This is a genomic window from Cellulomonas sp. P1_G12_2, assembly GCF_056405535.1.
In genome coordinates, this window is the sequence record NZ_JBFUBX010000002.1 from 511,002 (window position 1) to 566,428 (window position 55,427).

The 55,427-nt window shown below is 72.7% G+C and carries 58 protein-coding genes (2 of these 58 cut by a window edge); 43 read left to right on the top strand and 15 right to left on the bottom strand.

The window, feature by feature from the left end:
* Positions 1-559 carry the 3' portion of a galactofuranose ABC transporter, permease protein YjfF gene (gene yjfF / locus AC1DXT_RS10360; protein ID WP_477061273.1) on the top strand. The gene continues 461 nt to the left of window position 1, outside the view, so the window shows 559 of its 1,020 coding nt (coding positions 462-1,020); its start codon lies off the left edge, out of view; its stop codon occupies positions 557-559.
* Positions 560-712: 153 nt separating this feature from the next.
* Here the strand turns inward: yjfF and AC1DXT_RS10365 are convergent, their stop codons facing one another.
* Positions 713-1,420: a potassium channel family protein gene (locus AC1DXT_RS10365; RefSeq protein ID WP_056088635.1), complete on the bottom strand. Its 708-nt coding sequence runs from the start codon at positions 1,418-1,420 to the stop codon at positions 713-715.
* Complete coding sequence (locus tag AC1DXT_RS10370; protein ID WP_477061274.1) at positions 1,413-2,789, bottom strand: TrkH family potassium uptake protein; 1,377 nt, start codon at positions 2,787-2,789, stop codon at positions 1,413-1,415. The genes AC1DXT_RS10365 and AC1DXT_RS10370 overlap by 8 nt, the downstream gene beginning before the upstream one ends.
* A gap of 141 nt (positions 2,790-2,930) precedes the next feature.
* Between AC1DXT_RS10370 and AC1DXT_RS10375 the strand changes: the two genes are divergently transcribed.
* The 5 genes from AC1DXT_RS10375 (at position 2,931) to AC1DXT_RS10395 (ending at position 7,933) form a co-directional block, all read left to right on the top strand.
* On the top strand, positions 2,931-4,118 hold the full coding sequence (locus AC1DXT_RS10375) for an acetoin utilization protein AcuC (RefSeq protein WP_477061275.1): 1,188 nt from the start codon (positions 2,931-2,933) through the stop codon (positions 4,116-4,118).
* Between the two features lie 131 nt (positions 4,119-4,249).
* Complete coding sequence (locus tag AC1DXT_RS10380) at positions 4,250-4,477, top strand: helix-turn-helix domain-containing protein (RefSeq protein ID WP_477061276.1); 228 nt, start codon at positions 4,250-4,252, stop codon at positions 4,475-4,477.
* Between the two features lie 159 nt (positions 4,478-4,636).
* Positions 4,637-4,735 (top strand): 30S ribosomal protein bS22, encoded by a 99-nt coding sequence (locus AC1DXT_RS10385; RefSeq protein WP_003792170.1) that lies wholly within the window; start codon positions 4,637-4,639, stop codon positions 4,733-4,735.
* 140 nt (positions 4,736-4,875) lie between these two features.
* Positions 4,876-6,798, top strand: a complete 1,923-nt coding sequence (locus tag AC1DXT_RS10390; protein WP_477061277.1) for a glycoside hydrolase family 127 protein — start codon at positions 4,876-4,878, stop codon at positions 6,796-6,798.
* 58 nt (positions 6,799-6,856) lie between these two features.
* Positions 6,857-7,933 (top strand): LacI family DNA-binding transcriptional regulator, encoded by a 1,077-nt coding sequence (locus AC1DXT_RS10395; RefSeq protein WP_477061278.1) that lies wholly within the window; start codon positions 6,857-6,859, stop codon positions 7,931-7,933.
* Between the two features lie 6 nt (positions 7,934-7,939).
* Here the strand turns inward: AC1DXT_RS10395 and AC1DXT_RS10400 are convergent, their stop codons facing one another.
* From AC1DXT_RS10400 to AC1DXT_RS10420, 5 genes are all read right to left on the bottom strand, one after another.
* Positions 7,940-8,596, bottom strand: coding sequence for a DUF624 domain-containing protein (locus AC1DXT_RS10400; RefSeq protein ID WP_477061279.1), 657 nt, complete (start codon positions 8,594-8,596; stop codon positions 7,940-7,942).
* Positions 8,593-9,846 carry an arabinan endo-1,5-alpha-L-arabinosidase gene (locus AC1DXT_RS10405; protein WP_477061280.1) on the bottom strand — a complete coding sequence of 418 codons (1,254 nt, stop codon included), beginning with the start codon at positions 9,844-9,846 and terminating at the stop codon, positions 8,593-8,595. Before AC1DXT_RS10405 ends, AC1DXT_RS10400 begins: the two co-directional genes overlap by 4 nt.
* A 3-nt stretch (positions 9,847-9,849) precedes the next feature.
* Entirely contained in the window at positions 9,850-10,761 is a 912-nt protein-coding gene (locus tag AC1DXT_RS10410) for a carbohydrate ABC transporter permease (RefSeq protein ID WP_477061281.1), read from the bottom strand.
* A 30-nt stretch (positions 10,762-10,791) separates the two neighbouring features.
* Positions 10,792-11,736 carry a carbohydrate ABC transporter permease gene (locus AC1DXT_RS10415; protein WP_477061282.1) on the bottom strand — a complete coding sequence of 315 codons (945 nt, stop codon included), beginning with the start codon at positions 11,734-11,736 and terminating at the stop codon, positions 10,792-10,794.
* 74 nt (positions 11,737-11,810) lie between these two features.
* Positions 11,811-13,181 (bottom strand): ABC transporter substrate-binding protein, encoded by a 1,371-nt coding sequence (locus tag AC1DXT_RS10420; protein WP_477061283.1) that lies wholly within the window; start codon positions 13,179-13,181, stop codon positions 11,811-11,813.
* Between the two features lie 250 nt (positions 13,182-13,431).
* Between AC1DXT_RS10420 and AC1DXT_RS10425 the strand changes: the two genes are divergently transcribed.
* The 3 genes from AC1DXT_RS10425 to AC1DXT_RS10435 are packed head-to-tail and all read left to right on the top strand — an operon-like array spanning position 13,432 to position 17,292.
* The gene (locus tag AC1DXT_RS10425) at positions 13,432-14,757 is read left to right on the top strand and encodes an alpha-galactosidase (RefSeq protein ID WP_477061284.1); all 1,326 of its coding nucleotides are present in this window, start codon (positions 13,432-13,434) and stop codon (positions 14,755-14,757) included.
* Positions 14,754-16,262 (top strand): arabinosylfuranosidase ArfA, encoded by a 1,509-nt coding sequence (arfA, locus tag AC1DXT_RS10430; RefSeq protein ID WP_477061285.1) that lies wholly within the window; start codon positions 14,754-14,756, stop codon positions 16,260-16,262. The genes AC1DXT_RS10425 and arfA overlap by 4 nt, the downstream gene beginning before the upstream one ends.
* A 4-nt stretch (positions 16,263-16,266) precedes the next feature.
* Positions 16,267-17,292 carry an arabinan endo-1,5-alpha-L-arabinosidase gene (locus tag AC1DXT_RS10435; protein WP_477061286.1) on the top strand — a complete coding sequence of 342 codons (1,026 nt, stop codon included), beginning with the start codon at positions 16,267-16,269 and terminating at the stop codon, positions 17,290-17,292.
* On the opposite strand, the gene AC1DXT_RS10440 is transcribed toward AC1DXT_RS10435, so the two are convergent.
* On the bottom strand, positions 17,289-17,825 hold the full coding sequence (locus AC1DXT_RS10440; RefSeq protein WP_477061287.1) for a GNAT family N-acetyltransferase: 537 nt from the start codon (positions 17,823-17,825) through the stop codon (positions 17,289-17,291). The two genes, AC1DXT_RS10435 and AC1DXT_RS10440, sit on opposite strands and share 4 nt — an antisense overlap.
* Positions 17,822-18,685 (bottom strand): HAD family hydrolase, encoded by an 864-nt coding sequence (locus AC1DXT_RS10445; protein WP_477061288.1) that lies wholly within the window; start codon positions 18,683-18,685, stop codon positions 17,822-17,824. The genes AC1DXT_RS10440 and AC1DXT_RS10445 overlap by 4 nt, the downstream gene beginning before the upstream one ends.
* Before the next feature lie 72 nt (positions 18,686-18,757).
* Here AC1DXT_RS10445 and AC1DXT_RS10450 point away from each other — a divergent pair, with 72 nt between their 5' ends.
* Positions 18,758-19,027 carry a glutaredoxin family protein gene (locus AC1DXT_RS10450; RefSeq protein ID WP_477061289.1) on the top strand — a complete coding sequence of 90 codons (270 nt, stop codon included), beginning with the start codon at positions 18,758-18,760 and terminating at the stop codon, positions 19,025-19,027.
* Between the two features lie 48 nt (positions 19,028-19,075).
* A complete protein-coding gene (locus tag AC1DXT_RS10455) occupies positions 19,076-19,762 on the top strand; it encodes a redox-sensing transcriptional repressor Rex (RefSeq protein WP_477061290.1) in 687 nt (228 codons plus the stop codon).
* A gap of 56 nt (positions 19,763-19,818) precedes the next feature.
* Here AC1DXT_RS10455 and AC1DXT_RS10460 read toward each other — a convergent pair whose 3' ends face one another.
* Positions 19,819-20,376 (bottom strand): YceI family protein, encoded by a 558-nt coding sequence (locus AC1DXT_RS10460; RefSeq protein WP_477061291.1) that lies wholly within the window; start codon positions 20,374-20,376, stop codon positions 19,819-19,821.
* 106 nt (positions 20,377-20,482) lie between these two features.
* On the opposite strand from AC1DXT_RS10460, the gene AC1DXT_RS10465 reads away from it, so the two are divergent.
* From AC1DXT_RS10465 to ccsB, 6 genes are read left to right on the top strand one after another with little or no spacing between them, the layout of a single operon-like run.
* Positions 20,483-20,980 (top strand): MarR family winged helix-turn-helix transcriptional regulator, encoded by a 498-nt coding sequence (locus tag AC1DXT_RS10465; RefSeq protein ID WP_477061292.1) that lies wholly within the window; start codon positions 20,483-20,485, stop codon positions 20,978-20,980.
* A 48-nt stretch (positions 20,981-21,028) separates the two neighbouring features.
* Complete coding sequence (locus AC1DXT_RS10470; protein WP_477061293.1) at positions 21,029-21,676, top strand: histidine phosphatase family protein; 648 nt, start codon at positions 21,029-21,031, stop codon at positions 21,674-21,676.
* Between the two features lies 1 nt (position 21,677).
* Positions 21,678-22,265: a TlpA family protein disulfide reductase gene (locus AC1DXT_RS10475; protein WP_421743474.1), complete on the top strand. Its 588-nt coding sequence runs from the start codon at positions 21,678-21,680 to the stop codon at positions 22,263-22,265.
* Positions 22,265-23,068 (top strand): cytochrome c biogenesis CcdA family protein, encoded by an 804-nt coding sequence (locus AC1DXT_RS10480; RefSeq protein WP_477061294.1) that lies wholly within the window; start codon positions 22,265-22,267, stop codon positions 23,066-23,068. Before AC1DXT_RS10475 ends, AC1DXT_RS10480 begins: the two co-directional genes overlap by 1 nt.
* Before the next feature lie 40 nt (positions 23,069-23,108).
* A complete protein-coding gene (gene resB / locus AC1DXT_RS10485; protein ID WP_477061631.1) occupies positions 23,109-24,761 on the top strand; it encodes a cytochrome c biogenesis protein ResB in 1,653 nt (550 codons plus the stop codon).
* Entirely contained in the window at positions 24,758-25,807 is a 1,050-nt protein-coding gene (ccsB, locus tag AC1DXT_RS10490) for a c-type cytochrome biogenesis protein CcsB (RefSeq protein WP_477061295.1), read from the top strand. The genes resB and ccsB overlap by 4 nt, the downstream gene beginning before the upstream one ends.
* Positions 25,808-25,825: 18 nt before the next feature.
* Here the strand turns inward: ccsB and AC1DXT_RS10495 are convergent, their stop codons facing one another.
* The gene (locus AC1DXT_RS10495; RefSeq protein WP_477061296.1) at positions 25,826-26,158 is read right to left on the bottom strand and encodes a PLDc N-terminal domain-containing protein; all 333 of its coding nucleotides are present in this window, start codon (positions 26,156-26,158) and stop codon (positions 25,826-25,828) included.
* Between the two features lie 62 nt (positions 26,159-26,220).
* Between AC1DXT_RS10495 and AC1DXT_RS10500 the strand changes: the two genes are divergently transcribed.
* Complete coding sequence (locus tag AC1DXT_RS10500) at positions 26,221-26,514, top strand: DUF4229 domain-containing protein (RefSeq protein WP_477061297.1); 294 nt, start codon at positions 26,221-26,223, stop codon at positions 26,512-26,514.
* Here the strand turns inward: AC1DXT_RS10500 and AC1DXT_RS10505 are convergent.
* Both AC1DXT_RS10505 and menE read right to left on the bottom strand, forming a co-directional pair.
* The gene (locus AC1DXT_RS10505) at positions 26,511-27,383 is read right to left on the bottom strand and encodes a 1,4-dihydroxy-2-naphthoate polyprenyltransferase (RefSeq protein WP_477061298.1); all 873 of its coding nucleotides are present in this window, start codon (positions 27,381-27,383) and stop codon (positions 26,511-26,513) included. The two genes, AC1DXT_RS10500 and AC1DXT_RS10505, sit on opposite strands and share 4 nt — an antisense overlap.
* Positions 27,380-28,516 carry an o-succinylbenzoate--CoA ligase gene (gene menE, locus AC1DXT_RS10510; protein ID WP_477061299.1) on the bottom strand — a complete coding sequence of 379 codons (1,137 nt, stop codon included), beginning with the start codon at positions 28,514-28,516 and terminating at the stop codon, positions 27,380-27,382. The genes AC1DXT_RS10505 and menE overlap by 4 nt, the downstream gene beginning before the upstream one ends.
* Positions 28,517-28,609: 93 nt before the next feature.
* On the opposite strand from menE, the gene AC1DXT_RS10515 reads away from it, so the two are divergent.
* The 3 genes from AC1DXT_RS10515 to AC1DXT_RS10525 all read left to right on the top strand — a co-directional run bounded on the left by AC1DXT_RS10515 (position 28,610) and on the right by AC1DXT_RS10525 (position 31,128).
* Complete coding sequence (locus AC1DXT_RS10515; RefSeq protein ID WP_477061300.1) at positions 28,610-29,704, top strand: DUF3048 domain-containing protein; 1,095 nt, start codon at positions 28,610-28,612, stop codon at positions 29,702-29,704.
* A 62-nt stretch (positions 29,705-29,766) separates the two neighbouring features.
* Positions 29,767-30,843 carry a DUF3048 domain-containing protein gene (locus AC1DXT_RS10520; RefSeq protein WP_477061301.1) on the top strand — a complete coding sequence of 359 codons (1,077 nt, stop codon included), beginning with the start codon at positions 29,767-29,769 and terminating at the stop codon, positions 30,841-30,843.
* Positions 30,844-30,963: 120 nt separating this feature from the next.
* Positions 30,964-31,128: a hypothetical protein gene (locus AC1DXT_RS10525; RefSeq protein WP_477061302.1), complete on the top strand. Its 165-nt coding sequence runs from the start codon at positions 30,964-30,966 to the stop codon at positions 31,126-31,128.
* On the opposite strand, the gene AC1DXT_RS10530 is transcribed toward AC1DXT_RS10525, so the two are convergent.
* Complete coding sequence (locus tag AC1DXT_RS10530; RefSeq protein ID WP_477061632.1) at positions 31,125-32,090, bottom strand: 1,4-dihydroxy-2-naphthoyl-CoA synthase; 966 nt, start codon at positions 32,088-32,090, stop codon at positions 31,125-31,127. The two genes, AC1DXT_RS10525 and AC1DXT_RS10530, sit on opposite strands and share 4 nt — an antisense overlap.
* A 107-nt stretch (positions 32,091-32,197) precedes the next feature.
* On the opposite strand from AC1DXT_RS10530, the gene AC1DXT_RS10535 reads away from it, so the two are divergent.
* The 5 genes from AC1DXT_RS10535 (at position 32,198) to AC1DXT_RS10555 (ending at position 37,698) form a co-directional block, all read left to right on the top strand.
* Positions 32,198-32,527, top strand: a complete 330-nt coding sequence (locus AC1DXT_RS10535; protein WP_477061303.1) for a DMT family transporter — start codon at positions 32,198-32,200, stop codon at positions 32,525-32,527.
* Positions 32,524-33,096, top strand: coding sequence for a TetR/AcrR family transcriptional regulator (locus AC1DXT_RS10540; RefSeq protein WP_477061304.1), 573 nt, complete (start codon positions 32,524-32,526; stop codon positions 33,094-33,096). Before AC1DXT_RS10535 ends, AC1DXT_RS10540 begins: the two co-directional genes overlap by 4 nt.
* A gap of 21 nt (positions 33,097-33,117) precedes the next feature.
* Entirely contained in the window at positions 33,118-34,077 is a 960-nt protein-coding gene (locus tag AC1DXT_RS10545; protein WP_477061305.1) for an o-succinylbenzoate synthase, read from the top strand.
* Positions 34,074-35,915 (top strand): 2-succinyl-5-enolpyruvyl-6-hydroxy-3-cyclohexene-1-carboxylic-acid synthase, encoded by a 1,842-nt coding sequence (menD, locus tag AC1DXT_RS10550; RefSeq protein ID WP_477061306.1) that lies wholly within the window; start codon positions 34,074-34,076, stop codon positions 35,913-35,915. The genes AC1DXT_RS10545 and menD overlap by 4 nt, the downstream gene beginning before the upstream one ends.
* Positions 35,916-36,012: 97 nt before the next feature.
* Positions 36,013-37,698 carry a trypsin-like peptidase domain-containing protein gene (locus AC1DXT_RS10555; RefSeq protein ID WP_477061307.1) on the top strand — a complete coding sequence of 562 codons (1,686 nt, stop codon included), beginning with the start codon at positions 36,013-36,015 and terminating at the stop codon, positions 37,696-37,698.
* 80 nt (positions 37,699-37,778) lie between these two features.
* Here AC1DXT_RS10555 and AC1DXT_RS10560 read toward each other — a convergent pair whose 3' ends face one another.
* Entirely contained in the window at positions 37,779-39,131 is a 1,353-nt protein-coding gene (locus AC1DXT_RS10560; protein WP_477061308.1) for an isochorismate synthase, read from the bottom strand.
* A 72-nt stretch (positions 39,132-39,203) separates the two neighbouring features.
* Between AC1DXT_RS10560 and AC1DXT_RS10565 the strand changes: the two genes are divergently transcribed.
* From AC1DXT_RS10565 to AC1DXT_RS10645, 17 genes are all read left to right on the top strand, one after another.
* Complete coding sequence (locus AC1DXT_RS10565; protein ID WP_477061309.1) at positions 39,204-39,923, top strand: demethylmenaquinone methyltransferase; 720 nt, start codon at positions 39,204-39,206, stop codon at positions 39,921-39,923.
* Positions 39,924-40,104: 181 nt separating this feature from the next.
* The gene (locus tag AC1DXT_RS10570) at positions 40,105-40,695 is read left to right on the top strand and encodes an alternate-type signal peptide domain-containing protein (RefSeq protein WP_477061310.1); all 591 of its coding nucleotides are present in this window, start codon (positions 40,105-40,107) and stop codon (positions 40,693-40,695) included.
* A gap of 36 nt (positions 40,696-40,731) precedes the next feature.
* Positions 40,732-41,232: a hypothetical protein gene (locus AC1DXT_RS10575; RefSeq protein WP_477061311.1), complete on the top strand. Its 501-nt coding sequence runs from the start codon at positions 40,732-40,734 to the stop codon at positions 41,230-41,232.
* A gap of 59 nt (positions 41,233-41,291) precedes the next feature.
* Positions 41,292-41,792 (top strand): hypothetical protein, encoded by a 501-nt coding sequence (locus AC1DXT_RS10580; protein WP_477061312.1) that lies wholly within the window; start codon positions 41,292-41,294, stop codon positions 41,790-41,792.
* Positions 41,789-42,430, top strand: a complete 642-nt coding sequence (locus AC1DXT_RS10585) for a signal peptidase I (protein WP_477061313.1) — start codon at positions 41,789-41,791, stop codon at positions 42,428-42,430. Before AC1DXT_RS10580 ends, AC1DXT_RS10585 begins: the two co-directional genes overlap by 4 nt.
* Positions 42,427-43,056, top strand: coding sequence for a hypothetical protein (locus AC1DXT_RS10590; protein ID WP_477061314.1), 630 nt, complete (start codon positions 42,427-42,429; stop codon positions 43,054-43,056). The genes AC1DXT_RS10585 and AC1DXT_RS10590 overlap by 4 nt, the downstream gene beginning before the upstream one ends.
* Positions 43,057-43,296: 240 nt before the next feature.
* A complete protein-coding gene (locus tag AC1DXT_RS10595) occupies positions 43,297-44,547 on the top strand; it encodes a geranylgeranyl reductase family protein (protein ID WP_477061315.1) in 1,251 nt (416 codons plus the stop codon).
* A gap of 34 nt (positions 44,548-44,581) precedes the next feature.
* Entirely contained in the window at positions 44,582-44,944 is a 363-nt protein-coding gene (locus tag AC1DXT_RS10600; RefSeq protein WP_477061316.1) for an NADH-quinone oxidoreductase subunit A, read from the top strand.
* Positions 44,945-44,971: 27 nt separating this feature from the next.
* A complete protein-coding gene (locus AC1DXT_RS10605; protein WP_421743496.1) occupies positions 44,972-45,523 on the top strand; it encodes a NuoB/complex I 20 kDa subunit family protein in 552 nt (183 codons plus the stop codon).
* Entirely contained in the window at positions 45,520-46,314 is a 795-nt protein-coding gene (locus AC1DXT_RS10610; RefSeq protein WP_477061317.1) for an NADH-quinone oxidoreductase subunit C, read from the top strand. Before AC1DXT_RS10605 ends, AC1DXT_RS10610 begins: the two co-directional genes overlap by 4 nt.
* The gene (locus AC1DXT_RS10615; RefSeq protein WP_477061318.1) at positions 46,311-47,660 is read left to right on the top strand and encodes an NADH-quinone oxidoreductase subunit D; all 1,350 of its coding nucleotides are present in this window, start codon (positions 46,311-46,313) and stop codon (positions 47,658-47,660) included. The genes AC1DXT_RS10610 and AC1DXT_RS10615 overlap by 4 nt, the downstream gene beginning before the upstream one ends.
* Positions 47,660-48,496: an NADH-quinone oxidoreductase subunit NuoE gene (gene nuoE, locus AC1DXT_RS10620; protein WP_477061319.1), complete on the top strand. Its 837-nt coding sequence runs from the start codon at positions 47,660-47,662 to the stop codon at positions 48,494-48,496. Before AC1DXT_RS10615 ends, nuoE begins: the two co-directional genes overlap by 1 nt.
* Complete coding sequence (gene nuoF, locus AC1DXT_RS10625; RefSeq protein WP_477061320.1) at positions 48,496-49,827, top strand: NADH-quinone oxidoreductase subunit NuoF; 1,332 nt, start codon at positions 48,496-48,498, stop codon at positions 49,825-49,827. The genes nuoE and nuoF overlap by 1 nt, the downstream gene beginning before the upstream one ends.
* Positions 49,824-52,403, top strand: a complete 2,580-nt coding sequence (locus AC1DXT_RS10630; protein ID WP_477061321.1) for an NADH-quinone oxidoreductase subunit G — start codon at positions 49,824-49,826, stop codon at positions 52,401-52,403. Before nuoF ends, AC1DXT_RS10630 begins: the two co-directional genes overlap by 4 nt.
* Entirely contained in the window at positions 52,400-53,749 is a 1,350-nt protein-coding gene (nuoH, locus tag AC1DXT_RS10635; protein ID WP_477061322.1) for an NADH-quinone oxidoreductase subunit NuoH, read from the top strand. The genes AC1DXT_RS10630 and nuoH overlap by 4 nt, the downstream gene beginning before the upstream one ends.
* Positions 53,742-54,542, top strand: coding sequence for an NADH-quinone oxidoreductase subunit NuoI (gene nuoI / locus AC1DXT_RS10640; RefSeq protein WP_477061323.1), 801 nt, complete (start codon positions 53,742-53,744; stop codon positions 54,540-54,542). Before nuoH ends, nuoI begins: the two co-directional genes overlap by 8 nt.
* Positions 54,539-55,427, top strand: partial view of an NADH-quinone oxidoreductase subunit J gene (locus tag AC1DXT_RS10645; protein WP_477061324.1) — the 5' portion only. 44 nt of this gene lie beyond the right edge of the window; only the first 889 of its 933 coding nucleotides appear in the window; its start codon is at positions 54,539-54,541; the stop codon falls past the right edge of the window. Before nuoI ends, AC1DXT_RS10645 begins: the two co-directional genes overlap by 4 nt.

The window sequence follows — 55,427 nt, forward strand, 5'->3', positions numbered from 1 at the left end:
CTACATCGTGGCGCCCGAGTCGATCCCGATCACCGACCCGACCATCGTCGCCCTGGCCCGCACCCGCTGGGGGACCGAGGACGGCCTGGTGATCACCCCGAGCGGCGTCATCGCGCTGGCGGTCGTGGCGATCGCCTTCGTGACGCTGCACTACACCCGGTTCGGCCGCACCGTGTACGCGATCGGGGGCAGCGAGCAGTCCGCGAAGCTCATGGGCCTGCCGGTCGCGCGCACCAAGGTGCTGGTCTACGTCATCAGCGGGACCTGCGCGGGGCTCGGCGGCCTGCTGTTCGCGATCTTCTCGCGCTCGGGGTACGCCCTGACCGGCGTCGGCATGGAGCTCGACGCCATCGCCGCGGTGGTCATCGGCGGGACGCTGCTCACGGGCGGCAGCGGCTTCGTGCTCGGGTCGGTGCTCGGCGTGCTGGTGCTGGGTCTGATCCAGACGATCATCACGTTCCAGGGCACGCTCAGCTCGTGGTGGACCAAGATCTTCATCGGCGCGCTGCTGCTGATCTTCGTGGTCCTGCAGCGCCTCCTGGTGATCCGCCGCCGCTGAGCGCACCGCCGCCCACCCCGCGCACCTCTGTCCCCGCCCGCGCGCGAGATCGGTGATCCGCGCCGAGCTCGGTAGCTCTAGCCACCGAGCTCGGCGCGAACCACCGAGTTCGCCGTCCTGCGAGCGCGTGCGGGAGTGAGGGCCTTGTGTGGGTCACGGCCGTGCCGCGAAGCGCTCCAGCAGGTCGGCGTGGCCCGAGACGATGATCAGGTCGTTCTGCGACAGGCGGGTCTCCGGAGTCGCGTACACGAAGTCGATGCCGGGGCTCTTCACCCCGATCACGGTCACGCCGTAGCGCTCGCGCACCTTCGACTGCGCGAGCGTGAACCCCTGCGTCTCCTTCGGCGGGCGCATCTTCACGATGGTGAACCCGTCCTCGACCTCGATGTAGTCGAGCAGCTTGCCGGACACCAGGTGGGCCACGCGCGCGCCGGCGTCGGCCTCGGGGAGCACCACGTGGTGCGCGCCGATGCGCTGCAGGATGCGCGCGTGCTCGTTGCTGACGGCCTTGGCCCAGATCTGCGGCACGCCGATGTCGACCAGGTTGCCGGTGATCAGGACGGACGCCTCGAGGTAGGACCCGACGCCGACGACGGCCACGGGGAACTCGCGCGCCCCGAGCTGCTCGAGGGCCTCGGGGTTGGCGGCGTCGGCCTCGACGAGCGCGACCCGGCCGGCCCACTGGGCCACCAGCTCCGGGTTGCGCTCGACGGCGAGCACGTCCTGGCCGAGCCGGTCCAGGGTCGCCGCGATGGCGGACCCGAACCGGCCGAGCCCGATGACGAGCACGCCCGAGTCCTTCTTGGGTGTGCGCGGTGCGTTCTGCGGCCCCTTGAGCGAGTCGCCGAATCTGTCAGCCAATGATCGGCCTCTCTTCTGGTAGCCGGATCACCCGACGACGGTTGCGCAGCGCGAGCGCGGCCGCAAGCGTCATCGTGCCGGTCCGGCCGATGAACATGAGCACGGTGAGCACGTACTTCGCCGGGGTCGGCAGGGTCGGCGTGATGCCGGTGGACAGGCCGCACGTGGCGAACGCGGAGATGACCTCGAAGAGCACCTTGTCCAGGGTGAGGTTGGTGATGGCCAGGAGAAGCAGCGACGAGACCAGCACCAGTGTGGCCGAGACCAGCGAGACGGCGATCGCGACCTGCAGGGCCTCGCGCGGGATCCGCCGCCCGTAGGCCTCGACGTCCTTGTCGCCGCGCCCCTCGGCCAGGATCGCGAGCAGCATCACGGCGAGCGTCGTGACCTTGATGCCGCCCGCGGTGGAGGCCGAGCCGCCACCGACGAACATCAGGGCGTCCATGAGCAGCCACGTGCTCTCGTGCATCTCCCCGACGTTCACTGTCGAGAACCCGCCCGACCGCGGCATGACGCCGGCGAACAGCGAGGCGAGCGCGGTGGCGCTGGGGCCCAGCGGCTTGAACGTGCCCGGGTTGGTCCACTCGAACGCGGCGACGAGGATCGACCCCGCGACCACGAGGCCGAGGCTGGTGGTCACGGTCAGCTTGGAGTGCAGGCTCCAGCGGCGCGGCTCGCGCAGGTTGCGGGCCACGTTGAGGATGACGGGGAACCCGAGCGAGCCGATGAAGACGCCGACGATGATCGGCATCAGCACCCACCAGTCCGACACGAAGGGCTCGAGCCCGTACGGGGTGGGCACGAAGCCGGCGTTGTTGAACGACGAGACCGCGTAGAAGATCGAGTGCCACGCCGCCTCACCCAGGTCCTCGTCGAACATGAGGAACCGCGGGAAGAGCACGATCGCGATGATCAGCTCGAGGGAGACGGACGTGATGATGACGGTCCTGACCAGCGAGCCGACCTCGCCGAGCCGCGTCTCCTTGGTCTCCGACGAGACGAGCAGGCGCTGCGTGAGGCCGATCCGCCGGGACACCGCCATGCCGAGCAGCGACGCGAGCGTCATGACGCCGAGGCCGCCGATCTGGATGGCGATCAGGATGACGACCAGGCCCCAGGTCGACCAGTACTCGCCGGTGGGGACCACGACCAGGCCGGTGACGGTGCTGGCGGACGCCGCGGTGAACAGCGCGTCGACGAACGGCGCCTGACGGCCGCTCGCGGTCGCCCACGGTGCGTAGAGGCCGGCGGTGACCCCCGCGATCACGAGGGCGAACACGCCGAGGGCGAGGCGGGCGGGGGACTGCCGTGCGGAGCGGTCGACGTACTCACGCCACCGCCACGCCACGCCCGGGCCACCCCGCGCCATCACACCTCCCGCAACCGGCCCGGCGCTCGCCGGTCGGGGCAACTCTGGCACGCCCCGGGCGTGTGGTTCGACCCGACAGGCGCGCGACGGGCACGGCCGCGTCGGATCGACAGCGGGAGCGTCGGGTGCGACGGTGAGCCCATGACGTCGTCGGCACCCGTGCGCGTGGTCTGGTCGCGCGAGATGCTCGCGTACGACTTCGGCCACGGGCACCCCATGACGTCGGAGCGGCTGGACCTCACCATCCGGCTGGCCGAGTCCCTCGGCCTGCTCACCGGGCCCGACGTGGAGCTGGTGGGCGCGAAGGAGGCCTCGGACGAGCTCCTGCAGACCGTGCACGACCCCGCCTACGTCGCCGCGGTGCACCGGGCGTCCGACGACGGCACCCCCGACCTCTCGTTCGGCCTGGGCTCCAGCGACGACCCCGTCTTCCCGCACATGCACGAGGCCTCCGCCATGGTGGTCCAGGGGTCGGTCGACTCGGCGCTCGCCGTCTGGGAGGGACGGGCGGAGCACGCCGTCAACGTCACCGGTGGCCTGCACCACGCGATGCCGTCGGCGGCGTCGGGGTTCTGCGTCTACAACGACGCGGCGGTGGCCATCGTGGCGCTGCTGGACGCCGGGGCGGAGCGCGTGGCCTACGTCGACATCGACGCGCACCACGGGGACGGCGTCCAGTCGGTGTTCTGGGACGACCCCCGCGTGCTCACCGTCTCGCTGCACGAGACCGGTCACGCCCTGTTCCCGGGCACGGGACACGCGCGCGAGACCGGCGGGCTCGGCGCCGAGGGCACGTCCGTCAACGTCGCGCTGCCGTCCGGCACGGGCGACGCCGGCTGGCTCCGGGCCATCGACGCCGTGGTCCCCGCCGTGGTGCGCGAGTTCGCCCCGGACGTGCTGGTCACCCAGCACGGCTGCGACACGCACACCCTCGACCCCCTCACGCATCTGCGGGTGAGCCTGGACGGCCAGCGGCGGGCCGCGGAGCTGTTGCACGAGCTCGCGCACGAGGTGGCGGGCGGTCGCTGGCTGGCGCTCGGCGGTGGCGGCTACGCGGTGGTCGACGTGGTGCCGCGGTCGTGGACGCACCTGCTCGCCATCGCGACGCACCACCCCGTCGACCCCGCCACCGAGATCCCGGAGGAGTGGCGCTCGCTGGTGCGGGAGAGGTACGGGCGGCTGGGTCCGGACCGGATGACCGACGACCGCGACGCGACGTTCAGCCCGTGGGCGAGCGGGTACGACCCCGCGGACGACGTCGACCGCACCATCCGGGCGACCCGCGCGGCCGTCTTCCCGTCGCTGGGGCTGGACCCCGAGCACGACTGAGCCGCTGGGCCACACGGGCGAAGTCCCAGGCGTCCCCTCTTTCCCGTGCGTCCCAGGGGCCACTAGGCTGAGCCGGCACCCGCAGGGTGGGTGCGCGGGCCCGCCGCGCGCCGGGCGGAACGGGTGACGACATGAGCGACCAGCGCGACCAGCCCGGCCGCACGCGATTCCTCACCGTGCTCGAGGTCGCGGACGTCATGCGCGTCTCGAAGATGACGGTCTACCGTCTGCTGCACTCCGGCGAGCTCCCCGGCGTCCGCGTCGGCCGCTCGTTCCGCGTCCCGCAGGACGCGCTGGACCACTATCTCGCCACGTCGCCGGCCGTCGAGGTGCGCGACGAGGACCGACGGAGCTCGTAAGAGCCCGCGCGTCGTCCGGCACCCTCCGGATCGCGTAAGGTAGAGCCTCGGACTTTGTTCGTGCGTGGGCGACTCGATTGCACTCGATCTCTTCTACGCGTCGATCGACCACCAGAACGGCCCGTCGCCGGGCCTCCATCGGAAGCGAAGTGAGGACCCATGGGCTCCGTCATCAAGAAGCGCCGCAAGCGGATGGCCAAGAAGAAGCACCGCAAGCTGCTGCGCAAGACGCGCCACCAGCGTCGTAACAAGAAGTGAGCCCGGGCGGCCGCGAGGTCGCCTGCTCCGACGTACGGGCCCGGCATCTGCCGGGCCCGTCGTGTTTGTCGCCCGGACTGAGGTCCGACGCTTCTACAACGATGTAGAGTTCGAGTGTGCCCCACGCCACCAGGAGCCCGATGTCGACGCCGACCGCGGTCGTGGACGGCCCGACGGTGCCGCGAGCCGGTGTCGTCCGCCGGGCGCCCCTCCCGTTCGACGCCGTCGCGCTCGACCCGGGCTCGTTCCTGGGCCGCTGGCAGTCGGTGAACCGGGACGCCACGATCCCGCACGTGCTCGCGCAGCTCGAGTCGGCCGGCACGGTCGACAACTTCCGTCGCCTGGTCGGGCGCTCCGAGGCCGCCCACCGGGGATTCAACTTCGTCGACTCGGACGTCTACAAGGCGCTCGAGGCGCTGGCGTGGGAGGCCGGCCGGCTGCCCGACGACCAGCCGTGGGAGGACCGCGCGCGCGAGCTGGTGGACCTGCTGGCCGCGGCGCAGCGCGAGGACGGCTACCTGCACACCCTCTACAGCGGCGACGAGGTGTTCGCCGACCTGCGCTGGGGGCACGAGCTGTACGTGCTCGGTCACCTGGTGCAGGCGGCGGTGGCACGCGTGCGGACCACGGGCCGCACCGACCTGCTCGACGTCGCCCGGCGGTTCGCGGACCTGGCCGTCGCGCGGTTCGGGGAGGGCGGCGAGGACGGTTACTGCGGACACCCCGAGGTCGAGACCGCGCTGGTCGAGCTGTACCGGCTCACGGGCGAGCGGTCGTACCTGGACCTGGCCCGGCGGCAGGTGGACCTGCGCGGCTCCGGCCTGCTCGGGTCCGGACCGTTCGCTCCCGCGTACCACCAGGACCACCTGCCGGTGCGCGAGGTCACCGAGGTGACCGGGCACGCGGTCCGGCAGGCGTACCTGGCGGCGGGTGTCGCGGACGTCGTCGCCGAGACCGGTGACCCCGAGCTGCGCGCGTACCTCCTGCGGCTGTGGGACTCGGCGCCGGGCACCAGCACGTACGTGACGGGCGGGACCGGGTCGCGGCACAAGGACGAGGCGTTCGGCGACCCCTACGAGCTGCCGCCGGACCGTGCCTACGCCGAGACGTGCGCCGCGATCGCGACGTTCCAGTGGGCGTGGCGGATGCTCCTGCTCACGGGCGAGGGCCGGTTCGCCGACGAGATGGAGCGGACGCTCTACAACGCGATCCCCGCATCGACCTCGGTGGACGGGACGGGGTTCCTGTACGCCAACCCGCTGCAGGTGCGGACCGGGCACGACGGCTCGAGCGAGTTCGCGCCCGCCGAGCGGCTGCCGTGGTTCGCGTGCGCGTGCTGCCCCCCGAACCTCGCGCGGCTGGTCGCCTCGCTGCAGGGCTACGTGGCGACGCGCGACGCCGACGGGGTGCAGCTGCACCTGTACGCGGACGCCGACGTGACCGTGGGCTCCACCCTGCTGCGGGTCCGCACCGAGTACCCGTGGGACGGGCGGGTGGTCGTCGACGCCGGTCCCGACGGGCTGGCGCAGGACCTGGCACTGCGGATCCCTGCCTGGGCCGACGTACCGGCGGTGCGGCTCGTCGTCGACGGAGCGGTCACCGACGTCGTCGTCGAGCAGGGCTACGTCCGCGTGGCCGGTCCTGTGCGGCGCGTCGAGCTCGAGCTCCCCATGCCCGTGGTCGCCGTGGCGGCTCACCCGCGCGTCGACGCGGCGCGCGGCTGCGTGGCGCTGCGCCGGGGGCCGGTCGTCTACTGCGTCGAGCAGGCCGGGCTGCCGTCCGGGGTCGTGCTCGAGGACCTCGCCCTGCTGCCCGGCAGCCCGCTGTCCGCGGCGCCCCCGGTGGCGGGCGTCGACGCGCTGGTCACCGTCGAGGCCGTCGCGGTCCACCGACCGGCGACCGGCGGGCCGCTCTATCGCGCCGCGTCCGCCGGAGTCGTCGGCACCCCCAGACCGGGCACATCGGCCGGGAGGATCACGTTGCGGGCCGTGCCCTACCACCGCTGGGGGAGCCGCGGACCTGGAGCGATGCGCGTGTGGCTGCCCGTGGCGGAGCGACCGTGACGGGGCTGGGTCTGCCACGCTGGCCTTCGACACTGCACGGACGGATCGGGAGAGCGCGATGAGCACGGCGAGGCGCGGTACCGCAGTGACGATGCACGAGGTCGCCGCGCGGGCGGGGGTGTCCATCAAGACCGTCTCCAACGTGGTCAACGGCTACCAGTACATCCGGCCGGCCACCAAGGAGCGCGTCGAGAAGGCCATCGCCGACCTCGGGTACCAGGTGAACATCTCGGCGCGGAACCTGCGTCGCGGCAAGACCGGCATCATCGGCCTCGCGGTGCCGGAGCTGTCGCTCCCGTACTTCGCCGAGCTCGCGGACTCGGTGATCCGCGCCGCCGAGGCCCGGGGGCTCACCGTCCTCATCGAGCAGACCGGGTCGGTGCGCGAGCGCGAGCTCGAGGTGCTCTCCGGGCAGCGTCGCCACTTCACGGACGGGCTGATCTTCTCGCCGCTGGAGCTCGGCCCGCAGGACGCCGAGGCGCTCCGGGTCGACTACCCGATGGTCCTGCTGGGCGAGCGCATCTTCGGCGGGCCTGCGGACCACGTGACCATGAACAACATCGAGGCCGCGCGGGCCGCCACCCAGCACCTGCTGGACCTGGGGCGCCGCCGCATCGCCGTGATCGGCGCGCACGAGGGGGAGACCGTCGGCTCGGCCGCGCTCCGTGTGCAGGGCTACCGGCAGGCGCTCGAGGAGGCCGGCCTGGAGGTGGACCCCGCGCTCGTCGGCGAGGCAGGCCTGTGGCACCGGGCGACCGGCGCGGAGACGATGAACCGGCTGCTGGACTCGGGCGTCGAGATCGATGCCGTGTTCGGCCTCAACGACGCCCTCGCGCTCGGCGCCCTGCACGCGCTCCACGCGCGTCGCATCGACGTCCCGGGGCAGATCGCGGTGATCGGCTTCGACGACATCGAGGAGACCGCCTACTCCTCGCCGACCCTGACCACCGTGGCCCCCGGTCGCGAGCAGATTGCGACGACGGCGGTGGACCTGCTGCTGGCGCGCATCGAGGAGGTCGAGCCGGGCAGGCCGTTCGAGCAGGTCATCACCGACTTCCAGATCATCGGCCGGGAGTCCACGCTGGGCGAGCAGGCGGCGGCCACCAGCGATGCGGAGCGCGCCGCGACCGTGTGAGGGCGGTCAGGCGGCGCGGGCGTCGAGCGCGGTCAGCCGCTGGTCGACGAGCCAGCCGCTGACCAGCAGCGGGAGGCTGAGCCCGACCAGCGGGAGCAGCACCGTGACGTAGGTGAACGTGACCGCCAGCACGGCGAACGCGACCAGCACGGCCAGGCCCGTCAGCGGGGAGAGCAGGGGCGCGACGGCGACGAACCGCCACGTGCGCGCGGCCGGGACGCCCTCGTACCTGCGCGCGACCGGCACCAGCGTGGCGAGCGCGACGAGCAGGTAGCCGGTGAGCGCCACGACGCCGGCGGTGAGCGCGGCCCGCGCGGGACCGGCGGACGCGGCGGCGAGCACGGACGCGTCGAGCGCCAGCAGCAGGAAGCCCACCGTGAGCGGTGCGCCGAGCACGTTGAGCCGGCGGAAGCCCGCGCGGTACGCGGCCCAGAACTCCTGCCAGAGGTGCTCCGACGGCGTCCCCCCGGCCAGCCTGGCCAGTGCCGCGCCGCCCGCGCCGAGCGCCGGGTAGGCGCCCAGGACGATCCCGCCCGCGAGGGTGCCGAGCGCGACCAGCGCGTTCACGGCGACCAGCTGGGTGGCCACGCGCAGGAACACCATCACGCGCCCGGCCCAGCCGCCGACCGCGAGGTCGTCGTGCGTCGTCGGCAGGCTGCTCACGGCTCCACCACCCGGGTGCCGAGCGTCGCGTTGCCGTCCGCGTCGAGGCCGGCGAACGACAGCGTGCTGACGCCGCGCACCGCGTCGACCGAGGGGAAGACCACGAGCTCGAGGGCAGGGGACGTGAAGTGCCCGTCGCCGCGCGACCGGATCGTCGCGATGAGCGCGTCGTCGATCTGCAGGGTGCGGGAGGTCGCGACCCCGCCGGCGGTGGCCTGGTCGAACGTCACGAGCTCCCAGGTGCCGGCCAGCGCGGCCGGGTCGGTGGGTCGCACGTCGTCGGGCTCCGCGGCGCCGGCCCAGGGCTGCGGCGACACGGCCGGCCAGCCGTCGGCGGTCCACACCAGCCGACGCACCTGCACCTCGTGCTGGGTGGGGTCGCCGGCGTCCCGGACGTGGTGCACCAGCAGCTGGCGGTCGCCGTCGGTGAGCACCGAGGCGTGCCCGGGGGCCAGCCACGCGCGTCCGCCGGCCAGCGCGTGCCCGGCGAGCATGAGGGTGCCGACGAGGGCGGGGTCGCCGTCCAGGTCAGTGAGGTCGCGGCCGGCGCGGTCCACGTAGGGGCCGGTCACGGACTCGGAGACGCCCACCCGCACGTGGTACGTGGAGAACAGCGAGTCGTAGGAGAGGACCAGCGCGTAGCCGCCGCCCGGGCGGGGCAGGACGAACGCGCCCTCCACCGCTCCCTCGACGCTGCGCGGCCGCCGGGCGAGCAGGATCCCAGGCGCGTCGCCGACGGACAGGCCTGAGGCCGGGTCGAGCTCGAGCGCGTGGATGCCGCCGAAGAACGAGCCGTAGACCAGCCAGTGCCGGCCGTCCGTGTCGACCACCGCGTTCGCGTCGATCGCGTTCGGGCCGTCGACGTCGTGCAGGCTCGTCACCACCAGCCCGCGGTCCTCCCACGGTCCCGTCGGGTGCGGCGCGACCGCCAGGCCGATGGCCGAGGTGCGCGAGCCGAACGTCGACGCGGACCAGTACATCCGCCACTCGTCGCCCACCCGCACCACGTCCGGTGCCCACAGCCCGGCGGCGCCGGACCAGTCGGCCCCCGCAGGCGGCACGCCGTCGAGCGCCCACCCGTGGAACTGCCAGGTCACCAGGTCGTCCGAGCGGCGCACCTGCACGCCCGCCCGCACCGGACCGTCCGCCCACGCGTCGGTGGAGAACAGCCAGTACGTGCCGTCGTCGTCGCGGACCGCGGTCGGGTCGTGCGCGTGCCGACCGCCCCAGACGGTGGTGTCGGGAACCATGGGTCAGCCCTTCGAGCCGGTGAGTGCGACGGACTCGATGATCTGCCGCTGGAAGATGAGGAAGACGATGAGGATCGGCAGCAGCGCCACGAAGGACGCGGCCATGATCAGCGGGTAGTCCCGCTGCGTCGCGAACTCCACGTTGAGGTTGGCGATGACCACCTGCAGCGTCTGCCGCTCGGGGGTGTTCAAGTACAGGATCGGCGCCAGGTAGTCGTTCCAGATCGCCATGAACCAGAGGATGAACTGGGCGGCGATGGCCGGCCGGATCATGGGCATGATCATCACGCGGAAGATCTGCAGGTAGGAGGCGCCGTCGATCTTGGCGGCCTCGATCATGGAGTCCGGCACGCTCGACAGGTACTGCCGCAGGAAGAAGATCATGATGATGTTCCCGAACAGCAGCGGCACGATCAGCGGCAGCAGGGTGTCCACCCAGTGCAGCCGGGAGAACATGACGAACTGCGGGATCATGATCGTCGGGTACGGCACCATCAGCCCGGACAGCAGGACGAGGAAGATCGCGTTCTTGTAGGGCAGCCGCAGCTTGGCCAGCGCGAACGCGGCCAGCGCGGAGGTGAGGGACCCCACCACCGTCACCGAGAGCGCGACGATCAGGCTGTTCTGGAAGCCCGACAGGATCGGTGCCTCGCTCCACATGCGGACGAAGGTGTTCCACTGCGGCGGGTCCGGGATCCAGACCGGGGGGAGCGCGAACACCTGCACCTTGGTCTTCAGCGCGGTGGTGAACATCCACAGCAGCGGCGCGAGCATCGCGAGCGAGCCGACGGCGAGCACGGTGAACACGACCACGTTGCCGAGGCGGTTCTGGGAGCTGGCGCTCATCCGGTTCTTCTCGGACGGGCCGGGCTGACCGGGGGTGGTCGTCGGGGGCGTCATCAAGGTCGTGGCCATGGCTGCGTCTCCTGTCTCTCTCAGTCGTTCTCAGTCGATGCTGAAGCTGTTGCGCCGATTGAGGCGGAACTGGATGAAGGTGATGACGAAGACGAGCAGCCCGAGGACGATCGACATCGCCGTGGCGTACCCCATCTGCTGGTACTTGAACGMCTTGCGGACGATGTACCAGACCACCGACGCCGAGCTGAACTCCGGGCCGCCGGCGGGGGTCATGATGTTGATCTCCGTGAAGATCTGGGACCCGGCGATGATGTTGGTGACGACCAGGAAGAACGTCACCGGCCGGACCATGGGCAGCGTGATGTGGCGGAAGCGCTGGAAGGCGTTGGCCCCGTCGAGCGCCGCGGCCTCGTGCAGGGACGCCGGCACCCCCTGGATCGCGGCCAGGTACAGGAGCATCGAGTACCCGAGGCCCTTCCAGATGGCCATGATGATGATCGCGGGCTTGACGGTCGCGGTGTTCTGCAGCCAGTCGGGGCCGTCGATGCCGAACCAGGCGAGCACCTGGTTGATGAGGCCGAAGTCGCCGTTGTAGGCGAACTGCCAGACGATCGCGATGGCGGCCAGCGACGAGATCACCGGCACGTAGTAGATGGTGCGGAACGCGGTGCGTCCGGGGATCCGGCGGTTCATGGCGAGCGCGAGCAGCAGCGAGAGCGCCAGGCCGATCGGGATGCCGATCATGTAGAAGAACGTGTTGTACAGCGAGATGCGGAAGTACTCGTCGCCGAACAGGGTCACGTAGTTGTCGAGGCCGACGAACGTCATCGGGCCCAGACCGTTCCAGCTGGTCAGCGACGCGTACACCGCGAAGCCGATCGGGTAGAGCGTGAAGAGCAGGAACCCCAGGATCGGGGCGGCGACGAACGCGAGCGCCCAGCGGTGCTCGGTGCGGTGCAGGCGGCGGTTGGCCTGCTTCGCTCGTTGCTCGGACGTGAGTCCGGGGGTGGTCGACAGCTGCGTCGCGGTCATCTGGAGAACCTTTCCGGGGGTCCCCGCCGCCCGGAGGCGTGCCCGGGCGGCGGGGACGGGAGGAGGTGGTGCGGCTAGTTGCCGGCCGCGGCCTGCTCGGCCGTGGCGTTCGACTCGTCGAGGAGGGCCTGCATCTTCGGCTGCTCCTCGGCCAGGTAGTCGGCGGCCGTCTGCTCGCCGTCGAGGACGGGCTGGATGTTGGTCCAGAGCTCGTCGTACCACTCGGCGCCGTACGTGAAGGCCGCCGGCATCGCCCGGCCGTAGTCCTGCGCGATGTCCAGGAACTCCTGGCGGTTGGCGGGCTCCGCGCCCTCCTCGGCGGCCCAGGTCTCGGCCATGTCGATGAGGTTCGGGATCTGGATGTTGGCGTCGACCAGCGTCTGCTGGGCGTCGGCGTCGGTGCTCAGGTACGTGACGAGCTTGACCGCGTCGTCGGGCAGCTTCGACGTCGCGGAGACGCCGATGCCGAGCGACCCGAGCCACGTCGCCGCGCCGCCGTCACCGACGGTCGGCCAGGGGATCAGGTCGTAGTCGAAGTCGAGGTCGTTGTAGACCGAGACGTCCCACGGACCGACCGGGAAGAAGCCGATCTCGCCGGCCATCCACCGCTGGTACGTGTCGAGCGTCGCGGCGTCGGAGGCCGACGGCGTGACCTTGTCCACGTTGGTGAGGTCCGCGAACTTCTGCAGCGCGTCGGCGAACTCGGGGGTGTCCACGGTGACCTCGGTGCGGTCCGCGTTGGTCCAGTCGCCGCCGTTGCTCCACACCAGCGACTGCAGGTTCCACTGGACGTTGAGCCCGGTGCCCCACTGGTCGACGGCGCCGTCCCCGTCGGTGTCCACGGTCAGCTGCTTGCTGATGTCGACGAACTGCTCCCACGTGAGCGGGGTGTCCTTGTCGGGCAGCGGGATGCCGGCCGCCTCGAGCATCGTCTTGTTGTAGCCGAACGAGAACGGGCCGACGTCCTTGGGCAGCCCGTAGAGCTTGCCGTCGGGGGTGCCCTGGAGCGTGCCGTCGAACCGGTAGGAGTCGACGCCGTAGGGCCAGATGTTGTCCAGGTCGATGCCGCTGGCGTCCACCTGCTCGGTGATGTCCATGAGGATGCCCGAGCTGACGTACGACTGGAGCGTCGCCTGCTCGATGTAGAACACGTCGGGCACGTTGTTGCCGGCCACGGCGGCCTGGAGCTTGGTGGCGTACTGGTCGGCGTCGGTCACGATGACCTTCACCTTGACGCCGGTGTCCTCGGTGTACTTGGCGATGGCGGCCTCGTAGGCCGCCTTCTCGTCCGGTCCACCGCGGAACATGAACGTGATCTGCTTGTCGCCGCCGTCGCTACCGCCGTCGCCGTTGTCGCTGCACGCCGTGAGCGTGAGCGTCCCGGCGACCGCGGCGCACACGGCGCCGGCGATGAGCCTGTTCTTCTTCATCGTCCTGCCTCCCATATCCCAAGGATGTGCGAGGTCACGGTCGCGTCGGGACCGGTGGGGGCTGGTCCGTCAGGGTCGTCGTTGACCTCATTCGCTCTGATCGACGCTGCATCTACAACGTTGATCTACAACGATGTAGAACATGACACGAGAACCGGCGATCGGTCAAGCCACGAACCGGTAACGGCCGGTTGACGTCGTCTGAGCCGCCGTGCATGATGCGTCTACAACGATGTAGAAGCGACCGACGGCGAAGGGGCTGACGATGTCGAAGCACGCTCGGACGCCGCCCATGGGCTGGAACAGCTGGGACTCGTACGGGACCACCGTGACGCAGGACGAGGTCCTCGCGAACGCCCGCGTGCTGGCCGAACGGCTGCTGCCGCACGGCTGGGACACGGTCGTGGTGGACATCGACTGGTACGACCCGGCGGCCCGCGCGCACGGCTACAACGACGGCTCGTCGCTCACGCTCGACGCGTTCGGCCGGCAGCTCCCCGCCGAGAACCGGTTCCCGTCGGCGGTCGGCGGCCGCGGCTTCGGGCCGCTCGCCGACGAGGTGCACGCCCTGGGCCTGCGGTTCGGGGTGCACATGATGCGGGGCATCCCGCGGATCGCGGTCGAGCAGGACTTGCCCGTGGAGGGCACGTCGTGGACCGCCCGCGACGCGGCCGACACGACCTCGGTGTGCCCCTGGAACGACGACAACTACGGGCTCGACCACGACCACCCCGCTGCCCAGGCGTACCTCGACGGGCTCGTCGCGCAGCTCGCCGGCTGGGGCGTCGACTTCCTCAAGGTCGACGACATGCTCGCCCCGTACCACCCCGACGCGGTCGAGGCGTGGGCGCGGGCGATCGAGCGCTCCGGCCGGGACGTCGTGCTCTCCCTGTCGCCCGGCACCCACCTGTCCACCGCGCACGTCGACCACCTGCGCGAGCACGCCCAGATGTGGCGGATCTCCGACGACCTCTGGGACCGCTGGGAGGACGTGCACGCGCAGTTCGCCCGGCTGGCCCGGTGGGCCCCGTTCCAGCAGCCGGGCGGGTGGGCCGACGCCGACATGCTGCCGCTCGGCCGTATCGGCCTGCGCGCCGAGCGTGGAGACGACCGGCAGAGCCGGCTGAACCCGGACGAGCAGCGGAGCATCCTCACGCTCTGGGTGATGGCCCGATCGCCGCTCATGGTCGGCGGCGACCTGCCGACGAGCGACCCCGCGACCCTCGACCTGCTGGCCAACCCCGCCGTCGGCCACGTGCTGCGCGCCGCGACCGGGGGCCGGGAGATCGTCCGGGAGCCCCTCGACGACGGCGAGCTCATCGTCTGGACGGCCGTGGCGGACGCGACCACCTACGTCGCCGTCTTCTGGACCGGCCCCCGGCAGCGGAACGTCTCGCTGCCGCTCTCGTCCCTGGTCGGCCACGCCGCCGCCCGGGACACGTGGACCGCCCGGGACCTGTGGGACCCGGGCACCACCCCTGACCTGCACCCGACCACGTGGGAACCGGAGGGGGCACTCGTCCTCGACGTGCCCTCCCACGGGGTGCGCTGGACCGCACTCGATACCCGACCGAACCAGGAGACCTCATGATCCCCGTCCGACTCACCCTCGACCCGGCCTTCCGGGTCGGCCCGGTCCGCCGGCGCACGTTCGGCTCGTTCGTCGAGCACCTCGGCCGCTGCGTCTACACCGGCATCCACGACCCCGCGCACCCGACGGCCGACGCCGACGGTTTCCGCAAGGACGTGCTCGAGCTGACCCGCGAGCTGGGCGTGAGCACCGTGCGCTACCCCGGCGGCAACTTCGTGTCCGGGTACCGCTGGGAGGACGGCGTCGGCCCCCTCGACCAGCGCCCGGCACGCCTCGACCTCGCATGGCACTCCACCGACCCCAACACGGTCGGCGTCGAGGAGTTCATGCGCTGGGCCAGGCTCGCCGAGGTCGAGCCGATGATGGCCGTCAACCTGGGCACCCGCGGGGTGCAGGAGGCGGTGGACCTGCTCGAGTACTGCAACGTCCGCGGCGGCACCCGCCTGTCCGACCAGCGCCGCGCCAACGGCGCCGAGGACCCCTACGACATCCGCATGTGGTGCCTGGGCAACGAGATGGACGGCCCCTGGCAGATCGGCCACAAGACCGCTTACGAGTACGGCCGCCTCGCCGCCGAGACCGGCCGCGCGATGCGCATGGTCGACCCGGACCTGGAGCTCGTCGCGTGCGGCTCGTCCGGCGTCGCCATCCCGACGTTCGGCGAGTGGGAGCGGATCGTGCTCGGCGAGGCCTACGAGCAGGTCGACCTCATCTCCGCCCACGCGTACTACTGGGAGGAGGACGGCGACCTCGGCTCGTTCCTGGCCTCGGCCGTGGACATGGACCACTTCGTCGAGTCGGTCAGTGCGACCGCGGACGCCGTGCGCGCGCACAAGAAGCTGGACAAGCGGATCCACATCTCGTTCGACGAGTGGAACGTCTGGTACCAGCACCGCGCCGAGTCCAAGCCGCCGACCGGGCACGACTGGCCCGTCGCACCCGTGCTGCTCGAGGACAAGTACAACGTCGCGGACGCCGTCGTCGTCGGGAACCTGCTCATCTCGCTGCTGCGCCACACCGACCGCGTGCACTCGGCGTCGCTGGCGCAGCTGGTCAACGTGATCGCGCCGATCATGACCGAGCCCGGCGGCCGGTCCTGGAAGCAGACGATCTTCCACCCGTTCGCGCAGGCCTCCCGGTACGCGGTGGGCGACGTGCTCCAGGTGGCCGTCGAGTCGCCCACGTACGAGACCGCGAAGTACGGCGACGCGTCGCTGGTCGACGCCGTCGCCACGCGGGACCCCGAGACGGGCGCGGTCGCGCTCTTCGCGGTGAACCGCTCGCTCACGGAGACCGTCACGCTCGAGGTCGACGCCCGCTCGCTGCCCGGCCTGCGCGTGGTCGAGGCGAGCACCCTGTCCAACCCGGACCACACCTGGTCCGCCACGGCCGACGACGACACCTCGGTGGCGCCGCGGGCCAACGCGACCGCGGTCGTGCGGGACGGCCGTCTCGCCGTCGAGGTGCCGCCGGTGTCCTGGAACGTCGTCCGGCTGGGGGTCTGAGAGCGTGCGACGCGTCGTCGTGGCGGGCGCGGTGGCCCTCACCCTGGTGGCGGGGGTCGGTGCCGCGGCCGCCTTGTGGCCCGAGCCTGAGCCCGCCGCGACGGCGCTGTCCCTCGACGGGGACATCCACACCCACGACCCCGCGCTCGTCGCGGGCACCGAGGGTGAGCCCTGGTACGTGTTCTCCACCGGTGACGTCCGCAAGGGCCTCGGCGCACCGCAGATCCGGCGGTCCACCGACGAGGGCCTCACCTGGGAGCTCGTCGGCACGGTCTGGGACGCCGCGACCCGGCCGGAGTGGGCGTACGAGGTCGTGCCCGGCGTGTCGAACTTCTGGGCGCCCGAGGTCATCGAGCACGACGGCACGTTCTACCTCTACTACTCGGCGTCCACGTTCGGCTCCAACCGCTCGGCCATCGGCCTGACGACGAACACGACGCTCGACCCGGACGACCCCGACTACGCCTGGGTGGACCGGGGGCAGGTCATCGCGTCCGAGCCGGGGGAGACGAACTACAACGCGATCGACCCCGGCGTGATCGAGGACGCGGACGGCACGCCGTGGATGGCGTTCGGCTCGTTCTGGGGCGGGATCCAGCTGGTCGAGCTGTCGTGGCCGTCCGGCAAGCCGGTCGAGGGGGCGTCGCCGGAGACGATCGCCAGCCGCACGTCGCCGCCGAACGCGATCGAGGCGCCCTACCTGGTGCGGCACGACGACTGGTACTACCTGTTCGTGTCCCGCGACTCCTGCTGCCAGGGCACCGACTCGACCTACAACATGGCGGTCGGGCGCGCCAAGGAGGTCACCGGGCCGTACGTCGACCGCTCCGGCAAGGACATGACGCTGGACGGCGGTGAGCAGCTGCTGACCTCGGACGGCGACATGGTGGGCCCCGGGGGACAGTCGGTCTCCCGCGGGTACCTCGCGTTCCACTACTACGACGCGGCCGCCGGGGGTGACTTCCGGCTCGAGATCCGGGAGCTGGACTGGGACGACGAGGGCTGGCCGGTGGCGACGACCGCTCCCTAGAGGGGACGCTCCAGCACGTAGTCGTCCTCGACCCGGGCGCCGACCGTGAAGTGCTTGGTGCCGACGATGGCGAAGCCCGATCGCACGTAGAACGCCTGCGCCCGCGCGTTCTGCTGGTTGACGCCCAGCCACATCCCCTGCGCGCCGCGCTCCCGGGCTGCCTCCAGCGAGGCCGTCATCAGCGCGTGCGCGACGCCCGCCCCGTGGTGGTCGGGGTGCACGTAGCACTTGGACAGCTCGATGGTCGGGCGCAGGTGCAGGGCGGCCTGCACGTCGTCGTCGGCCGGCTCGCCCGCGACGAGCATGGTGTACCCGACCAGGACACCGTCCTGCGCGACGAGCACGTCGCGGGACGGGTCGTCCAGGTACTGGGCGAACCGGTCCACGGAGAGCACGGTGTCGATGAACGCCTGCTGGTCCTGCGCGGTCGACCCGGGCGGGCAGGCGAGCGGGAACGTGAGCGCGGCCAGGGCGGCCAGGTGGTCCAGGTCCGCGGGGACGGCCGGGCGGACCGTCGACTCGAGGGTGGTCACAGGAGGTCCTCTCCGTCGTGGGTGCCGCGCCAGGACCGCAGCAGCGCGCGCGTGACGAGCCCTCCGGCCCACGCGAGGCCGGCCAGGCTGGCGACGGTGGTGCCGCGGCGGGCGTTGCGGCGGCGGTTGCGGAACTCGCGGACCGGCCAGCCCACCTCGGCGGCGTACCGGCGCAGGCGGCGGTCGGGGTTGATCGCGCAGGGGAAGCCGACCTCGGACAGGATCGCGACGTCGTTGGTCGAGTCGCCGTACGCGTACGACGCCGCCAGGTCGATGCCCTCGCGCTCGGCCAGCGCGCGCACCGCGTCGGCCTTGGCCTGGCCGTGCAGCATGTCTCCGACCAGCCGGCCGGTGTAGAACCCGTCCTCGTGCTCGGCGACCGTGCCCAGCGCGCCCGTCGCGCCGAGCCGCCGCGCGATCAGGGAGCCGATCTCCACCGGCGTCGCCGTGACCAGCCAGACCGAGTGGCCGGCCGCGATGTGCTGGTCGAGGAGCCGCTGCGTGCCGGGGTAGATGCGCAGGCAGAGCACCTCGTCGTAGATGTCCTCCGCGATGGCGGTGACCTCGGCGACGGAGTGGCCGCGCATGATCGACAGCGCGCGGCTGCGGACCTCGTCGATCTGATGCTTGTTCTCCCCGAACGTCAGGTACCGGAACTGGTGCAGCCCGAACTCGACGAGGTCCCGCTTGCGGAAGAACCCGCGCCGGTACAGGCCGACCGCCAGGTGGAACGAGCTGGCCCCGCGGATGATCGTGTTGTCGACGTCGAAGAAGGCACCGGTGCCGGGACCGTCCGGACCGGCCCCGGGGTCCCGCAGCACGGGAGCGGGGGCGGTGGTGTTCCCGGACGCCTGACGCACCCGGTCACTGTAACGACGGTCGAGCGCGCTGGTGGCACGGGGCAGCCGCCGACCCCGTGAGACGGTGGGGCCATGACGCGTGTGGTGCTCTACGGCCGAGCCGGCTGCCATCTGTGCGACGAGGCGCGCGAGGTGGTGCGCGCGGTGTGCGCCGAGACGGGCGACCAGTGGTCCGAGGTCGACATCGACACCGACCCCTCCTCCGGCCGGGACCTGGTCGACGAGCTGGGCGAGCTGGTGCCGGTGGTCGAGGTCGACGGCGTCCGGCAGGGGTACTGGCGCATCGATGCGGCACGTCTGCGCCGAACCCTTACCGCCGCCGGTCCGCGCCCCCTAGCCTGACCCCCAGGGCCCGGGCGACCGGGTCCACAGGGCGTCGCAGGAGTCGATGTGGACACGCAGCGGAGGGCCGGGGAGCCCGGTGCGAGCGGGCGCGCCCGCGCGCGTGACGTGCCACCCGCCACGGTCGCGCGCCTGCCCGGGTACCTGCAGGCTCTGCGCGGGCTCGCCGCGGACGGCGTGGTCACCACGTCCTCGGAGGAGCTGGCCGCCGGAGCGGGGGTCACCCCGGCGCAGCTGCGCAAGGACCTGTCGTTCCTCGGGTCGTACGGGCGCCGCGGGGTCGGGTACGGCGTCGTGCACCTCTCCGAGCAGATCGCGGTGGTCCTCGGCCTGACCACGCAGCGCAGGGTCGTCATCGTCGGCATCGGCAACCTGGGGCACGCGCTGGCCAGCTACTCGGTGTTCGCCGAGCGCGGGTTCGCGGTGGTGGGGCTGGTCGACGCCGACCCCAAGGTGGTCGGGACCACCGTGGCGGGGCTCGTGGTGCAGCCGCCCGAGGAGCTGGCCGCGGTGGTGAGCGGGTCCGACGTGACCATCGGCATCATCGCCACCCCGGCGGCGGTCGCGCAGGACGTGTGCGACGCGCTCGTCGCGGCCGGCGTCGTCGGCATCCTCACGTTCGCGCCGCGAGCCCTGCGCGTGCCGCCGACCGTGGACCTGCGGGCCGTGGACGTGGCCTCCGAGCTGCAGATCCTCGCGTTCCACGACCGGCGTCGCGCCGGGACGGGTGCGTGAGCATGCGAACGGCCGGGTCCGTGAGGGACCCGGCCGTTCGCGTGGGACGAGCTGTGTCAGCCCTTGATGATGGAGACGTCGAGCGCGATGACGACCTTGTCCGACACCAGCACGCCGCCGGCCTCGAGGGCCGCGTTCCAGGTGAGGTCGAAGTCCTTGCGGGAGATCGTGACGGAGGCCTCGAACCCGGCGCGGGTGTTGCCGAACGGGTCCACCGCGGTGCCGTTGAACTCGGTCTCGAGCTCGACGCGCTGCGTGACGCCGTGGATGGTGAGGTCACCGGCGATGACGTAGTTCTTGCCGGCCTCGCGGACCTCGGTGGAGACGAACGTCCACTGGCCGAACTTCTCGACGTCGAAGAAGTCGCCGCTCTTGAGGTGGCCGTCGCGGTTGGCGTCGCCCGTGGTGACGGTCGACGGGTCCAGCGTGACGGAGACCGACGTGCTCGCCAGGTCGTCGCCGACGACGACCGTGCCCTCGGTGACCGCGACGGTGCCGCGGACCTTGGAGATGCCGGCGTGCCGGACGGTGAACGCGGCCTCGGTGTGCGAGGCGTCGACGGCCCAGGTGCCGGTGGTGAGGCCGGTCGGGATGGCGGTGGCGGTGGTGCTCATGGGGTGTCCTCCGTGGTTGTTGAACTGTCAACCAAACTGTTAGTTCAAAGTTGTACTACACTCTGGGGGAGGGCGCAACCCCATGCCCAGGAACGGAGGCCCCGTCGTGACCACTGACACACCGGCCACCACGCGGACGGTCGAGTGGCTGACGGCCGAGCAGCAGACCCACTGGCGCGCGTTCCGTGGCGGCACCGCGCGGCTGTTCGCGGCGCTCGAGCACGAGCTGGAGCGCGACACCGGGCTGTCCACGCACGAGTACGAGGTGCTGGTCCGGCTGTCGGAGACCTCCGACCGGACCCTGCGCATGGCGCAGCTCGCCGACAACCTCGCGCACTCGCGCAGCCGGCTGACCCACACCATCCGGCGCATGGAGGAGCAGGGGCTGGTCGAGCGTCTGCCCTGCATCGAGGACGCGCGCGGCGTGAACTGCACCATGACGGAGAAGGGCTGGCAGGTCCTGGTCGCCTCCGCGCCGAGCCACGTCCAGTCGGTGCGGGACCACCTCGTCGACGTGCTCACGCCCGAGCAGTTCGCCGCGCTCGGCGACGCCATGGAGACGGTCCGCCTGCACCTCACGGGTGGCGCGTGTCACGTCGAGTGACCCCGCCCCGTGGCCGTGCCGCACAGGAGTCTTTGCGACACTGAGCCCATGGTCGCGACCACGATCCACCTGATGCGGCACGGCGAGGTGCACAACCCCCGCGGCGTGCTCTACGGACGGCTGCCCGGCTACCGGCTCTCGGAGCGCGGCCTGGCGATGGCGGACATGGTGGCTGCGCACCTCGCTGGGCCGGTCCGTCGCGACGTCGTCGCCGTGATCGCGTCCCCGCTGCAGCGCGCGCAGGAGACCGCCGGACCCATCGCGGCCGCGTTCGACGTCGAGATCGGCACCGACGAGCGGCTCATCGAGGCGGGCAACCACTTCGAGGGCAAGACGTTCGGCGTCGGCGACGGCTCGCTGCGCCACCCGGAGCACTGGCCGTACCTGCGCAACCCGTTCCGGCCGTCCTGGGGGGAGCCGTACACGGAGCAGGTGGAGCGGATGCTCGCCGCCGTGGCCGCCGCGCGCCAGGTGGCCCGGGGGCATGAGGCCGTGCTGGTCAGCCACCAGCTGCCCGTCTGGGTCACCCGCCTGTCGCTCGAGAACCGGCACCTGTGGCACGACCCCCGCAAGAGGCAGTGCTCGGTGGCCTCGCTGACGAGCCTGCGGTACGAGGGCGACACCCTCGTCGGCGTCGGCTACAGCGAGCCCGCCGCCTCGCTGCTGCCGGGCGTCTCGTCGGTCGCGGGGGCCTGACGTGCGCGGTCGCACCCTGCTGGTGGGCACCGTCGCGCTCCTCCTGCTCGCCGGCTGCACGGGGGGCGCCCAGGAGAACCCCGACGACGTCGCCGACCAGGGCTACCAGTCCGGGGACGGCAGCACGACCACGTGGGCCGAGGGCGACCGCACCGGGCCGCTCGAGCTCGCCGGCACCGACTTCGAGGGCACCGCGCAGGACGTGGCCGACTGGCGCGGCGACGTCGTCGTCCTCAACACCTGGTACGCCAACTGCCCGCCGTGCCGCGCCGAGGCCCCCGACCTCGCCGCCCTGTCCACCGACTACGCGGCCGACGGCGTGCAGGTGCTCGGCATCAACCGGACCGACGACGCCGGCACCGCGCTGGCGTTCGAGCGCCAGTTCGAGGTCCCGTACCCGAGCCTCGCGGACACCGACGGCGCCGCGATCGCGGCCCTGCAGGGCACCGTCCCGATCAACGCCGTGCCGACGACCGTGGTGCTCGACCGCTCGGGCAAGGTGGCCGGGCGGATCCTGGGCCTCGCCGACCCGTCCACGCTCCGCTCGATGATCGACGAGCTCCTCGCCGAGCCGGCGCCGACGACGTGATGCTCGCCGACGCCGGCGACGCCTTCGGCCAGACCGTCGCCTCCGGGTCGCTGCTCCTGGCCGTCCCGGTCGCGCTGATCGCCGGGCTGGTGTCGTTCGCGTCGCCGTGCGTGCTGCCGCTGGTGCCCGCCTACGTCGGGTACCTCGGGGGCATGACCGGCTCGGCCCAGAGCGCCTTCTCGGAGGGCAGCACGCTCGTCCGCACCGCCGCCCCCGCGCGCAGCCGCGTGCTGCTCGGCGTCGCCCTGTTCGTCGCCGGGTTCACCGCCGTGTTCGTCGCGCTGGCCGCGCTCGCGGGCTCGCTCGGCGGGGTGCTCGTGGAGTACCAGGACGTCATCACGCGGGTGCTCGGCGTCGTCGTCATCGTGCTCGGCCTCGGGTTCCTCGGGCTCATCCCGTTCCTGCAGAACGAGAAGCGCGTGCACCTCGCGCCGCGCGCCGGCCTCTGGGGTGCGCCGCTGCTGGGGATCACGTTCGGGCTCGGCTGGGTGCCCTGCATCGGCCCGACGCTCGCGGCGATCCTCACGCTCTCGCTCGACGGCGGCTCGGCAGGCCGCGGCGCGCTCCTGGCCGTGGCGTTCTGCGTCGGGCTCGGGCTTCCGTTCCTGCTGGTCGCCCTGTTCGTGGACCGGAGCAAGGGCGCCCTCGGGTTCCTGCGCCGGCACCGCCTGGCGATCATGCGCTTCGGCGGCGCGATGCTCGTGATCCTGGGCCTCGCGCTGGTCACCGGCGTGTGGGGCACCTGGGCGTCCTGGCTGCAGGGCGTCCTCGTCGGCGGCGACCCGTTCGTGCCGGTGGTGTGACGTGACGACGCACCGACCCGAGGGCCTGTCCGACGTCTTCATGGAGCCGACCGAGGCTCCCACGTCCGCCCCGCCGACCCTTCCGACGCTCGGGCTCGTCGGCTGGCTGCGCTGGGCGTGGCGCCAGCTCACGAGCATGCGCGTCGCGCTCCTGCTGCTCATGCTCCTGGCGGTCGCGGCCGTGCCCGGCACCGTGTGGCCGCAGCGCGCGCAGGACACCGCCAAGGTCGCGACGTACATCTCCGACCACCCGACCACCGGCCCCTGGCTCGACCGGCTCGGGTTCTTCGACGTGTACTCGTCGGTCTGGTTCTCCGCGATCTACCTCCTGCTGTTCGTCTCGCTCGTCGGCTGCATCCTGCCGCGCACCAGGGTGCACCTCGCGGGCGTGCGCGGCCGGCCGCCCCGAGCGCCCCGGCGTTTCACTCGGTTCCCCTCGCAGGGTTCGGGGGCGCTCGACGTCCCCCCGTCGCGGGCCGCCGAGCACTCGGCCACCGTGCTGCGCTCCGGCTGGCGCTGGTTGCCGTTCGTCCCGACCTACCGCGTCGACACCCGCGACGAGGGCGGCGGCACCTGGTCCGTCTCGGCGGAGCGCGGCTACCTGCGCGAGACCGGCAACCTCGTCTTCCACCTCGCGCTGGTCGGGCTGCTCATCTCGGTGGCCACCGGGCAGGTGCTGCACTACCGCGGGCAGGCGATCGTCGTGCAGGGCCGCGGGTTCGCGAACGCCCAGGTGGACTACGACACGTTCGAGCAGGGCACCGCCTTCTCGCCGTCGAACCTCGTCCCGTTCACGCTGCGGCTCGACGAGTTCGAGTCCCGCTTCGACCCCGACACGCTCCAGTCGCGCGACTTCACCGCGCACGTCACGCTCACCAACCCCGGCGAGGAGCCGGTGGCGGAGACCATCAAGGTCAACCACCCCCTCGACGCGGGCGGCGCGAAGGTCTACCTGCAGGGCAACGGGTACGCACCCGACATCACCGTCCACGACGCCGCCGGCGAGGTGGCCTTCTCCGGCCCCACCCCGTTCCTGCCGCAGGACGAGGTCTACACGTCCCGTGGCGTGCTCAAGGTGCCGGACGTCTCGGGCGACCAGGAGCAGATCGGCATCGTCGGCTACCTGCTCCCCACCGCGCAGGAGGTGGGCGAGGACCTCTACCGGTCGATCGACCCGCAACCGACCGACCCGTTGCTCGTGCTCTCGGTCTGGTCCGGGAACCTCGGGCTCGACACCGGCGTGCCGCAGAACGTCTACCAGCTGGACGAGGCGCGGATGACCCAGGCTGTCGACGACGACGGCACCACGGTCACGCTCTACGTGCGCCCGGGGGAGACGGTCGACCTGCCCGACGGGCTCGGCACCCTCACGTTCAACGGCCTGCCCCGGTACGTGGCGCTCGACCTGCGGCACGACCCCGCACTGCCGTTCGTGCTCGTCTTCGCCCTGCTCGCCTTCGCGGGGCTCGCGACCTCGCTCTTCGCCCCGCGGCGACGCCTCTGGCTCCGGTTCGCACCAGGCGGCGGCGAGGACACCGGTCGTACAGTGGTGACCGCGGCCGGGCTGGCGCGCGGCGACGACGTGGGCCTCCAGCCCGAGCTCGACAGGGTGCTCGCGCAGACCCTCGCCCAGACCGACGACGGATCCCCGGTCGCCCCCCGCGGCCCGACCTCTGGAGAGAGCACGCCATGACCACCGGTGACCTGAGCACCCTGCTCGTGTGGGGTGCCGCCACGGCGTTCACCATCGCGCTCATCGCGTTCAGCGCCGACCTCGCGCGGATCGCCGAGCGTTCCCAGCGACGCGTCCCCGAGCTCGCCACCGCGGGCGCCGTGCGCGATTCCCGGCCTGCGACCGCCATCAGCGGCTCCGAGGAGCAGAGCGCGCCCGGCCGGTCGGTGCGAGCCGAGGGCATCGCCCGGTCCACGACGGTGCTCGGCCTGGTCATGCTCTTCGCCGGCATCGTGCTGCGCGGGATCGCCGCCGGTCGCTGGCCGACCGCCAACATGTACGAGTTCACGATCGTCGGCGTCTTCGTGGCGGTCCTCGTGCTCACCCTCGTGCAGCGCCGCCGGATCATCGCGTTCGTCGGCGTGCTCGTCACGGGCATGGCGGTGCTCGCGCTCGTGCTCGCGCTGAACGCCTTCTTCATCCAGGCCGACCAGGTGCAGCCCGCCCTGCAGAGCTACTGGCTGATCATCCACGTCGGCGTCGCGATCACCGCGACCGGCATCTTCACGGTCGCGTTCGCGGCGTCGGTGCTCCAGGTGCTGAAGAGCTACCGCGAAGAGGCCGCCGCCGACGCTCCCGCGGTGGCCGTGGGTGCGTCCGGCCAGCCGGTCGCAGCCTCCTCTGGCGCCGCGCGCGCCGACCGGGTCCGCCGGGTCGTCGGCGGGCGCCGGTTCGGGTGGCTCGAGCAGGTGCCCGGCTCGCGTGAGCTCGAGGCCATGTCGTTCCGGCTCAACGCGATCGCGTTCGTCCTGTGGACCCTCACGCTCATCGGCGGGGCCATCTGGGCGGAGCACGCCTGGGGTCGGTACTGGGGCTGGGACCCCAAGGAGGTCGGCACGTTCGTGGCGTGGGTCGTGTACGCGGCCTACCTGCACGCCCGGACCACCCGCGGCTGGAGCGGACGGCGGGCGGCGTACTTCGTGTTCGTCGGCTACGCGGTGGTGCTGGCCAACTTCACGGTCGTCAACCTGGTGGTCACCGGGAAGCACTCGTACTCGGGCGTCTGACCGTCGCAGTCGGACCCGTCACGGAGCCGAGGGCGGCGGCGGCGCGTCGCCCGAGGCGCCGGGGTCGGTCCGCCGGCGGTCCTCGTCGAGCCGCCACAGGAACTCGGGGTCGTCGTCGGGAGCCGTCGGCCGCCTGCTCTGTCGCGGCGTGCCCGGCTGCCCGGCGGCCGCGGTGCGTCGGGACCACCGCACGGCGAGCCACCCGAGCGCACCCAGCAGCGGCACGAAGAGGATCAGCAGGACCCAGAAGGCCGGGTGCACCCCGAGCCGCTCCTCGGCGGTGCTGCGGACGACGTCGAACACGCAGTAGACGGTCAGTCCGATGATCAGCAGGACGGCGAGGTTCCTCACCTCGTCAGACTAGACGCCGCTCGGCGGACGGGCGCCCCCGCGGAGCGTCCTACGCTGGGACCGTGCCTTTCGTCGTCTACTCGGTCCTGCGCCTCGCCCTCTTCGGTGCCTGCCTCGGTCTGCTCTGGTGGGCCGGCCTGCGGTCGTGGCTCGTGGCCGTCGTCGCCGCGTTCCTGGCGTGGGGGCTGTCGTACGTGCTGCTCAGCGGCCCGCGGGACGCCGCTGCGCGTCAGCTGGCCGAGCGTGCGGAGCGTCGGCGACAGGCCGGGGACAAGACGGTTCTCGGCAGGCGCGCGCAGGAGGACGCCGACGTCGAGGACGCGGCCGACGAGGCCACGCGGACGCAGGACTCCTAGAGTGCCAGGCCCAGCCCCAGGAGGACGCCGAACCCCAGCTCCAGCATCCCGGTCCCGGCGAGCACGGGGACCAGCGCGCGGCCGCGGGCGCCGAGCAGCACGGTGACCGCGAGGACGACCGCCGGCGCCAGCAGGAGCAGGACGAGGAGCGTCCACGGCGACGCGAACGCGCACACGATCCCGCCGAGCAGGACGGGCAGGATCACCAGCCCGGCGTAGGCGCGTCGGGCCAGGCGGTCACCGAGCCGCACGGCGAGGGTGCGCTTGCCGACGAGGGCGTCGGTGGGGATGTCGCGCAGGTTGTTGGCCATGAGGAGGGCGCACGCGAGCATGCCGACGGACACCGCACCGACCCAGGCGGGCCACGAGAGCTCGTCGGCCTGCGTGTACGTGGTGCCGAGCACCGCGACGAGGCCGAAGAAGGTGAACACGCCGACCTCGCCGAGCCCGAGGTAGCCGTAGGGGTTCTTGCCGCCGGTGTACCCCCAGGCCGCCGCGATCGCGATCACCCCGACGCCGAGCAGCCACCAGTAGCCGCTCACGTACACCAGCGCGAGCCCGAAGAGGCCGGCGACGCCGAACGCCGCGAACGCCGCGGCCTTGACGGTGCCCGGGCTGGCGGTGCCGGACGCGGTGAGCCGCAGCGGGCCTACGCGGTCGACGTCGGTGCCGCGGATGCCGTCGGAGTAGTCGTTGGCGTAGTTCACGCCCACCTGCAGCGCGAGCGCCACACCGAGCGCCAGCGCGCCACTGCCGAGGTCGGCCTCGCCGAGCTGGGCCGCCGCACCGGTGCCGACGAGCACGGGGGCCGCGGCGGCCGGGAGCGTCCGCGGTCGTGCACCCTGCACCCAGTCGCTGGCTGTCGTCACGGGGAGGTCCTCTCGAGGTGGCGGGCGGCGAGCAGCGTGGCGGCCCGACGGTCGATCTTGCCCGGCCCGCGCAGCGGGAGCGAGTCCGCGAGCACGAGGTGCCGCGGCGCGTGGGCGGCACCGAGCCTGTCGGTGACGGCGGCGCGGGCGTCGGCGAGCGAGGGCGGGGCGACGTCGGGCCGCGGGACGACGACGGCGACGACCAGCTGACCCCACTCGCTGTCCGGGATCCCGACGACGCACACCTCGCCGACGCCGGGCAGGCCGGTGAGCACCGACTCCACGGGCCCGGGCGGCACCTTGACGCCCCCGGTGACCAGCACGTCGTCCGCGCGACCGAGCACGTGCAGAGTCCCCCCGGTCCACGTGCCCACGTCGGTGGTCCGCAGGTGGCGGACGCCGTCCACCTGCACGAACGCGGCCGCGTCGAGGTCCGGACGCCCGAGGTAGCCGTCCGCCAGCACGGGACCGGCCAGCAGGATCCGTCCGTCGGGGTCGAGGTGCACGGACACGCCGTCCAGCGGTCGTCCGTCGTACACGCACCCGCCGCAGGTCTCCGACATGCCGTAGGTGGTGACCACGCGGACGTGCGCGGCGGTGGCGCGGGCCAGCAGGTCCGGACTCGTCGCGGCGCCGCCGAGCAGCACGGCGTCGAACGAGGCGAGGGCGGTCGTCGCGGCGGGGTCGTCGAGCAGCCGTACCAGCTGCGTGGGCACCAGGGAGGTGTACCGCGGTCGTGTCCCGGCCATCGCGTCGGCGGCCGCCACGAAGTCGGGCGCGCGGAACGGTCCCGAGGTCATCGCCACCGGCACCGTGCCCGCCAGCACCGAGCGGACCAGCACCTGCAGCCCGGCCACGTGGTGCACGGGCAGCGCCAGCAGCCACTGCCCGGGGCCGGAGAGCCGGGCGCCGGTGGCGGCGGCCGACGCGCGCAGGGCAGATCCCGACAGCAGCACGGCGCGGGGATCGCCCGTGGAACCCGAGGTGCGCACCACCACGGCGACCGCGTCGGGGACCTCGGTGGCGTCGACCGCACCCGGCGACACGGCCGGTCCGGTGCCGGTCAGCGCGGCCTCGAGCGCAGGGAGCAGGATCTCCGGCCGCGCGGGGACGTCACGCAGGGGCCGGCTCACCCGCCCAGCGTAGGTCCGTCTGCGCGCGCCTCCGCCCGGGCGAGGCGTCGTCACGCCGTAGAGTGTCGCGCGATTCACACCCGAAGGAGCACCGTGCCGTCCGTCCTCACCGCCTCGCCCGCCCGCCGTCGGGCAGCCGTGCTCGTGGCCCTCACCGCCGGCGCCACGCTCGCGCTCGGCGCGTGCAGCGGACCGCCGAGCGACCCCACGCCGGTCGCCCCCGTGACGCAGGCTCCCGTCATCGAGCCCGCGAAGGCAGCTCCGCCCGCACCCGTCGTCCCGCCGCGCTGGCCGCTCACGGGTGTCACCGCCCCGGAGGCTTCCACGCGACCGGCGCTCGCGATCAAGGTGGAGAACTCGACGGAGGCCCGCCCGCAGACCGGTCTCGACCAGGCGGACGTCGTCTGGGAGCAGGTCGTCGAGGGTGGCATCACCCGGTTCGTCGCGGTGTACCAGTCGCAGGTGCCCGCCGAGGTGGGCCCGATCCGCTCGGTCCGGCCGATGGACCCGGCGATCGCCGCGCCGCTGCACGGCCTCATCGCCTTCTCCGGCGGTCAGCAGCCGTTCGTCCAGGCGTTGAAGAACGCGGGTCTGCAGACGATCAGCATGGACGCGGGCGCGGGCGGCTTCTACCGCAAGAAGGGCGTCGGTCCGGCGCCGCACAACGTCTACGGCACGCCCCAGACGTTCTGGGACCAGGCCGACGGCAGCCACTCCGCCGCGCCGGCCGCGCAGTTCGTCATCGCGAAGGTGCCCGAGAAGGCCACCGCGGTGGTCTCCGGAGGCCCGTCGTCGACCGTGGCCGTGCGCCTCTCCGGCTTCGCGCGGCCCACCTGGACCTGGGACGCGGGGACGGCGACGTGGCTGCGCGCGGAGGGTGCCACCCCGGCGACCGTGCGGTCCGGCGCCCGGATCGCCGCGACGAACGTCGTGACGCTCAAGGTCCGCCTCATCGACTCCGGCACCAAGGACCCCGCCGGCAACCCGGTCCCGGAGACCGTGCTCGAGGGCACGGGCGACGCGACCGTCTCGTCCGGGGGCAAGACGGTCACCGGCACGTGGACCAAGGCAGGCACGGACGCGGTCCTCACGCTCGCGACGCCCGACGGTGCCGTGATGACGCTCGCGCCCGGGACGACGTGGGTAGAGCTGGTGCCGACGACCTCGGGCGCCGTCACGATCAGTTGAGAAGACCCGGGCCGGCCGGTACGGCAGCCTGGTGCAGTGCAGGTGGACGACGGGGGAACGCGATGACGACGACGACACGACGACGGACGGGGGGCGTAGCGGCGCTGCTCGCGGCGCTGGCGCTGGCCGTCGCGGGCTGCAGCTCACCGCAGGAACCGCCGCAGGAGTCGCCGCCGCCCGTGGTGCAGGGGCCGACGATCGCGCCGGACAAGGGGCCGGCGCCGGTGCCGGTCGTCCCGCCCACCTGGCCGTTGACCGGGGTGGCGGGGGAGCCGGCTGCGCGACCGTCGCTCTCGGTGAAGATCGAGAACACCGCGGTGGCGCGCCCGCAGACCGGGCTGGAGCAGGCGGACGTCGTCTGGGAGACCATCGTCGAGTTCGACGTGTCGCGGTTCATCGCGGTGTACCACTCGCAGGTGCCGGCCGAGGTGGGCCCGATCCGCTCGGTCCGGCCGATGGACCCCGTCATCGTGGCGCCGATGCACGGGCTGCTCGCGTTCTCGGGTGGCCAGCAGGGCATCCTCGATCTCGTGGCGGCCAGCGGCGTGCAGATGATCAGCCACGACGCGGGAGCGCCCGGCATGTACCGGACCAAGGACCGTGCGGCGCCGCACAACGTGTACGGCACCCCGCAGACGTTCTGGGACCAGGCCGACGCCAACCACCAGGCGCCGCCCGGCGAGCAGTTCACGTTCGCGCGTAGCGCCGACCGCGCCGCGGCCGTCGTGAGCGGCACGCCGGCGAACACCCTGTCGTTCCGGCTCTCACCCGCGTCCAACCCGACGTGGGGCTGGGACGCGGGCAGCGGCACCTGGGCGCGGTCGGAGGGCGCGGCACCCGCGACGGCACGCAGCGGAGCGCGGCTGACCGCCGTCAACGTCGTGTCGATCACGGCCGACCACCCGAACTCCGGCTTCGGTGCGCAGGGTGGCGCCCCGGTGCCGACCTACTCGCTCGTGGGCGCCGGCGACGGCGTCGTCGCGACGGGCGGCAAGACCGTGGCCGTCCGGTGGCAGAAGGACTCGCAGGACGCACCGATGCGGCTGTTCACGGCGGACGGGAAGCCCGCGGACCTGGCGCCCGGGAACACCTGGGTCGAGCTCGTGCCGGCCGGGAGCGGGTCGCTCACCGTCGGCTGATCCGGAGAGGTTGTCCGCCCACGGGATGATCTCCGGGGGCGGGTTGGCCACCCCAGGGCGGGAGCACGACGGGCCTGCGGACCGATGCCCGAGGTCGGGTGCGCGGACGAGGCTGGACGCATGGCCAGTCTCACCCACCCGCACCCCACACCCGTCGAGCACGACGTCCGGTCGCTCGGCGCGGTCATCGTCTCGGCCGTCGTCCTCGTCGCGCTGCTCGTCGGCGCCGCGGGCGTCCTCGGCTCGATCGTCGACCTCGCCGGCTGGGCCCTGTCCAGCAGCTAGTACGCGTACGGGAAGCCCGACCAGTCGGGCTCGCGGCGCTGCAGGAACGCGTCGCGCCCCTCGACCGCCTCGTCGGTCATGTACGCCAGCCGGGTCGCCTCGCCGGCGAACACCTGCTGCCCCGCCAGGCCGTCGTCCGCCAGGTTGAACGCGAACTTCAGCATGCGGATGGCCTGCGGCGACTTGGTCGCCATGATCCGGGCGTACTCCAGCCCGGCCTCCTCGAGCTGCGCGTGGTCGACCACGTCGTTGACCGCGCCCCACGCGAGCGCCTGCTCCGCCGAGTACTCGCGGGCCAGGAAGAAGATCTCTCGGGCACGCTTCTGCCCCACCTGCCGCGCCAGCAGCGCCGACCCGTAGCCGCCGTCGAACGAGCCCACGTTGGCGTCGGTCTGCATGAACCGGGCGTGCTCGCGGCTGGCGATGCTGAGGTCGGCGACGACGTGCAGCGAGTGACCGCCCCCGGCCGCCCACCCGTTCACGAGCGCGACGACGACCTTGGGCATGGTCCGGATCAGGCGCTGGACCTCGAGGATGTGCAGGCGGCCGGCGCGTGCGGGGTCCACGTCCCGCGCGGTCTCGCCCGACGCGTACTGGTAGCCCGAGCGACCGCGGATGCGCTGGTCGCCGCCGGAGCAGAACGCCCAGACGCCGTCCTTCGGGCTCGGGCCGTTGCCGGTGAGCAGGACGGTGCCGACGTCGGAGGTCGTCCGCGCGTGGTCGAGCACCCGGTAGAGCTCGTCGACCGTGTGCGGCCGGAAGGCGTTGCGGACCTCCGGGCGGTCGAACGCGACGCGGACGACGGGCAGGTCCCGCGCGACCGCGCCGGAGGCCACCTGGTCCGCGCTCGGGCGGGCGAACCCGCGGTGGTAGGTGAGGTCGGTGAGGTCGTCGAACCCGTCGACCGTGCGCCAGCGCGTCGGGTCGAAGGTCTCGGAGACGGAGTCCGGCAGCGGAGGCAGGGTCACGGCGGCAGCCTAACCGCGCAGACGCGTTCTGGTACGCTTGTACCAGAACGTGCGCGGGACGGCGGAGGTTGCCACCCGGCGCGCACGCGGAGGTGCACACCATGGCCTGGATCGTCCTCGTCCTGTCCGGCATGCTCGAGGCCGGCTGGGCGCTCAGCCTCAAGGCGTCCGACGGCTTCACCAAGCTCGTGCCCAGCGTGATGTTCGTGGTCTTCGCGGTCCTCTCGCTCGGTGGCCTCTCCTGGGCGCTGAAGTCGCTCCCGGTGGGCGTCGCCTACGGAGTCTGGGTCGGCATCGGGGCGGCGCTCACCGCGGTGCTCGCGGTCGTCCTGTTCCACGAGACCGTCTCGGTGCTGAAGATCGTGTCGCTCGTGCTCATCGTCGCCGGCGTCGTGGGCCTCAACCTCTCCTCGGCTGGTGCGCACGCATGAGCGGGCGGGGCGTGCGGGGCAAGGGCGCGCGCCGCCGGGAGGAGCTGGCCCGCGCGGCCGCGACCCTGATGCTGCGCGAGGGGCCGGGTGCCCTCACGCACCGGCGCGTCGCGCTCGAGGCAGGGGCCTCGCTCTCGGCCACCACGTACTACTTCGCGTCGCTCGACGAGCTGGCGGCGGCGGCCGGCAGCGCGCTCGCCGACGCATGGGCCGAGCACGCCCGGGCCGTCGTCGCGCGCGCCCCGGCCGTCACCGTGCGCGACGACCCGGAGACGGCCGCCGGCGTGCTGGCCGACGCCGTGCTGCCGCCCGGGGACGACACCGAGGTGCGCAGCCACTACGAGCACCTGCTCGGCGCCGGTCGGCACCCCGCGCTCGCGGCCGCGTTCGCCGGCGGCCGCTCCGTGGTCGACGGCGTCCTCGCCGAGCTCGTCGCGCGGGTCGGGGCGCCCACGTCGGCAGCGGTGACGATCGCGCTGGTCGACGGGGCCGTCGTCACGGCGCTGACCGAGCGACGGGACGTGCGGGGGACGGCGCGCGCGATCCTGGTCGCGGCGTGGGGTCGATGACCGGCGTCGTACGCTGACGGGATGCCGAACGACCCCGCTGACCTGCACGTCTGGTCGTTGCCGCTGCGGACGCAGTTCCGCGGGCTGACCGTCCGGGACGGTGTGCTGGTGCGGGGCGCGGCGGGCTGGGGCGAGTTCAGCCCGTTCTGGGACTACGACGCCGAGGAGTCCGTTGCCTGGTGGCGCGCAGCGCGGGAGGCTGCCGACGAGGGCTGGCCGGCGCCGGTGCGCAGCCGGGTCCCGGTGAACGTGACCGTGCCCGCGGTCGACGCCGAGACGGCCCACCGGATCGTGCGCTCCTCCGGCGGGTGCCGGACCGCGAAGGTCAAGGTCGCCGAGCCGGGACAGTCGCTCGCCGACGAGGTGGCCCGGCTGGAGGCGGTCCGCGACGCACTCGGCCCCGGCGGGGCCGTCCGCGTCGACGCCAACGCGGCGTGGGACGTCGACACCGCCGTCAGCCGGCTGGCCGCCCTCGACCGCGCCGCCGGAGGCCTCGAGTACGCGGAGCAGCCGGTGCCCGGCGTCGACGACCTCGCCGCGCTGCGACGCCGCACGCACGTGCCGATCGCCGCCGACGAGTCGATCCGCCGCGCGCAGGACCCGCTCGCCGTCGCGCGGGCGCACGCGGCCGACGTCGTCGTGCTCAAGGTCCAGCCGCTCGGCGGGGTGCGTGCCTGCCTCGAGCTGGCCGAGCGCATCGGCCTGCCGGTCGTCGTCTCGTCCGCCCTCGAGTCGTCCGTGGGACTCGCCGCCGGCGTCGCGCTCGCCGCCGCGCTCCCGGACCTGCCCTACGCCTGCGGTCTGGCCACCGCGCAGCTGTTCACCTCCGACCTGGTGGACCGGCCGTTCCTGCCGGTCGACGGCATGCTCGACGTCCGCCGGACCGCGCCCGACCCGGTGCTCCTGGCCGACGCGGCGGGATCACCCGAGCTCACGGACCGCTGGCGCGCGCGCGTCGCGGCCGTCCGGGCTCGGGCATGATGGCGGGCGTGCCGACGACGACCGCCCTCGATCCCGACCCGGCGACGACGGCGGCCCGCGTGATCGTGCAGGCGCTCGCGGCCCTCGGTGTCGAGGACGTGGTGCTCGCCCCCGGGTCGCGCAGCGCACCGCTGGCCTACGCGATCGCGGACGCCGCCCGCCCGGACGGTGAGCGGCCCGCCGGAGCCCCGAGCCTGCGCCTGCACGTGCGCGTGGACGAGCGCACGGCCGCGTTCCTGGCGGTCGGGCTCGCCCGGGCGTCCGCCCACGGCGACGGCGACCAGGTGCAGGCGGCCAGGCCGGTCGCCGTGGTCACCACGTCGGGGACCGCGGTGGCCAACCTGCACCCGGCGGTGCTCGAGGCGCACCACAGCGGGCTGCCCCTCCTGCTCCTCACCGCCGACCGCCCGCACGAGCTGCGCGGCACGGGCGCCAACCAGACCACCGACCAGGTGGGCATCTTCGCCGGCGCGGTGCGCCTCGCCGTCGACGTCCCGGCCCCCGTCGGCCGCGCCGACGAGGCGCGCAGCCTGCGCCGCACGATCTCCCGCGCGGTGGCCGCCGCCACGGGCGCGCGCACCGGCGACCCGGGACCGGTGCACCTCGACCTCGCGTTCCGGGAGCCCCTGGTGCCCGGCGACAGCCCGTGGCCCGCGCCGTCGACCGCGGGTCTGACGGTGGTGCAGGCCCGGCACGTGCCGCCGAGCTCGACCACGGGAGCCGTGCCTGCGGTCGCGGACCCCACGGCCCCCGCGCGTCGCGGGGGAGTGCCGACCGTGCTCGTCGCCGGGGACGGCGCCGGGCCGACCGCGCGCCGGCTCGCGGAGGCCAACGGCTGGCCCCTGCTGGCCGAGCCGTCCTCCGGGGCGCGCGGAGGCTCCCACTCGATCGCGGCCTACCGCCTGCTGCTGGCGCACCCGCTGCTGGGCGGAGCCGTCCGCCGGGCCGTCGTGCTCGGGCGGCCCACGCTGTCGCGCCCGGTGCAGCAGCTGCTGGCCCGTGAGGACGTCGAGGTGATCGTCGTCGCCCCGCGCGGCGCCGACTGGCCCGACGCGCCGCGCAACGCCGCCGACGTGCTCCTCGAGCCGCCCGCCCGCATGCGGCAGGGGCGGATGCCCGCACCGGCCGGCTGGCTCGACTCGTGGCGCGCGGCCGACACGGCGGCGGGGTCGGCCATCGACGCGGTGCTGGACGGGCTCGATGCGGGGCGCCGGTCGCGCAGCGGCACCCGCGTGACCGGTCCGGCGCTCGCACGCGTCGTCGCGCAGGTCAGCGGGGCTGACGACGCCCTCGTCGTCGGATCGTCGAACCCCGTGCGCGACCTGGACCTCGTGGCGCGCTGGGACACGCCGCCCGTGGTCCTGGCCAACCGTGGCCTCGCGGGCATCGACGGCACGGTCTCCACCGCGGTCGGAGCGGCGCTCGGGCTGCCCACCCGCCGGGTCCGCGCACTCCTCGGCGACCTCACGTTCCTGCACGACGTCGGCGGACTGCTGCGAGGCCCGCTCGAGGCACCCGTGCACCTGCAGCTCGTGGTGGCCAACGACGACGGGGGCTCGATCTTCTCGACGCTCGAACCGGGGGAGCCCGCGCGCGCGGACGTGTTCGAGCGCGTGTTCGGCACCCCGCACGGCGCGGACCTCGCGGCGCTCTGCGCGGGCTACGGCGTCCGGCACACGCGTGTCAGCGACGTCGACGGCCTGCTCCCGGCGCTGGCGTCGCCGGGTCCGGGCCTGAGCGTGGTGGAGGTCCGGGTCGACCGCACGGGCCGCCGCGCGCTCGGCGAGCGGCTCGCGGACGAGGTCGCGCAGGCCGTCGACGCAGCCCTCGCCGGCTGAGGGTCCATGCGAAACTCGCAGCGGATTCCCAGGTTCCACGAAGGGTCCCTCCAGCGCGACCGGGTCTGATGGTCGTCGACGAAGGAGGGCACCCCCGATGACCACCACCCCGGAGAACGGCGCGGCAGACCAGACGCCCGCAGCCGACCAGCACCCCCAGGCGCAGCCGACGCAGCCGCTGCCGCCCGTGAACCCGACGCAGCCGTTGCCGGTCCACGCCACCCAGCCGCTGCCCGTGCACCCCCGCCCGGCGCACCCCACCAACCCGTTCCTCCCGCCGCACCCGGCCGCACCGGCCGACCAGCGCGCGGCGTACGAGGCGGCCCAGCGGCAGGCGGCCCAGCAGCAGGCGTCGCAGATGGACCAGTTCGAGGCCGTCCGACGCGCCCAGTGGGAGGCCGCGCAGCGCGCCGCCGCGCAGGACCCCGCCACCGCTCCGCAGGCTGCCTACCAGCCCGCGGCGGCCTACGCCGGGGGGCCGGCGCCGCAGGCTCCGGTCCCCCCGCAGCGCAAGCGCAGCCTGTGGCTCCCCGTCACGTCGGCGGCTGCCGCCGCCGCGATCGTCGCGGCGATCGCGACCGTCGGGATCACGCAGGGGCTGTCCGACGACGAGGTGGCCGGCAACCGCCCGGCCTCGCTCGCGACCATCGGGCAGTCGACCAACGACACGGTCCCCGTGGCCGGGTCGACGTCGGAGGACCCGGACTGGCAGGCGGTCGCCCAGGCGGTCCAGCAGTCGGTCGTCGCCATCCAGGTCAGCACCGGCAACGGCGGCGGCGCGGAGGGCTCGGGCGTGATCATCGACGACGCCGGCCACATCGTCACCAACAACCACGTGGTCGCCGGCGCGGACGGCGAGGTCCAGGTCACGCTGACCGACGGGCGCCTGTTCGACGCCACGATCGTCGGCACCGACGCGACCACGGACCTGGCGGTCATCAAGCTCAAGGACGCCCCGGACGACCTCAAGGCCGCGGCCCTCGGCGACTCGTCGAAGGTGGTCGTCGGCCAGCCGGTCATGGCGGTCGGCAACCCGCTCGGCCTGGCCAACACGGTCACCACGGGCATCGTCTCGGCGGTCGACCGTCCGGTCTCCACGTCCGGCGACAGCACCAGCGAGGCCACGGTCACCAACGCGATCCAGATCGACGCGGCCGTCAACCCCGGCAACTCGGGTGGTCCGCTGTTCGACGCGCAGGGCCGCGTCATCGGCATCAACTCCTCGATCGCGACGCTGTCGAGCGAGTCCGGGTCGATCGGCCTCGGCTTCGCCATCCCGGTGGACCTGGTGAAGAACATCTCCTCGCAGCTCATCGACGACGGCACGGCGGAGCACGCGTTCCTCGGCGTCTCCCTGTCCGACGGCACGGCCACCGCCGACGGCGTGACGCGTCGCGGCGCGGTCGTGGAGCAGGTCACGGACGGCTCCCCGGCGGCGAAGGCCGAGCTCCGGGCGAAGGACGCGATCGTCGCGATCGACGGTGACGCCGTCGGCGGCGCCGAGTCCCTCACCGCCTACGTGCGGGCGCTCCCGTCCGGCACCGACGTCACCCTGACGGTCGTCCGCGACGGCAAGACGATCGAGGTCGACGTGACCCTGGCGGTCCGCCCGGAGACGGCCCAGTCGGAGCCGCAGCAGCAGGCGCCGGACCAGCAGCAGGCACCGGACGAGCAGCAGGCGCCGGACGACCAGCAGGGCCAGAACGGTTTCCCCGAGGGGATGAGCCCCGACGAGCTGTGGGAGTGGTTCCAGCAGCAGCAGGAGCAGCAGGGCCAGGGCTGAGCACCGCCCCCTGATCGCCGGCGGCCGCCGGGTCGTTCGTCCCCCACGGACCCCTGGCCGCCGGCCCCCCGGCCGGGACGTCAGCTGTCGCTGGCGTCCCGGCCGAGCGCGTACCGCATGGGGACCAGCTTGGCCTCGGACTCCGCGACCTCGGCGGCGGGGTCGGACGCGGCGACGACGCCGCAGCCCGCGAACAGCCGGACACGGCGCGGGTCGGCCGGGTCGACCGCGGCCGAGCGCAGCGCGATGCCCCACTCGCCGTCGCCGTCGGCGCCGAACCAGCCGACCGGCCCGGCGTACCGGGCGCGGTCCATGCCCTCGATGCTGCGGATGAGCTCGCGGGCCGCCGCGGTCGGCGTGCCGCACACGGCGGCCGTCGGGTGCAGGGCCGCCGCGAGCGCGAGCGAGGACGGGTGCGCCGCGTCGCCGCTCGGAGCCGTGAGGACGCCGGTGACGTCCGACGCCAGGTGCAGGACGTTGGGCAGGTGCAGGACGAACGGCACGTCCGGCACGTTGGTCGACGAGCAGAACGGCTCGAGCGCGTGCGCCACCGAGGTCACCGCGTACTCGTGCTCCTCGAGGTCCTTCGAGGAGTGCGCGAGGATCGCGGCGCGGGCCATGTCCGCCGCGTCGTCCCCGGTGCGCCGGATCGTGCCGGCGAGCACGCGCGAGGTGACCAGGCCCTTCTCGGACCGGACCAGCAGCTCGGGCGTCGCGCCGATCATGCCGTCGACGCTGAACGTCCAGCAGGACGGGTACTGCACGGCCAGCCGCTCGAGGGCCCAGCGGGCGTCCACGGGGTTCTCGGTGCGCGCGTGCACGTCCCTCGCCAGCACCACCTTGTCCACCTCGCCGGCCTTGATCGCGGCGATCCCGCGGGCGACCACCTCGCGCCACCCGTCCGCGCTCACCGCGCCGTCCGAGTAGACGACCGTCCCCGGGTCGACGGGCGGGACCCGCGGCCCGACGACGTCGGCGAGCCTCGGCGCCGCACCCAGCCGGGCGCCTGTGGTGATCGAGGTGAGCCACGTGCGACCGCCGCGGCGGCCGACGATCACGCTCGGCACGACGATCACGCTTCCCGCAGGCGAGTCCTCGTCGAACGCGAAGGAGCCGAACGCCACCGGCCCGGTCCCGGGCAGCTGGACCTCGTCCCGCACGATCGCGTGCGCCAGGACGTCCTGCCAGGCGCGCTCGGCGTCGGCGAACCGGTCCGGTCCGCTGACGGGGATGCGCAGGGTCTCGCCCCACGCCACCAGTCCGTCGCCCCGGCGCACCCACGCGAGCGGCGCCTGCGACGGCAGCAGGCCGAGCAGGTCCAGGGGGTCCGTGTTCACCGCATCGGTCGTCCCGCCGAGCGCGTCCAGCGCGACCGTGCGGACCACGAGCGGGTACGGGACCGCGTCCGCGGGGGCGGAGGTCTGCGTACTCATCGGTACCAGCGTATGCCTCGGTCGCCGGTGCTCCCTGTCGAAGGGGCGCGCCGGACCTGCGACGATGGACACATGTCCCGTGCCTCCCTCGACAAGGACCCCCAGGACGTCGCCGCCATGTTCGACGCGGTGGCCCACCGCTACGACCGGACCAACGACGTCATCTCGCTCGGTCAGGACCGTGCCTGGCGCAAGGCGACCCTCAAGGCCGTCGGCGCCCAGCCCGGCGAGACCGTGCTCGACCTCGCCGCCGGCACGGGCACGTCGTCGGAGCCGATGGCCGACGCGGGCGTCCGCGTCGTCGCGTGCGACCTGTCCGTCGGCATGCTCGAGGTGGGCAAGCGCAGGCGCCCCGACCTGGCGTTCGTCGCCGGCGACGCGCTGCACCTCCCGTTCGCCGACGAGTCGTTCGACGCGGTGACCATGTCGTTCGGCCTGCGCAACGTGCAGGACGTCGAGACCGCCCTGGGTGAGCTGCTGCGGGTGACCAAGCCGGGTGGTCGACTGGTGGTCTGCGAGTTCTCCCGCCCCACCTTCACGCCGTTCCGGGTGATCTACCAGAACTACCTGATGCGGGCGCTGCCGCCCGTCGCCCGCGCGGTCTCCAAGGAGCCCGAGGCGTACGTGTACCTGGCGGAGTCCATCCGCGAGTGGCCGGACCAGAACGCCCTGGGCCTGCTCATCAAGCACTCCGGGTGGTCCCACGTGGCCTACCGGAACCTCTCCGGCGGCATCGTCGCCCTGCACCGCGGCACCCGTCCGGCCGCAGAGGGCATCGCCCGTTCGGCGTAGCCCCAGAACGGTCCGGTTCGCGCGCCTTCGTCCTCTGGCCTCCGAAGTGTTGGGGTGGTAGCCCCTGCGTGACTCTCCACCTTCGGATGATGACGGTTCTCAACCGCTCAGTTCCGCGCGCCTACTGCCGAGAGCCTCTGCGCCGGTCGTCTTCGCCGGCCACGGCTACGGGAGGACGGACATGCGCAAGACGACGAAGGGCGCCATCGCGGTTGGCGCGGGAGTGGCACTGCTGCTGGGCGGCGCGGGCACGATGGCGTACTGGACCGACTCCTCGGACCTGGACTCCAACACCACCGTCACGGCGGGCAACCTGGACCTCGCGCCCGTCGCGGCGTCCGCGGCCTGGACCTGGAAGACCGGCGGCCAGACGTTCGTGCCGGCGACCTCGCGCATCGTGCCGGGCGACACGGTCGTCTTCACGCAGCGCTACACGGTGACCGCGCAGGGCGACCGACTCAAGGCGCAGCTCATGGTCAACGGTGTGCCGACGAAGACGGCGCACACGCCGGTCAACCCCGCCAACGTGCTGGACGACAAGCTGGTCCTCACGCCGCTGGTCACCGTGGTCGGCACGCTGCCCGCCGGTGTGGTCGTGGCTGCGACCAACGACTCGCTGACGGTCACCAACCCGGGCGCCGCCGCGCTCACGTTCCAGGTGGACGTCAAGGTCGAGGTCGAGTTCCCGTTCGGAACGGCTGACGCCCAGAACGGGACCACGCAGTCGGTCGATCTCTCCAAGACGACCATCTCGCTCAACCAGACCGTCTGACGTCCGTCGTCCGGGATCTGATCAGGGGTTGATGACATGAGGCTGTCGACCCGCGCCCCCGCCGTGGCCGCCGTGGCCGTCGCACTGCTCCTCGTGGGCAGCGCGACGGCCTACGGGTCCTGGGCGCGCTCGAGGCCGCTCGACAGCAACGCGACGATCAGCTCCGGGACGATCGGCCTGACAGCGGCCTGGACCAGCCCGCTGTCCACGACACAGATGTGGCCGGGCCAGTCCCGGGTCGGGACGGTGAGGCTCACACACTCCGGCAACGGCCGCTGGAACTACGCCGTCGCGGTGGCGGCGTCGGGCGCGCTCGCACCCGACACGACGTTCGCCCTGACCACCAGCACGGGTCCCGGTGTCTGCGGGACCACCCCGATCACCCCGGGGGCGTGGTCCACCACGACGTACGCCACCGGCACGTCGGTCGACGTGTGCGTGACCGTGACCCTGTCGCCGACCGCGCCGAGCGCGAGCCAGGGGCGCCCGCTCTCGATCCAGGTGACCGGGTCCGCGCGAAACCAGCCCACGTACTGAGCGGCTGGCCGGAGAACCGCACCCCGACTCGACCACGAGACACGAAGGAGGACCGCCGGATGGACTCCCCTCTGCGCCGACGTGGCCTCTCCGTGCTCGTCGTCGTCCTCGCTCTCGTGCTCGTGCCGGTCGGTGCCGCGTGGGCCTTCTGGGTCGTGAGTGCTACCGCGCTGTCGTCCACGGGCGGGGCTGCCACGGTGCCCCCGGCGACCGGCTTCGTCTGCACGGAGAACGGGGACACCGGTGTCACGGTGACCTGGGGCGCCGCAAGCCCCGCCGCACCCACCGCGTACGGCTACACGGTGAGCTTCACCCAGGCGGGACCGGTGTGGAACGGGTCGATCGACGCCGGGGCCGCACTGACCACCAACCTGACCCCGACCTCGCTTCCCGGCTCCCACAACGGGGCGGTCGTCGCGAACGTCACCACCCGCTACACACCGACCGCGCCCGGTGCGGCGACGTGGACGTCCGTGCCCTCGAACAGCGACTCGGTCTACGTGAAGACGAAGGTCTTCTTCTTCTTCTTCCAGTACCAGGCTCTGGACTGCACCCCATGAGCGACACCGTGACCCGGATCGAGACCGAACCCACCCCTGGGCCCGCCACGACGCGACGCGGTCCGTGGTCGCGGGTGGGCACGGTCCTCAGCTCGGTGGCCCTCGGCGCGGTCGTCGTCGTCGCCCTCGCGATGATCGTGGTGCCGGCTCTGCTGCGCGCCACGCCCTACACGGTGCTCACCGGCAGCATGGCGCCTGCGATCCCGCCGGGTTCCCTCGTCGTGGTGCGTCCCGTGCCCTTCGAGGGCATCGCGATGGGTGACGTCGTGACGTACCAGCTCCGGTCGGGCGAGCCGACGGTCGTCACGCACCGGGTGGTGGGTGTCGGTACCCGCGGCGACGGTGAGACCGTCCTCACGCTGCGGGGCGACGCGAACCCGGCTCCCGACACCGAACCCGTCACGGACGTCCAGGTGCGCGGCGTCGTGGCCTACGACCTGCCGTACCTCGGCTACGTGAACCTGTGGGTCGGTGTGAACCGGCCCGGTTGGCTGCTCAGGACCGCGGCCGGCCTGCTCATCGGCTACGGCGTCGTGCTCCTGCTGGGCGGGCTGCGGGACAAGCTCCGCGCACGGCCGGACGACCCGGCGCGCGCCGACGAGGGCGACGCTGCACGGATCGAGCGCGGCACCTCGTGACCGGGCGCGTCGGTCGCAGCCTGACCGTGATCGGCGCGGTGCTCGTCACCGTCGGCGCGATGGCGATGCCGGCCCAGGCGGCGGAGCAGCTGGAGCTCTCCTCCGACGGCACGCACTGGTCGGGGTCCCTGCCCGACGAGGTGTTCGACGTCCCGCAGTTCGCGGTGCCCGGCGACGTGATCACGTCGGAGCTCTGGGTGCGCAACAGCTCCGAGCTCCCGACCCGGGTCCAGCTCACCGTCGCGGACGACCTCGGCTCGGCACCGGGCCGCCTCGCAGGGGAGCTCAGCCTCGCGATCGACGGCACCCCCGCGGTGGGCGGGGAGCTGTGGGTAGGTCCTGCGCTGCCGGCGGGCGCCGCGGTGCGCATCTCGCTCGTCGTGACCGTCAGCACGTCGGCGCGGGGCGCCGTCCGGCTCGACACGACCTCGGTGCTCTCGACCGTGTCCTTGGTGCAGACCGGGCCCGGGACCGTGGCGGCTCCCGGGGGCGCGCGACCCCCGAGCGGGAACCTGGCGCGGACGGGCCTCGACGCAGCGCGTGCACTCGCCGCGGCCACGGGCGCGGTCGGGCTCGGTGTCCTGCTGACCGCCGCCGGTCGTCGTCGGCACCCCACGCACGACTGACGCCTCGGGACCCGCGCGCGCCGGCCTCTGTCCGGCTGGGCGGCGCGGGTGAACAATGGTCGTCGCCTGCCCTCTTCGGCGGATTCTTCATGGGGTCGACCAGCAGTTCACAGCGAGTTCGACACCCTCGTCCGCGAGGTTAGGAAAGCCTTCGCAGACAGCCCTTGGGGCGCTGGTTACACTCGCCGGAGCAGTGCGTGAACAACGTCACAAGTGGGGTCCCCAGTGGTTGATGCAGCGATGGATGACGCGGACGTCATCGTCGTCGGCGCGGGCCCAGCGGGGTCAGCCGCCGCGTTCCACTGCGCCTCCGCGGGCCTGGACGTGCTGCTCCTGGAGAAGTCGGAGTTCCCCCGGGACAAGGTGTGCGGGGACGGCCTGACGCCCCGCGCGGTCGCCGAGCTGGTGCGGATGGGGCTGCCCATCCGCGAGCAGGACGGCTGGATCCGCAACGTGGGGCTGCGCGTGATCGGCGGCGGCCACCGCCTCGAGCTGGCGTGGCCCGAGCTGTCCAGCTACCCCTCGTACGGGCTCGCCAAGTCCCGGATGTCCCTGGACCACACGCTGGCCGACCACGCGCGGTCCGCGGGCGCCAAGCTGCAGGAGCGCACCAACGTCACCGGACCGGTGCGCGACGAGCGCTCGGGACGGGTCGTCGGGGTGCACGCCAAGGTCGACGGCGAGACGGTCACGTACCGCGCGCCGGTCGTCATCGCCGCCGACGGGGTCTCCGCCCGGCTGGCGACCGGGATGGGCCTGGAGAAGCGCATGAACCGCCCCATGGGCGTCGCGGTCCGCACCTACTTCCAGACACCGCGGCACGACGACCCGTGGATGGAGAGCCACCTCGAGCTCCGCGACGACGACGGCAACCTGATGCCCGGGTACGGCTGGATCTTCTCGCTCGGCGACGGCACCGCGAACGTCGGGCTCGGCTCGGTGGCCTCCACGGCGGCGCCGACGAAGGTCGACTACAAGAAGCTGTTCGCCACCTGGATGCGGCACGTGCCCGCCGAGTGGGAGTTCACCCCGGACAACCAGGTGGGGCCGGTCAAGGGTGCGGCCCTGCCCATGGGGTTCAACCGGGGACCGCTCTACGGCAACGGCCTCCTGCTCGCGGGCGACTCCGCGGGGATGATCAGCCCGTTCAACGGCGAGGGCATCGCGTACGGCCTGCAGGCCGGCCGGGTCGCGGCCGACGCCATCTCCCAGGGCCTCGCCCGCGGCACCGCCGCCGGTCGGGAGCGCGCGTTCGCCACGTACCAGGGCAGGATGAAGGACGACCTCGGTGGCTACTACACGCTCGGCCGGGTGTTCGTCCGGCTGATCGAGCACCCCGAGGTGATGCGGGTGTGCACGCGGTACGGTCTGCCGCGGCCGCTCGTCATGAAGTTCGTGCTCAAGCTCCTCTCCGACTGCTACGAGCCCAAGGGCGGTGACCTGGTGGACCGGGTGATCGCCGGCCTGGCGCGGATCGCCCCGGCCGCATGAGGCCGCCGACCACAAAGAAGTGGAGTGACGCACGATGAACAACCCGTACGTCCCGCTGCTCTTCCTCATGGGCATCGCCGCCGTGCTCGCCCTCGGTGGCGTGGGCGCGAGCGTGATCCTGGGACCCAAGCGGTACAACCGCGCCAAGCTCGAGGCGTACGAGTGCGGCATCGAGCCCACCCCGCACGCCATCGGCGGCGGCCGCTTCCCGATCAAGTACTACCTGGTCGCGATGACGTTCATCGTCTTCGACATCGAGGTGGTCTTCCTCTACCCGTGGGCCGTGAGCTTCGCGGACCTGGCCCTGTTCGGGCTGGTCGCGATGATCGGCTTCCTCGTGCTCATCACGGTCCCGTTCGTCTACGAGTGGAAGCGCGGCGGGTTCGAGTGGGACTGATCGCTGCTGTTCCCCAGGAGGTTTGAGATGGGCATCGAAGAGGCACCGTCGGGGTTCCTGCTCACGACGGTCGAGGACCTCGTGGGGTACTTCCGCAAGGCGTCGCTCTGGCCGGTCACGTTCGGGCTGGCGTGCTGCGCCATCGAGATGATGGCCGCCGGCGCCAGCCGGTTCGACATCTCGCGGTTCGGCATGGAGGTGTTCCGCGCATCCCCGCGACAGGCGGACCTCATGATCGTCGCCGGTCGCGTGAGCCAGAAGATGGCGCCCGTGGTGCGTCAGGTCTACGACCAGATGTCCGAGCCGAAGTGGGTGCTCTCCATGGGCGTCTGCGCCAGCTCCGGTGGCATGTTCAACAACTACGCGATCGTGCAGGGCGTCGACCACATCATCCCGGTCGACATCTACCTGCCCGGCTGCCCGCCGCGGCCCGAGATGCTCATCAACGCGATCCTGGCGCTGCACGAGCAGATCGAGAACGAGCCGCTCGGCGGCAACCGCAAGGCGGCGGCCGCGGCCGCCGAGGCCGCCGCGCTGGCCGCGACGCCGACGTCGCAGATGACGGGGCTGCTCAAGTGACCGAGAAGACCGACGCCGCCGACGCCGCGAAGCCTGGTGGCGGGAGTGACTCGACGACCGCCGCGCAGCCGACCAGCGAGGCCGCGCTCGAGGCCGGCTCGCAGAACGTCCCCGCCGAGGGGCGGACCCAGATCGAGGTCGTCGACGTCCGCCGCGGCATGTTCGGTGCCACCGGCTCGGGCGACACCTCCGGCTACGGCGGGCTCGTCACCGCGATCGCGCTGCCCGGCCCCAGCGAGCGGCCCTACGGCGGCTGGTTCGACGAGGTCGTGGACATCCTCACCGAGGTGCTCGACGAGTCCGGCACCACCTACGCGGCCGCGGTCGAGTCGGTCGTCGTCGACCGCGAGGAGCTCACGCTGCACGTGGCGCGCGAGCACATCGTCGAGGTGTCGCAGGTGCTCCGGGACGACCAGGACCTGCGGTTCGAGCTCAGCCTCGGCGTCTCGGGCGTGCACTACCCGCACGACGCCGGCCGTGAGCTGCACGCGGTCTACCACCTGGTCTCAGTGACCCACTCGCGTCGGCTGCGGCTCGAGGTCGCGGTCTCCGACTCGGACCCGCACCTGCCGTCGACCGTGTCGGTGTACCCGGCCAACGACTGGCACGAGCGCGAGACCTACGACTTCTTCGGGTTGATCTTCGACGGACACCCGGGTCTGGCCCGCATCGAGATGCCCGACGACTGGCCGGGCCACCCGCAGCGCAAGGACTACCCCCTCGGGGGCATCCCGGTCGAGTACAAGGGCGCCACCGTGCCGCCCCCGGACCAGCGGAGGTCGTACCGATGACCACCCAGACACCCCGTTCCACCGCGCACGTCGTCGACGCCGACACCGAGGGCGTCCCCTCGTTCGAGGCGTCCGGCGGCGACTGGTCCGAGATCGCCGAGGAGGCCGCCCGCCTCGGCGAGGAGCGGATCGTCGTCAACATGGGCCCGCAGCACCCGTCGACCCACGGCGTGCTCCGGCTCATGCTCGAGATCGACGGCGAGACGGTGACCGAGGCCCGCGCGGGCATCGGCTACCTGCACACCGGCATCGAGAAGAACATGGAGTTCCGCACCTGGACCCAGGGCGTGACCTTCTGCACGCGCATGGACTACGTGGCGCCGCTGTTCCAGGAGACCGCGTACTGCCTCGCGGTCGAGAAGCTGCTCGGCATCACCGACGACGTGCCCGAGCGGGCCACCGTCATCCGGGTGCTGATGATGGAGCTCAACCGGATCACGTCGCACCTCGTCTGCCTGGCCACCGGCGGCAACGAGCTGGGCGCCACGACGATCATGACCGTGGGCTTCACCGCCCGCGAGGAGATCCTCAAGATCTTCGAGCTGATCTCCGGCCTGCGCATGAACCACGCGTACATCCGTCCGGGCGGGGTCGCGCAGGACATCCCGCCGGGCGCGATCGACACGATCCGCGAGGCGCTGGTGCTCGTCCGCGGCTACTTCAAGCAGCTCGAAGACCTGATGATGGCCAACCCGATCCTGCACCTGCGGCTCAAGGACGTCGGCTACCTGGGCCTGTCCGGCTGCATGGCGCTCGGGATCACCGGGCCGGTGCTCCGGTCGGCCGGGCTGCCCTACGACGTGCGCAAGGCCAACCCGTACTGCGGGTACGAGACGTACGACTTCGACGTCCCCGTGGCGCAGTCGGCGGACTCCTGGGGGCGCCTCGTGCTCCGCGTCGAGGAGTGCTACCAGTCGATGAAGATCGTCGAGCAGACCCTGGACCGCCTGCAGAAGATGGGCCCCGGGCCGGTCATGGTCGAGGACAAGAAGATCGCCTGGCCCGCGCAGCTGGCCATCGGGTCGGACGGCATGGGCAACTCCCTCGACCACATCCGGGAGATCATGGGCACCTCGATGGAGGCCCTGATCCACCACTTCAAGCTGGTCACCGAGGGTTTCCGCGTGCCGGCGGGCCAGGTGTTCCAGACGGTCGAGCACCCTCGTGGAGAGCTCGGCGTGCACCTGGTGTCCGACGGGGGGACGCGGCCGTACCGCGCGCACTTCCGCGACCCGAGCTTCAACAACCTGCAGGCCACGTCGATCATGTGCGAGGGCGGGCAGGTGGCCGACGTTGTCGTCGCCGTCGCGTCCCTCGACCCGGTGCTGGGAGGGGTGGACCGCTGATGTCGATCGAGACCGGCAGGACCCACAAGACCGCGTACGACGCGGACACGCACGCGCGACTGACGGCGGACTCGGACGCGATCGTCGCCCGCTACCCGCAGGCACGGTCGGCCCTGCTGCCGATGCTGCACCTGGTGCAGTCCGAGGACGGCTACGTCAGCCCCCGCGGGATCGCGTTCTGCGCGGCCCACCTCGGCCTGTCCACCGCCGAGGTGTCCGCGGTCGCGACCTTCTACACGCAGTACAAGCGGCACCCCAACGGCACGTACACGGTCGGCGTCTGCACCAACACGCTGTGCGCGATCATGGGCGGCGACGCCATCTGGGAGGACCTCTCGGACCACCTGGGCATCGGGCACGACGAGACCACCGACGACGGGGTCATCACCCTCGAGCGCGTCGAGTGCAACGCGGCCTGCGACTACGCACCCGTCGTGATGGTCAACTGGGAGTTCTTCGACAACCAGACCCCGGACAGCGCCCGGCAGATCGCCGACGACCTCACCGCCGGCAAGGCGGTCGTCCCCACGCGTGGGGCAGCGAGCGTCTGCTCGTTCAAGGAGATGTCCCGCGTGCTGGCCGGTTTCGGCGACGGACGGGCCGACGAGGGCGTCGGGGCCGGTGCGCCGACCCTGCGCGGCGTCGAGCTGGCCCGGGCCGAGCACTGGACGGCTCCCGAGCTCCCGACCGGCACGACGGCGGCACCCGCCGGCAGCACCGAGCCGAAGGTCGGCGGTGAGCAGTCGAGCGCCGAGCGCCCGGTCACCACCCCGGCCGACACCTCGCCCGCCGCCGAGCGCAAGAAGCAGTCCTCCGACGACGCGAAGGAGTCGTGATGGCGACGACCCTCACCCCGGTCCTCACGGACACGTGGGACGCCGACCGCTCCTGGACGCTCGCCTCGTACGAGGACGCCGGCGGCTACCGGGGCCTGCGCAAGGCGCTCAGCCTGCCGGCCGCCGACGTCGTCACCATGGTCAAGGACTCCGGCCTGCGCGGCCGCGGGGGAGCCGGCTTCCCGACGGGCATGAAGTGGGGCTTCCTGCCCGCGCCCGACGGCGGACCCCGCTACCTCGTGGTGAACGCGGACGAGTCCGAGCCGGGGACCTGCAAGGACATCCCGCTGATGATGGCCAGCCCGCAGCACCTGATCGAGGGCATGATCATCACCAGCTACGCGATCGGCTGCCACCACGCGTTCCTCTACGTACGCGGCGAGGTGCTGCACGTCTACCGCCGCCTGCTGAAGTCGATCGAGGAGGCCCGCGCCAAGGGGTACCTCGGCACCGACATCCTCGGCTCCGGCTTCGACCTCGAGATCACCCTGCACGCGGGTGCCGGCGCGTACATCTGCGGCGAGGAGACGGCGCTGCTCGACTCGCTCGAGGGCCTGCGCGGTCAGCCGCGGCTCAAGCCCCCGTTCCCCGCGGTCGCGGGCCTGTACGCGCGGCCGACCGTGGTGAACAACGTCGAGTCGATCGCGTCGGTGCCGGGCATCGTCGTGGGCGGCGCCGACTGGTTCAAGTCGATGGGCACCGAGAGGTCCACCGGCCACGGGCTGTTCTCCCTGTCCGGCCACGTCACGCGGCCGGGGCAGTACGAGGCCCCCCTGGGCATCACGCTGCGCGAGCTGCTGGAGATGGCCGGCGGCATCCGCGAGGGCCACGAGCTGAAGTTCTGGACGCCCGGCGGGTCGTCGACGCCGATCTTCACGGCCGAGCACCTCGACGTCCCGCTGGACTACGAGTCGGTCGGCGCGGCCGGCTCGATGCTGGGCACCCGTGCGCTGCAGATCTTCGACGAGACCACCTCCGTGGTCCGCGCGGTCACGCGGTGGACGGAGTTCTACAAGCACGAGTCGTGCGGCAAGTGCACGCCGTGCCGCGAGGGCACGTACTGGCTGACGCAGGTGCTGCAGCGGATCGAGGCGGGGCAGGGCACGCTCGCCGACATCGACCTGCTGCTGGACCTGTGCGACAACATCCTCGGCAAGGCGTTCTGCGCCCTGGGGGACGGCGCCACCAGCCCGATCACCTCGGCGGTGCAGTACTTCCGGGAGGAGTTCGTGGCGGGGACGCACACCCCGGCGGACGTCCTCTTCCCGCCGGAGAACAGCTCCCTGTTCGCCTACACACCGAAGCACGAGCTCGCTGGGGTGCACGCATGACGATCCTGTCCTCCGGGCCGACGACCTCGCTGGTCCCGGCCGCGCCGGTCGCGCCCGCTGCACCCGAGGGTGACCTGGTGACCTTCACGGTCGACGGCATCGAGACCGCCGTGCCCAAGGGCACCCTGGTGATCCGTGCCGCCGAGCAGCTGGGCATCCAGATCCCGCGGTTCTGCGACCACCCCCTGCTCGCCCCGGCCGGCGCGTGCCGCCAGTGCCTGGTCGAGGTCTGGGCACCCGGCCGCGACGGCGCCCTGGCCAAGATGCCCAAGCCCCAGGCCAGCTGCACGCTCGAGGCCACGCCGGGCATGCAGGTCAAGACGCAGCACACGTCGCCGGAGGCCGACAAGGCCCAGCACGGCGTCATGGAGCTGCTGCTCATCAACCACCCGCTCGACTGCCCGGTCTGCGACAAGGGCGGCGAGTGCCCCCTGCAGAACCAGGCGATGAGCAACGGCCGCGCCAGCACCCGCTTCGTCGACGTGAAGCGCACGTTCCCCAAGCCGATCGCCATCTCCACGCAGATCCTGCTGGACCGCGAGCGCTGCATCCTGTGCCAGCGCTGCACCCGGTTCTCCGAGGAGATCGCCGGCGACGTCTTCATCGACCTGCAGAAGCGCGGCGCCAACCAGCAGATCGGCACGTTCGACACGAACGTGCTCGGGTTCGTCGGCGAGGCCCCGCTCGGCGCGTCCGCGGAGGACACCTCCGGGCGTCCGTTCGCGTCGTACTTCTCCGGCAACACCGTGCAGATCTGCCCGGTCGGCGCCCTGACCAGCGCGGCGTACCGCTTCCGGTCCCGCCCGTTCGACCTGGTGTCCACCCCCGGGATCGGCGAGCACGACTCGCAGGGTTCTGCCATCCGCATCGACCACCGCCGCGGCGTCGTGCTGCGCCGGCTGGCGGGCGAGGACCCGACGGTCAACCAGGAGTGGATCACCGACAAGGACCGCTTCGCGTTCACGTGGCAGTCGGCGCCGGACCGCATCACCACCCCGCTGGTCCGCAACGCCGACGGCGAGCTCGAGCCGGCCAGCTGGGTGGAGGCGCTCGACGTCGCCGCCGCCGGCCTGCGTGCGGCTCAGCAGCCGGACGACCCGCGCGACACCGCGATTGGTGTCGCGGTGCTGCCTGGTGGCCGCCTGACGCTCGAGGACGCTTACGCGTACGGCAAGTTCGCCCGGGTCGCCCTGGGCACCAACGACGTCGACGGCCGCGCCCGCCCGCACTCGGCGGAGGAGGAGACCTTCCTCGGCCACCACGTCGCCGGCCGCACCCTCGAGGTCACGTTCGCCGACCTCGACCGCGCGCCCGCGGTGCTGCTCGTCGGACTGGAGGCCGAGGAGGAGGCGGGCATCGCGTTCCTGCGCCTGCGCGACTCGGTCGTCTCCCGCAAGCTCCGGGTGCTCTCGGTCGCCGCCCTGGCGAGCCGCGGGCTCGAGCGACTCTCCGGCACCCTCCTGCCCGCCGCGCCCGGCACCGAGGCGGAGGTGCTCGACGGCATCGGCACCGACCCTGCTCTCGCGGAGACCGCGACGCTGCTCGGCACCGCCGGCGCCCTCGTCCTCGTCGGGGAGCGCCTGGCGGGCGTGCCCGGTGGCTTCTCCGCCGCCCTGCGGCTCGCGCAGCGCACCGGCGCGCGGCTGGCCTGGATCCCCCGTCGCGTGGGGGAGCGGTCCGCCGTCGAGGCCGGTCTGCTGCCCTCGCTGCTGCCCGGCGGCCGTCCGGTCGCCGACTCGGCCGCGCGGGTGGACCTGGCCGCCGCCTGGGGCGTCGACCACCTGCCTGCCGAACCGGGCCGCTCGACGACCGAGATCCTCGCCGCCGCCCGTGCCGGTCTGCTCGGCGGCCTCGTCGTCGGCGGGCTGGAGCTCGCGGACCTGCCCGACCCGGCCATCGCCCGCGAGGCGCTCGACCGGGCCACGTTCGTGGTCTCGCTCGAGGTCCGGCACTCCGAGGTCACCGACCGCGCCGACGTCGTCCTGCCCGTCGCGCCGCCGACCGAGAAGCCCGGCACCTTCGTCACGTGGGAGGGGCGCCCGCGCCCGTTCCCACAGGCGCTCGTGTCGCACTCGATGGCCGACCACCGGGTCCTGGACCGGCTCGCCGACGCCCTGGGCGTGGAGCTCGGCCTGCAGACGATCGGGGCCGTGCACGACGAGCTCGACCAGCTGGGCGGCTGGGACGGCACCCGCGTGGGTGCGCCCGACGTGCCCGCCGCCGAGCCGCCGGCCGTGTCCCCGGGCGCCGCCGTGCTGGCCACCTGGCACCAGCTGCTGGACGGCGGCCGCCTGCAGTCCGGCGAGCCGTTCCTGGCCGGCACCGCCAAGCGCCCCGTCGCCCGCATCTCGGCCGGCACCGCCACCGCGGTCGGCGTCGAGGACGGCGGGTCCCTGACCGTGTCCACCGACGCGGGCTCGCTCACGCTCCCGGCGGTCGTCACCGACATGCCGGACCACGTGGTGTGGCTGCCGACGAACGCGGTCGGCGCCGGTGTCCGCGACGCCCTGCACGCCGACGCGGGCCACCTGGTGCGCCTCGCGCCGGGTGCTCGTGACCTGGAGGCCAGCGCATGAGGATCCTCGGCGAGGCCGTGGCACCCGTCACCGCCGACTTCAGCAACGACACGTGGTGGATCTGGCTGATCAAGGCCGTCGCCATCGTCGTGTTCCTGCTGACCAGCGTGCTCATCGCCATCTGGTTCGAGCGCAAGGTCGTCGCCCGCATGCAGGTGCGGCCCGGGCCCAACGTGCACGGCCCGTTCGGGTTGCTGCAGTCGCTCGCGGACGCCATGAAGCTCCTGGTCAAGGAGGACATGACGGTCAAGGCCGCGGACAAGCTGGTCTACATCGTCGCGCCCATGATCGCGGTGTTCTGCTCGCTGCTCACGTTCGCGGTCATCCCGTTCGGTCCCAACGTGAGCATGTTCGGCATCGACACCCCGATCCAGCTCACCGACTTCCCGGTGGCCGTCCTCTACATCCTCGCCTGCGCCTCCGTCGGCGTGTACGGGATCGTGCTCGGTGGCTGGTCGTCCGGGTCCACGTACCCGCTGCTCGGTGCGGTCCGCTCGACCGCGCAGGTCATCAGCTACGAGCTCGCGATGGGCCTGTCGCTGGTCAGCGTGTTCATCCTGGCCGGCTCGATGTCGACGTCGCAGATCGTCACGTCGCAGACCGCCGTGTGGTGGTTCCTGCCGTTGCTTCCGGCGTTCATCATCTACGTCATCTCGATGGTCGGCGAGACCAACCGCCTGCCGTTCGACCTCCCGGAGGCCGAGGGCGAGCTGGTGTCCGGGTACATGACCGAGTACTCGTCGATGAAGTTCGCGTGGTTCTTCCTGGCCGAGTACATCAACATGCTCAACGTCTCGGCGGTCGCCACCACGCTGTTCCTCGGCGGCTGGCGTGCCCCGTGGCCGATCTCGGCGATCAACGACGGCATGTTCAACACGGGCTGGTGGCCCGTGCTCTGGTTCCTGGCCAAGCTCTGGCTGCTCATGTTCGTGTTCGTCTGGATCCGCGGCTCCGTCCTGCGGTTCCGGTACGACCAGTTCATGAAGATCGGCTGGAAGTTGCTCATCCCCGCTGCCCTGACGTGGGTGGTCTGCGTGGGTGTCGTCCAGGGCGTGCGGCAGTTCTCCGGCCTCGACCTGCGCACGATCCTGTTCGTGCTCGCCGGGATCGTGCTGCTGGGCCTGCTCATCTCGTTCCTCGTCCCGGAGAAGAAGCAGCCACCCGCACCGAAGCGGCCCCCCGGTCCGCAGGTGTACGACCCCTTCGCCGGCGGGTACCCCGTGCCCCCGCTGCCGGGGCAGGTCCTGCCGCCCTCGCCGCGCAAGCAGCGGGCGGCCGCGGCCGCTGCGGCTGACGACGAGAACTCGACGACCCCCCAGGTCACCCAGGAGGTGCACGGTGGCTGACCAGCGCAAGCCCGTCCGCAAGCCGGCCCCGGCCCAGCCCGCGAAGGGCAAGGCCGTCGCGCCGAAGCCGCGCGCCGGCGAGGTCGCGGCCCCGCAGGAGGGGTACCAGTCCCTCATCGAGCCGCGCGGTCCGCTCTCGGACCTGTTCGCCCCGGTCGGCGGGTTCGGCGTCACGCTCTCGAACATGTTCCGGCCGACGGTGACCGACCAGTACCCGTCGGAGAAGGCACCGACCAAGCCGCGGTACCACGGTCGTCACCAGCTCAACCGCTACGCCGACGGGCTGGAGAAGTGCATCGGGTGCGAGCTGTGCGCCTGGGCATGCCCCGCGGACGCGATCTACGTCGAGGGCGCGGACAACACCCCCGACAACCAGCGCTCGCCGGGGGAGCGGTACGGCAGCGTCTACCAGATCAACTACCTGCGCTGCATCTTCTGCGGCCTGTGCATCGAGGCGTGCCCGACGCGCGCGCTGACCATGACCAACGAGTACGAGCTGGCCGGTCCCACGCGTGCCGGGATGATCTGGGAGAAGCAGGACCTGCTGGCCCCGCTGCGCAGCGGGATGCTCCAGGCGCCGCACCCCATGGTCGAGGGCACCACGGACACGGACTACTACCGCGGGGCCGTCACGGCCTCGACGCCGGCGCAGGCCGCGTGGGTCTCCGAGCACCGTCCCGACGACCCGACGTTGCCCGGCGGCGCGGGGCTGGACGCGGCGAACGTGCCCGGTGAGACGGCCGCCGTCATGGCCGCGACCGTGGCCGCCGCGACGAAGCAGGGGAAGCGATGAGAGGCCTGGCCACGACCCTGCTCGAGACGGGGGAGACGACGACCGCCGAGGCGGTGCTGTTCTGGACGCTCGGACCGATCATGGTCCTCGCCGCCCTGAGCCTGCTGTTCGCCAAGAAGGCGGTGCACGCCGCGCTCTCCGTGGTCGTCGTGATGATCTCGCTGGCGTTCCTCTACGTCGCGCAGGACGCCGTGTTCCTCGGGGTCGTGCAGGTGGTCGTCTACACCGGCGCCGTGATGATGCTCTTCCTGTTCGTGCTCATGCTCGTCGGCGTCGACAGCTCGGACTCGCTGGTGGAGACCATCCGCGGTCAGCGCTGGATCGGCCTGCTGGCGGGCGCCGGACTCGGTGTGGTGCTCGTCGGCGTCGTCGGCCGCGCGACCTACGGCAAGCCGTTCGGGCTGAGCGGCGAGGCGAGCTCGCAGAACCCCACCGGCGTCGCGCACATCATCTTCGGCGAGTACGTGTTCGCGTTCGAGGTCGTCGGCGCCCTGCTCGTCACCGCCGCGCTCGGCGCCCTCGTGCTCACGCACCGGCAGCGGCTCACGCCGCGCGTCGGGCAGCGGGAGCGGGCCGACGCGCGCGTCGCCGCCGGTGGGTCGCTGACGCCGCTGCCGGCACCGGGTGTGTACGCCCGCCACAACGCGATGGACGTCCCGGCCCTCGGGCCTGACGGCCAGCCCCTGGAGAACTCGGTGTCCCGCGTGCTGCGCATCCGCGGGCAGGAGGCCGACGCCGAGGAGTTCGCGGCCCGGACCGAGCGGGTGCTCGCGGGAGCCTCCCAGGTGCGCGGCACCCCACCGCCTCTGGCGGCACCCGAGGGAGCGTCGGCGAACGCGCCCGAGCTCGGCGCCGCGGTGAGCGACACGGGCCAGAACGGCCCGT

Excerpts from the sequence above, each read along its gene's own strand:
- AC1DXT_RS10585 (WP_477061313.1), top strand. The coding sequence starts at position 41,789 with ATGAGCGACACCGTGACCCGGATCGAGACCGAACCCACCCCTGGGCCC.
- AC1DXT_RS10450 (WP_477061289.1), top strand. The coding sequence starts at position 18,758 with ATGACGCGTGTGGTGCTCTACGGCCGAGCCGGCTGCCATCTGTGCGAC.
- AC1DXT_RS10385 (WP_003792170.1), top strand. The coding sequence starts at position 4,637 with ATGGGCTCCGTCATCAAGAAGCGCCGCAAGCGGATGGCCAAGAAGAAG.
- AC1DXT_RS10535 (WP_477061303.1), top strand. The coding sequence starts at position 32,198 with ATGGCCTGGATCGTCCTCGTCCTGTCCGGCATGCTCGAGGCCGGCTGG.
- nuoE (WP_477061319.1), top strand. The coding sequence starts at position 47,660 with ATGTCGATCGAGACCGGCAGGACCCACAAGACCGCGTACGACGCGGAC.
- AC1DXT_RS10405 (WP_477061280.1), bottom strand. The coding sequence starts at position 9,846 with ATGGTTCCCGACACCACCGTCTGGGGCGGTCGGCACGCGCACGACCCG.
- nuoH (WP_477061322.1), top strand. The coding sequence starts at position 52,400 with ATGAGGATCCTCGGCGAGGCCGTGGCACCCGTCACCGCCGACTTCAGC.
- arfA (WP_477061285.1), top strand. The coding sequence starts at position 14,754 with ATGATCCCCGTCCGACTCACCCTCGACCCGGCCTTCCGGGTCGGCCCG.
- AC1DXT_RS10630 (WP_477061321.1), top strand. The coding sequence starts at position 49,824 with ATGACGATCCTGTCCTCCGGGCCGACGACCTCGCTGGTCCCGGCCGCG.
- AC1DXT_RS10570 (WP_477061310.1), top strand. The coding sequence starts at position 40,105 with ATGCGCAAGACGACGAAGGGCGCCATCGCGGTTGGCGCGGGAGTGGCA.
- AC1DXT_RS10555 (WP_477061307.1), top strand. The coding sequence starts at position 36,013 with ATGACCACCACCCCGGAGAACGGCGCGGCAGACCAGACGCCCGCAGCC.
- AC1DXT_RS10410 (WP_477061281.1), bottom strand. The coding sequence starts at position 10,761 with ATGGCCACGACCTTGATGACGCCCCCGACGACCACCCCCGGTCAGCCC.
- AC1DXT_RS10565 (WP_477061309.1), top strand. The coding sequence starts at position 39,204 with ATGTCCCGTGCCTCCCTCGACAAGGACCCCCAGGACGTCGCCGCCATG.
- AC1DXT_RS10420 (WP_477061283.1), bottom strand. The coding sequence starts at position 13,181 with ATGGGAGGCAGGACGATGAAGAAGAACAGGCTCATCGCCGGCGCCGTG.
- menD (WP_477061306.1), top strand. The coding sequence starts at position 34,074 with ATGATGGCGGGCGTGCCGACGACGACCGCCCTCGATCCCGACCCGGCG.
- AC1DXT_RS10605 (WP_421743496.1), top strand. The coding sequence starts at position 44,972 with ATGGGCATCGAAGAGGCACCGTCGGGGTTCCTGCTCACGACGGTCGAG.
- AC1DXT_RS10520 (WP_477061301.1), top strand. The coding sequence starts at position 29,767 with ATGACGACGACGACACGACGACGGACGGGGGGCGTAGCGGCGCTGCTC.
- AC1DXT_RS10575 (WP_477061311.1), top strand. The coding sequence starts at position 40,732 with ATGAGGCTGTCGACCCGCGCCCCCGCCGTGGCCGCCGTGGCCGTCGCA.
- nuoF (WP_477061320.1), top strand. The coding sequence starts at position 48,496 with ATGGCGACGACCCTCACCCCGGTCCTCACGGACACGTGGGACGCCGAC.
- AC1DXT_RS10525 (WP_477061302.1), top strand. The coding sequence starts at position 30,964 with ATGGCCAGTCTCACCCACCCGCACCCCACACCCGTCGAGCACGACGTC.
- AC1DXT_RS10460 (WP_477061291.1), bottom strand. The coding sequence starts at position 20,376 with ATGAGCACCACCGCCACCGCCATCCCGACCGGCCTCACCACCGGCACC.
- AC1DXT_RS10600 (WP_477061316.1), top strand. The coding sequence starts at position 44,582 with ATGAACAACCCGTACGTCCCGCTGCTCTTCCTCATGGGCATCGCCGCC.
- ccsB (WP_477061295.1), top strand. The coding sequence starts at position 24,758 with ATGACCACCGGTGACCTGAGCACCCTGCTCGTGTGGGGTGCCGCCACG.
- AC1DXT_RS10370 (WP_477061274.1), bottom strand. The coding sequence starts at position 2,789 with ATGGCGCGGGGTGGCCCGGGCGTGGCGTGGCGGTGGCGTGAGTACGTC.
- AC1DXT_RS10375 (WP_477061275.1), top strand. The coding sequence starts at position 2,931 with ATGACGTCGTCGGCACCCGTGCGCGTGGTCTGGTCGCGCGAGATGCTC.
- AC1DXT_RS10390 (WP_477061277.1), top strand. The coding sequence starts at position 4,876 with ATGTCGACGCCGACCGCGGTCGTGGACGGCCCGACGGTGCCGCGAGCC.
- AC1DXT_RS10560 (WP_477061308.1), bottom strand. The coding sequence starts at position 39,131 with ATGAGTACGCAGACCTCCGCCCCCGCGGACGCGGTCCCGTACCCGCTC.
- AC1DXT_RS10595 (WP_477061315.1), top strand. The coding sequence starts at position 43,297 with ATGGATGACGCGGACGTCATCGTCGTCGGCGCGGGCCCAGCGGGGTCA.
- AC1DXT_RS10395 (WP_477061278.1), top strand. The coding sequence starts at position 6,857 with ATGAGCACGGCGAGGCGCGGTACCGCAGTGACGATGCACGAGGTCGCC.
- AC1DXT_RS10540 (WP_477061304.1), top strand. The coding sequence starts at position 32,524 with ATGAGCGGGCGGGGCGTGCGGGGCAAGGGCGCGCGCCGCCGGGAGGAG.
- AC1DXT_RS10615 (WP_477061318.1), top strand. The coding sequence starts at position 46,311 with ATGACCACCCAGACACCCCGTTCCACCGCGCACGTCGTCGACGCCGAC.
- AC1DXT_RS10425 (WP_477061284.1), top strand. The coding sequence starts at position 13,432 with ATGTCGAAGCACGCTCGGACGCCGCCCATGGGCTGGAACAGCTGGGAC.
- AC1DXT_RS10380 (WP_477061276.1), top strand. The coding sequence starts at position 4,250 with ATGAGCGACCAGCGCGACCAGCCCGGCCGCACGCGATTCCTCACCGTG.
- AC1DXT_RS10580 (WP_477061312.1), top strand. The coding sequence starts at position 41,292 with ATGGACTCCCCTCTGCGCCGACGTGGCCTCTCCGTGCTCGTCGTCGTC.
- resB (WP_477061631.1), top strand. The coding sequence starts at position 23,109 with ATGGAGCCGACCGAGGCTCCCACGTCCGCCCCGCCGACCCTTCCGACG.
- AC1DXT_RS10480 (WP_477061294.1), top strand. The coding sequence starts at position 22,265 with ATGCTCGCCGACGCCGGCGACGCCTTCGGCCAGACCGTCGCCTCCGGG.
- AC1DXT_RS10545 (WP_477061305.1), top strand. The coding sequence starts at position 33,118 with ATGCCGAACGACCCCGCTGACCTGCACGTCTGGTCGTTGCCGCTGCGG.
- AC1DXT_RS10470 (WP_477061293.1), top strand. The coding sequence starts at position 21,029 with ATGGTCGCGACCACGATCCACCTGATGCGGCACGGCGAGGTGCACAAC.